At 73.1% G+C, this 56,198-nt stretch carries 51 protein-coding genes and 2 pseudogenes (2 of these 53 only partly in view); 27 read left to right on the top strand and 26 right to left on the bottom strand.

The features are described 5' to 3' along the window. From FB457_RS00495 to FB457_RS00480, 4 genes are all read right to left on the bottom strand, one after another. Positions 1–672, bottom strand: the 5' portion of a protein-coding gene (locus FB457_RS00495) for a SigB/SigF/SigG family RNA polymerase sigma factor (RefSeq protein WP_234380170.1). Its footprint begins 168 nt before the window's first position; the window shows 672 of its 840 coding nt (coding positions 1–672); the start codon lies at positions 670–672; the stop codon falls past the left edge of the window. 20 nt (positions 673–692) lie between these two features. After that, positions 693–1,106, bottom strand: coding sequence for an ATP-binding protein (locus FB457_RS00490; RefSeq protein WP_027753975.1), 414 nt, complete (start codon positions 1,104–1,106; stop codon positions 693–695). Positions 1,107–1,411: 305 nt separating this feature from the next. Continuing rightward, complete coding sequence (locus FB457_RS00485; RefSeq protein WP_047017973.1) at positions 1,412–2,395, bottom strand: 1-aminocyclopropane-1-carboxylate deaminase/D-cysteine desulfhydrase; 984 nt, start codon at positions 2,393–2,395, stop codon at positions 1,412–1,414. Positions 2,396–2,480: 85 nt separating this feature from the next. After that, positions 2,481–2,717, bottom strand: a complete 237-nt coding sequence (locus FB457_RS00480) for a hypothetical protein (protein ID WP_037740986.1) — start codon at positions 2,715–2,717, stop codon at positions 2,481–2,483. A gap of 384 nt (positions 2,718–3,101) precedes the next feature. On the opposite strand from FB457_RS00480, the gene FB457_RS00475 reads away from it, so the two are divergent. Together FB457_RS00475 and FB457_RS00470 are read left to right on the top strand one after the other, a co-directional pair. Beyond that, positions 3,102–4,091: an EamA family transporter gene (locus tag FB457_RS00475; RefSeq protein ID WP_078898436.1), complete on the top strand. Its 990-nt coding sequence runs from the start codon at positions 3,102–3,104 to the stop codon at positions 4,089–4,091. A gap of 214 nt (positions 4,092–4,305) precedes the next feature. Next, positions 4,306–5,421, top strand: a complete 1,116-nt coding sequence (locus FB457_RS00470; RefSeq protein ID WP_145780411.1) for a winged helix DNA-binding domain-containing protein — start codon at positions 4,306–4,308, stop codon at positions 5,419–5,421. An 11-nt stretch (positions 5,422–5,432) separates the two neighbouring features. Here FB457_RS00470 and FB457_RS00465 read toward each other — a convergent pair whose 3' ends face one another. From FB457_RS00465 to FB457_RS00455, 3 genes are all read right to left on the bottom strand, one after another. After that, on the bottom strand, positions 5,433–6,584 hold the full coding sequence (locus tag FB457_RS00465; RefSeq protein ID WP_253911413.1) for a peptidoglycan recognition protein family protein: 1,152 nt from the start codon (positions 6,582–6,584) through the stop codon (positions 5,433–5,435). Between the two features lie 167 nt (positions 6,585–6,751). Then, on the bottom strand, positions 6,752–7,219 hold the full coding sequence (locus FB457_RS00460) for a group II truncated hemoglobin (protein ID WP_145780409.1): 468 nt from the start codon (positions 7,217–7,219) through the stop codon (positions 6,752–6,754). Further along, positions 7,216–7,809, bottom strand: coding sequence for a hypothetical protein (locus FB457_RS00455; RefSeq protein WP_052770452.1), 594 nt, complete (start codon positions 7,807–7,809; stop codon positions 7,216–7,218). The genes FB457_RS00460 and FB457_RS00455 overlap by 4 nt, the downstream gene beginning before the upstream one ends. Before the next feature lie 161 nt (positions 7,810–7,970). Here FB457_RS00455 and FB457_RS00450 point away from each other — a divergent pair, with 161 nt between their 5' ends. The 3 genes from FB457_RS00450 (at position 7,971) to FB457_RS00440 (ending at position 10,878) form a co-directional block, all read left to right on the top strand. Further along, complete coding sequence (locus tag FB457_RS00450; RefSeq protein WP_047017978.1) at positions 7,971–8,384, top strand: YciI family protein; 414 nt, start codon at positions 7,971–7,973, stop codon at positions 8,382–8,384. Further along, positions 8,381–9,616 carry a sigma-70 family RNA polymerase sigma factor gene (locus FB457_RS00445; RefSeq protein WP_145780408.1) on the top strand — a complete coding sequence of 412 codons (1,236 nt, stop codon included), beginning with the start codon at positions 8,381–8,383 and terminating at the stop codon, positions 9,614–9,616. The genes FB457_RS00450 and FB457_RS00445 overlap by 4 nt, the downstream gene beginning before the upstream one ends. A 395-nt stretch (positions 9,617–10,011) precedes the next feature. After that, on the top strand, positions 10,012–10,878 hold the full coding sequence (locus FB457_RS00440; RefSeq protein WP_047020361.1) for a hypothetical protein: 867 nt from the start codon (positions 10,012–10,014) through the stop codon (positions 10,876–10,878). A 193-nt stretch (positions 10,879–11,071) separates the two neighbouring features. Here the strand turns inward: FB457_RS00440 and sodN are convergent, their stop codons facing one another. Continuing rightward, positions 11,072–11,467 (bottom strand): superoxide dismutase, Ni, encoded by a 396-nt coding sequence (sodN, locus tag FB457_RS00435; protein WP_047020362.1) that lies wholly within the window; start codon positions 11,465–11,467, stop codon positions 11,072–11,074. A 148-nt stretch (positions 11,468–11,615) separates the two neighbouring features. Here sodN and sodX point away from each other — a divergent pair, with 148 nt between their 5' ends. After that, positions 11,616–12,050: a nickel-type superoxide dismutase maturation protease gene (gene sodX, locus FB457_RS00430; RefSeq protein ID WP_047017980.1), complete on the top strand. Its 435-nt coding sequence runs from the start codon at positions 11,616–11,618 to the stop codon at positions 12,048–12,050. Here the strand turns inward: sodX and FB457_RS00425 are convergent. After that, positions 11,963–12,583, bottom strand: coding sequence for a CGNR zinc finger domain-containing protein (locus FB457_RS00425; protein ID WP_047017981.1), 621 nt, complete (start codon positions 12,581–12,583; stop codon positions 11,963–11,965). The two genes, sodX and FB457_RS00425, sit on opposite strands and share 88 nt — an antisense overlap. Before the next feature lie 98 nt (positions 12,584–12,681). On the opposite strand from FB457_RS00425, the gene FB457_RS00420 reads away from it, so the two are divergent. Further along, positions 12,682–13,479 (top strand): class I SAM-dependent methyltransferase, encoded by a 798-nt coding sequence (locus tag FB457_RS00420; protein WP_047017982.1) that lies wholly within the window; start codon positions 12,682–12,684, stop codon positions 13,477–13,479. Positions 13,480–13,501: 22 nt separating this feature from the next. Here the strand turns inward: FB457_RS00420 and FB457_RS00415 are convergent, their stop codons facing one another. Further along, positions 13,502–14,083 (bottom strand): TetR/AcrR family transcriptional regulator, encoded by a 582-nt coding sequence (locus FB457_RS00415; protein ID WP_047017983.1) that lies wholly within the window; start codon positions 14,081–14,083, stop codon positions 13,502–13,504. Between the two features lie 110 nt (positions 14,084–14,193). Between FB457_RS00415 and FB457_RS00410 the strand changes: the two genes are divergently transcribed. Next, a complete protein-coding gene (locus FB457_RS00410) occupies positions 14,194–15,222 on the top strand; it encodes an aldo/keto reductase (protein WP_047017984.1) in 1,029 nt (342 codons plus the stop codon). 179 nt (positions 15,223–15,401) lie between these two features. Here the strand turns inward: FB457_RS00410 and FB457_RS00405 are convergent, their stop codons facing one another. Then, complete coding sequence (locus FB457_RS00405; protein WP_047017985.1) at positions 15,402–16,616, bottom strand: NAD(P)-dependent malic enzyme; 1,215 nt, start codon at positions 16,614–16,616, stop codon at positions 15,402–15,404. A gap of 494 nt (positions 16,617–17,110) precedes the next feature. Between FB457_RS00405 and FB457_RS00400 the strand changes: the two genes are divergently transcribed. The 4 genes from FB457_RS00400 to FB457_RS00385 all read left to right on the top strand — a co-directional run bounded on the left by FB457_RS00400 (position 17,111) and on the right by FB457_RS00385 (position 20,864). After that, a complete protein-coding gene (locus tag FB457_RS00400; protein WP_047017986.1) occupies positions 17,111–18,034 on the top strand; it encodes an ABC transporter substrate-binding protein in 924 nt (307 codons plus the stop codon). A 36-nt stretch (positions 18,035–18,070) separates the two neighbouring features. Beyond that, the gene (locus FB457_RS00395; protein ID WP_047017987.1) at positions 18,071–19,039 is read left to right on the top strand and encodes an amino acid ABC transporter permease; all 969 of its coding nucleotides are present in this window, start codon (positions 18,071–18,073) and stop codon (positions 19,037–19,039) included. Between the two features lie 17 nt (positions 19,040–19,056). Continuing rightward, positions 19,057–19,809 (top strand): amino acid ABC transporter ATP-binding protein, encoded by a 753-nt coding sequence (locus FB457_RS00390; RefSeq protein ID WP_107086156.1) that lies wholly within the window; start codon positions 19,057–19,059, stop codon positions 19,807–19,809. A gap of 92 nt (positions 19,810–19,901) precedes the next feature. Further along, positions 19,902–20,864 (top strand): zinc-binding dehydrogenase, encoded by a 963-nt coding sequence (locus FB457_RS00385; protein ID WP_047020364.1) that lies wholly within the window; start codon positions 19,902–19,904, stop codon positions 20,862–20,864. Positions 20,865–20,892: 28 nt separating this feature from the next. Here the strand turns inward: FB457_RS00385 and FB457_RS00380 are convergent, their stop codons facing one another. Both FB457_RS00380 and FB457_RS00375 read right to left on the bottom strand, forming a co-directional pair. Further along, on the bottom strand, positions 20,893–21,285 hold the full coding sequence (locus FB457_RS00380; RefSeq protein ID WP_052770453.1) for a type II toxin-antitoxin system VapC family toxin: 393 nt from the start codon (positions 21,283–21,285) through the stop codon (positions 20,893–20,895). Further along, positions 21,282–21,566, bottom strand: coding sequence for a type II toxin-antitoxin system Phd/YefM family antitoxin (locus tag FB457_RS00375; protein ID WP_047017988.1), 285 nt, complete (start codon positions 21,564–21,566; stop codon positions 21,282–21,284). Before FB457_RS00375 ends, FB457_RS00380 begins: the two co-directional genes overlap by 4 nt. Before the next feature lie 124 nt (positions 21,567–21,690). On the opposite strand from FB457_RS00375, the gene FB457_RS00370 reads away from it, so the two are divergent. Both FB457_RS00370 and FB457_RS00365 read left to right on the top strand, forming a co-directional pair. After that, positions 21,691–21,900, top strand: coding sequence for a hypothetical protein (locus tag FB457_RS00370; RefSeq protein WP_047017989.1), 210 nt, complete (start codon positions 21,691–21,693; stop codon positions 21,898–21,900). Further along, positions 21,900–22,454 (top strand): Clp protease N-terminal domain-containing protein, encoded by a 555-nt coding sequence (locus tag FB457_RS00365; protein ID WP_047017990.1) that lies wholly within the window; start codon positions 21,900–21,902, stop codon positions 22,452–22,454. The genes FB457_RS00370 and FB457_RS00365 overlap by 1 nt, the downstream gene beginning before the upstream one ends. Positions 22,455–22,713: 259 nt before the next feature. On the opposite strand, the gene FB457_RS00360 is transcribed toward FB457_RS00365, so the two are convergent. Then, entirely contained in the window at positions 22,714–23,637 is a 924-nt protein-coding gene (locus FB457_RS00360; RefSeq protein WP_145780406.1) for an SDR family oxidoreductase, read from the bottom strand. A 169-nt stretch (positions 23,638–23,806) separates the two neighbouring features. On the opposite strand from FB457_RS00360, the gene FB457_RS00355 reads away from it, so the two are divergent. Further along, positions 23,807–24,991, top strand: a complete 1,185-nt coding sequence (locus FB457_RS00355; RefSeq protein ID WP_145780404.1) for a histidine kinase — start codon at positions 23,807–23,809, stop codon at positions 24,989–24,991. Further along, positions 24,988–25,630 (top strand): annotated as a pseudogene (locus FB457_RS00350) (response regulator). Before FB457_RS00355 ends, FB457_RS00350 begins: the two are co-directional and overlap by 4 nt. A 29-nt stretch (positions 25,631–25,659) precedes the next feature. Here FB457_RS00350 and FB457_RS00345 read toward each other — a convergent pair. From FB457_RS00345 to FB457_RS00330, 4 genes are all read right to left on the bottom strand, one after another. Then, entirely contained in the window at positions 25,660–26,652 is a 993-nt protein-coding gene (locus tag FB457_RS00345) for a fibronectin type III domain-containing protein (RefSeq protein ID WP_047017994.1), read from the bottom strand. Between the two features lie 89 nt (positions 26,653–26,741). Then, positions 26,742–27,959: a helix-turn-helix transcriptional regulator gene (locus tag FB457_RS00340; protein ID WP_145780402.1), complete on the bottom strand. Its 1,218-nt coding sequence runs from the start codon at positions 27,957–27,959 to the stop codon at positions 26,742–26,744. Between the two features lies 1 nt (position 27,960). Next, entirely contained in the window at positions 27,961–28,863 is a 903-nt protein-coding gene (locus FB457_RS00335) for a DUF4097 family beta strand repeat-containing protein (protein WP_047017996.1), read from the bottom strand. Between the two features lie 176 nt (positions 28,864–29,039). After that, positions 29,040–29,219, bottom strand: coding sequence for a DUF6104 family protein (locus FB457_RS00330; protein WP_047017997.1), 180 nt, complete (start codon positions 29,217–29,219; stop codon positions 29,040–29,042). Between the two features lie 148 nt (positions 29,220–29,367). Here FB457_RS00330 and FB457_RS00325 point away from each other — a divergent pair, with 148 nt between their 5' ends. The 7 genes from FB457_RS00325 (at position 29,368) to fxsT (ending at position 41,680) form a co-directional block, all read left to right on the top strand. Beyond that, positions 29,368–29,922: a CU044_2847 family protein gene (locus tag FB457_RS00325; RefSeq protein WP_047017998.1), complete on the top strand. Its 555-nt coding sequence runs from the start codon at positions 29,368–29,370 to the stop codon at positions 29,920–29,922. After that, a complete protein-coding gene (locus tag FB457_RS00320) occupies positions 29,919–32,141 on the top strand; it encodes a VMAP-C domain-containing protein (protein WP_047017999.1) in 2,223 nt (740 codons plus the stop codon). Before FB457_RS00325 ends, FB457_RS00320 begins: the two co-directional genes overlap by 4 nt. A gap of 435 nt (positions 32,142–32,576) precedes the next feature. Next, entirely contained in the window at positions 32,577–33,626 is a 1,050-nt protein-coding gene (locus tag FB457_RS00315; protein ID WP_047018000.1) for an AAA family ATPase, read from the top strand. Positions 33,627–33,631: 5 nt separating this feature from the next. Further along, on the top strand, positions 33,632–36,925 hold the full coding sequence (locus tag FB457_RS00310; RefSeq protein ID WP_486588917.1) for an SAV_2336 N-terminal domain-related protein: 3,294 nt from the start codon (positions 33,632–33,634) through the stop codon (positions 36,923–36,925). A 66-nt stretch (positions 36,926–36,991) separates the two neighbouring features. Further along, entirely contained in the window at positions 36,992–37,213 is a 222-nt protein-coding gene (locus FB457_RS00305; protein ID WP_047018001.1) for a hypothetical protein, read from the top strand. Between the two features lie 201 nt (positions 37,214–37,414). Next, positions 37,415–38,659 carry an FxsB family cyclophane-forming radical SAM/SPASM peptide maturase gene (locus tag FB457_RS00300; RefSeq protein WP_047018002.1) on the top strand — a complete coding sequence of 415 codons (1,245 nt, stop codon included), beginning with the start codon at positions 37,415–37,417 and terminating at the stop codon, positions 38,657–38,659. A 66-nt stretch (positions 38,660–38,725) separates the two neighbouring features. Further along, a complete protein-coding gene (fxsT, locus tag FB457_RS00295; protein ID WP_145780400.1) occupies positions 38,726–41,680 on the top strand; it encodes an FxSxx-COOH system tetratricopeptide repeat protein in 2,955 nt (984 codons plus the stop codon). Positions 41,681–41,701: 21 nt separating this feature from the next. Here fxsT and FB457_RS35590 read toward each other — a convergent pair whose 3' ends face one another. The 6 genes and pseudogenes from FB457_RS35590 to FB457_RS00270 all read right to left on the bottom strand — a co-directional run bounded on the left by FB457_RS35590 (position 41,702) and on the right by FB457_RS00270 (position 49,343). Then, on the bottom strand, positions 41,702–41,911 hold the full coding sequence (locus FB457_RS35590; RefSeq protein ID WP_222439481.1) for an alpha/beta fold hydrolase family protein: 210 nt from the start codon (positions 41,909–41,911) through the stop codon (positions 41,702–41,704). Between the two features lie 149 nt (positions 41,912–42,060). Next, positions 42,061–42,204 (bottom strand): annotated as a pseudogene (locus FB457_RS35780) (alpha/beta fold hydrolase); the annotation flags it as partial. A 249-nt stretch (positions 42,205–42,453) separates the two neighbouring features. Further along, entirely contained in the window at positions 42,454–46,287 is a 3,834-nt protein-coding gene (locus FB457_RS00285; protein WP_186461910.1) for a multifunctional oxoglutarate decarboxylase/oxoglutarate dehydrogenase thiamine pyrophosphate-binding subunit/dihydrolipoyllysine-residue succinyltransferase subunit, read from the bottom strand. Between the two features lie 303 nt (positions 46,288–46,590). After that, positions 46,591–47,721 carry a sensor histidine kinase gene (locus FB457_RS00280; protein ID WP_145780396.1) on the bottom strand — a complete coding sequence of 377 codons (1,131 nt, stop codon included), beginning with the start codon at positions 47,719–47,721 and terminating at the stop codon, positions 46,591–46,593. Further along, positions 47,718–48,467 (bottom strand): response regulator transcription factor, encoded by a 750-nt coding sequence (locus tag FB457_RS00275; protein ID WP_047018007.1) that lies wholly within the window; start codon positions 48,465–48,467, stop codon positions 47,718–47,720. The genes FB457_RS00280 and FB457_RS00275 overlap by 4 nt, the downstream gene beginning before the upstream one ends. Before the next feature lie 111 nt (positions 48,468–48,578). Further along, entirely contained in the window at positions 48,579–49,343 is a 765-nt protein-coding gene (locus FB457_RS00270; RefSeq protein WP_145780394.1) for a class I SAM-dependent methyltransferase, read from the bottom strand. A 108-nt stretch (positions 49,344–49,451) separates the two neighbouring features. Between FB457_RS00270 and lon the strand changes: the two genes are divergently transcribed. The 3 genes from lon to FB457_RS00255 all read left to right on the top strand — a co-directional run bounded on the left by lon (position 49,452) and on the right by FB457_RS00255 (position 53,773). Next, positions 49,452–51,875 (top strand): endopeptidase La, encoded by a 2,424-nt coding sequence (gene lon / locus FB457_RS00265; RefSeq protein WP_047018009.1) that lies wholly within the window; start codon positions 49,452–49,454, stop codon positions 51,873–51,875. A gap of 198 nt (positions 51,876–52,073) precedes the next feature. Continuing rightward, positions 52,074–52,736, top strand: a complete 663-nt coding sequence (locus FB457_RS00260; RefSeq protein WP_047018010.1) for a hypothetical protein — start codon at positions 52,074–52,076, stop codon at positions 52,734–52,736. After that, positions 52,736–53,773 (top strand): hypothetical protein, encoded by a 1,038-nt coding sequence (locus tag FB457_RS00255; RefSeq protein ID WP_145780392.1) that lies wholly within the window; start codon positions 52,736–52,738, stop codon positions 53,771–53,773. The genes FB457_RS00260 and FB457_RS00255 overlap by 1 nt, the downstream gene beginning before the upstream one ends. Positions 53,774–53,797: 24 nt before the next feature. On the opposite strand, the gene FB457_RS00250 is transcribed toward FB457_RS00255, so the two are convergent. Both FB457_RS00250 and FB457_RS00245 read right to left on the bottom strand, forming a co-directional pair. Next, positions 53,798–54,070, bottom strand: coding sequence for a hypothetical protein (locus tag FB457_RS00250; protein ID WP_047018012.1), 273 nt, complete (start codon positions 54,068–54,070; stop codon positions 53,798–53,800). A gap of 424 nt (positions 54,071–54,494) precedes the next feature. Further along, the gene (locus tag FB457_RS00245; protein ID WP_047018013.1) at positions 54,495–55,376 is read right to left on the bottom strand and encodes a lysozyme; all 882 of its coding nucleotides are present in this window, start codon (positions 55,374–55,376) and stop codon (positions 54,495–54,497) included. Between the two features lie 386 nt (positions 55,377–55,762). Here FB457_RS00245 and FB457_RS00240 point away from each other — a divergent pair, with 386 nt between their 5' ends. Next, positions 55,763–56,198: the 5' portion of a MarR family winged helix-turn-helix transcriptional regulator gene (locus FB457_RS00240; protein ID WP_253911414.1), read on the top strand. It continues 65 nt past the right edge of the window; 436 of the gene's 501 nt are visible here — the first part of the coding sequence; its start codon is at positions 55,763–55,765; the stop codon falls past the right edge of the window.

Raw genomic sequence — 56,198 nt, 5'->3', positions numbered from 1 at the left:
CAGCGGCTTGAGGGACTCGCGGTACTCGACGCCCTCCAGGGCGTCGTCCTCCGCGCCGAGGGTGTCGGCGACGGCCGGCGACTCGTCGTCGGTGTCGGGGACGTCGAGGGAGAGGGTGGAGTACGCGTTCGCCGACTCCAGGCCCTCCAGGACCTCTTCCTCGGAGATGTTGAGCTTCTGCGCCAGCTCGTGCACCGTCGGTGCCCGGCCGTGGAGCTGGGAGAGCTCGGCGGTGGCGGAGGTGAGCGACAGCCGCAGCTCCTGCAGCCGCCTCGGCACCCGCACCGCCCAGCCCTTGTCGCGGAAGTGGCGCTTGATCTCGCCGACGACCGTGGGGGTCGCATACGTCGAGAACTCCACGCCGCGGTCGGGGTCGAAGCGGTCCACGGACTTGATCAGGCCGATGGTGGCGACCTGCGTGAGGTCGTCCAGCGGCTCGCCGCGGTTGCGGAAGCGGCGGGCCAGGTGCTCCACGAGCGGCAGGTGCATCTGCACGAGGGCGTTGCGCAGCTCGGCGTGCTCGGAGGAGTCCGCGGGCAGCTTGCGCAGCTCGTAGAACATCGCCCGCGCCCCGCTGCGGTCCTGCGGTTCACGCCTGTCGTGCTGCTGCAGTCCGTCCATGTGGTCCGCCCGCTCTCGCTCCGCCGCGGCCAGCCGGCCCTCGTCTCGCATCGGAACGCCCCTGACGTACGTCACGTCAGCCCCGGCGCCGCGCCGCGCTCCTTGAGCAGGCTGATCGTGACCGTGCGGTCGTCGCCCACGGTCGCGTCCACCCTGCCGGCGAGCGCGGACAGCACGGTCCACGCGAAGGTGTCGCGCTCGGGCGCCCGGCCGTCGGTGGTCGGTGCCGACACCGTCACCAGCAGCGCGTCGTCCCCGAGCTGGAAGACGCAGGTGAGAACGGAGCCGGGAACGGCTTGCTGGAGGAGGATCGCGCAGGCCTCGTCGACCGCGATGCGCAGATCCTCGATCTCGTCGAGCGTGAAGTCCAGGCGGGCAGCGAGCCCTGCCGTGGCGGTGCGGAGCACCGATAGGTACGCCCCCGCAGCCGGCAGCCGGACTTCGACGAAGTCCTTCGGACTGGGCTCGCCTTCGAACTGGGACACCCTCACCTCCAAGGTGCGTGGCGACTCTCTGCCATGGGAACGCCGGCCTGCCCCCCGTCACTGGGAGTAACGGACCGGCGTGGCAAATCGTTCGCCTGCGACGCTACCGCGTGCGATGAGCTGCTGTCTCCTGGTCCGGAGAAGGCCACCCCATCCCGCGGCTGTCACTAATAGTAAACCCTGATTACGCTCCGTGGCTAGGGCTTCTCTCGTCCCAATTCCCGTGCGGTCACTCCGGGTTGCCATTATGGCAGGGCCCACCGACAACCGCCGACCGGCTTCCCTCGTCCGGGCGACACCCGCGTTCAGCCGGTGACGACCGCCGCGACCGCCGAGCCCCGTGGGAAGGCCCCCTCTGCGGCGAGGGCGACGACGGCGTAGAGCATCTTGGCGACGTACACCGGTTCGGGGACGAGGTCGTGGCGGGCGGCGAAGTCGGCGGCGAAGGCGTCGAGTTCGGGGGTACGGCGGGCGAAGCCGCCGAAGTGGAAGCCGTCCGCGAGGTGCCAGTCGCCGCGCCGTCCGCCGAAGGCCGCGGTCTGCAGCCGCTCGACGTCGGCGCCGAGGAAGCCGCCCTTGAGGACGGGTATGCCTATCGCCCGTACGCCCGCGGGCAGCCCGGCGGCCAGTCCCGCGAGCGTGCCGCCCGTGCCGCAGGCGACGACGGCGGTCTGCGCCGCGCCGGCCAGTTCGCGGCCGAGGGCGGTGCAGCCGCGTACCGCCGCGGCATTGCTGCCGCCCTCCGGGATGAGCTGGAAGTCACCGAAGTCCGCGCGCAGCTCGGCGTGGTAGGCGGGGTCCGCACGCCGCCGGTACGTGGCGCGCGGCACGAAGTGCAGCCGCATGCCGTCCGCCGCTGCCCGCGCGAGGGAGCCGTTGAGCGGGCGGTCCGCCAGCTCGGCGCCGCGGACCACGCCGACGGTGCGGATGCCCAGCAGCCGGCCCGCGGCGGCGGTGGCCCGCAGGTGGTTGGAGTACGCCCCGCCGAACGTCAGCAGCGGGCGGCCGTCCCCGGCGGGGGAGCCGGCCGCGCGCCCCTCCAGGTTCGGCGCCAGCTTGCGCCACTTGTTGCCCGGCAGCGCCGGGTGGATCAGGTCGTCCCGCTTGAGCAGCAGCCGGACGCCGCGGGCGGCGAGGCGGTCGTCGGCGATCTCCTCCAGCGGCGAGGGCAGCCGGGGCCCGAGCGCGGCGAGCCGCCCGCCGGAGGGTGGGCCGGCGGGCGGCTGGTCGTCGGGCGGCTGGTCGTCGGGCGGCGGTGCCGCGGGCCCGGCGGGCTCTGGCGCGTACACGGGACGCTGTTCGGTGGCCGGTCGGGGCCCGTGCCGGGCCTTCGGCCCGGAGCGCCGCGGACTCGGCCGCGGGGCCCGTCCCGGCTCAGCCGCGGGTGAGGAAACCGTCGCCGTGCTGGGCGATGTGGGCGTGGACGGCCTGGAGGGCGTCCTGCACCTCCTGCGGCGAACCGCTGCCCCGCTGCTCGTTGAAGTAGGCCGCACCGAGGCGGCGCAGGAGAGCCTGGCCCTCGCGCTGCGCCTGCACCTCCCCGACCTTCTCCTTGCCCTGGTTCAGCGCGGTCTCCGCCTTCTCCTTCGCGCGGTCGAGAAAGCCTGCCATGTCTGTCTCCTGACGTATTGCCGGACGTTTGGGGTGGATTCTTGCGCTGTTACCGCTATGGGCCCAAGTATCCCGCGCGTTTCTTGATGGATCAACGGCTGCCGGGGCCCGTCGGTTCCTGGGCGGCTTCCCCGGCGACCTGGTGCGCAAGCATCAGCAGTGCGGGAACCGCGGGGTGGCGCGGGGGGTCCGGCCGGCGGGACGCAGGCAACCGAGTGAGAGCGGTGCGACGGCGCGGTGGCCGTGGTGGTGACGCCGACGGCGCGTCCCGCGGCGATGCGGGGAAGGTGCGTGGGTGCCGCAGCTCCCCGGCCGTGCTTCGGCGGCATCAGCGCAGCCGGTTATGCATTTCACGTGGGAAGCGCGTGCTCGTAGCGTGGGGGCGTGCCCTCCCAGAGTCCCGGCCCCGCCGCCTCCGCTCCTGCTTCCGCCGCTGCCGCTTCCGCCGCCCCGGTTTCCGCTCCTTCCGTTTCCGCGGGCCCCGTGCCCGCCGGGACGGCTGCCGCGGGGGTACGCGCCGGGCGGCTGGGCGGCGTCGCGCTGGTGGTGACCGGTGCGCTGTCCACGCAGTTCGGTGCCGCGGTCGCCGCACTGCTGTTCCCGCGGGCGGGCGCGCTGGGCGTGGTGACGCTGCGGCTGACGCTCGCCGCGGCCCTGCTGATGCTGATCTTCCGGCCCCGGGTGCGAGGCCACTCGCGGGGCGACTGGGCGGTGCTGTGCGGCTTCGGCGTCGCGCTGGGCGGCATGAACGTGGCCATCTACCAGGCCATCGACCGGATCCCGCTGGGCGCCGCGGTCACCCTGGAGGTGCTCGGGCCGCTGACGCTGTCCGTGCTCGCCGGCCGGCGGATGGCGAGCCTGCTGTGGGCGGCGCTGGCGCTGGGCGGGGTGGTGCTGCTCAGCGGCGGCGGGTTCGGCGGCCTGGACCCGGTGGGCGTCGCGTTCGCGCTCGGTGCGGGCTGCCTGTGGGCGACGTACATCGTGATGAGCGCGCGGGCCGGGGCGCGCTTCCCGCGGGCGGACGGGCTGGCGATGGCGATGTCGGTGGGCGCGGTGATCAGCCTGCCGGTCGGGGTGGCGAGCGCGGGCGGCCGGCTGGTGGACCCGGCGACGCTGGGGCTGGGCCTCGCGGTGGCGGTGATGTCGTCGGGGCTGCCGTACGCGCTGGACCAGTTCGCCCTGCGCCGGCTGCCCGCCGCGACGTTCGCGCTGATGATGAGCCTGGCGCCGGCGATCGCGGCGCTCGCCGGGTACCTGGTGCTGGACCAGGGGCTCACGGCGGTGCAGTGCGCGGCGATCGGCATGGTGATCGCGGCGAGCATCGGCGCGGTACGGACCCCGCCGCGGCCCGCGGCGCGGCCGGAGGGCGGCTAGATCCTGTCTGGCAGATCCCGCCTGCGTCTGGGGGTACCGCCCACGTGCGCGCAGCGCGCTGTGGGGGAGCCCGCCCAGAGGGCGGACGGCGCTATGTGCCAGACAGGACCGAGCGGCTCGGCACGTGTCTCGCCCCCCGGGCACGGCGGGCGGCCGGGCCGCCGCGGATCAGGGGTGGCATGCTCGTACACCTGCACGACGAAAGGCAACGCGCATGACCTCGCCCGGCACCGTCCTCGACGCCCGCGCGCTGGGCCGCGCCCTCCTGCACCGGCAGTGGCTCGTCGAGCGGCACCAGGCGCCGCCGCTGGACGCCGTCGAGCACCTCGTGGCGCTCCAGGCGCAGTCCGGCGACGCCCCGTACTACCAGCTCTGGAGCCGGCTCGCGGGCTTCACCACCGGCGACCTGTCGGCGCTGCTCACCGGCCGGCAGGCGGTACGGGTGGTCATGATGCGCGGCACGATCCACCTCGTCAGCGCCCGCGACGCGCTGCGGCTGCGGGTCGTCGTGCAGCCGTACCTCGACAGGACGCTGCCCGCCACCACCGCGGGCCGCAAGGTCCCCGGCCTCGACCCGGCCGAACTGGCCGACGCGGCCCGCACGGCGCTCGCCGCCGGGCCGCTGCACAACGACGAGCTGGGCGCCAGGCTCGCCGCCCGCTGGCCGGACGCCGAGCCGAACGACCTGGCGTACCTCGCCCGTTCGCTCCTGCCGCTGGTGCAGGTGCCGCCGCGTGGGGTCTGGGGCGCGAGCGGCGGGCTCGTGTACGCGCACGCCGACCAGTGGCTCGGTGCCCCCTCCGCCACCGACCCCGCAGCCGACGAGACGGTGCTGCGCTACCTCGCCGCCTACGGGCCGGCGTCGGTCGCCGACGTGCAGAAGTGGCTGTCGCTGACCCGGCTCAAGCCGGTCTTCGACCGGCTGCGCCCGCGGCTGGTGACGTACCGGGACACGGCGGGGCGTGAACTGTTCGACCTCGCCGGCACCGAACTGCCCGACCCCGCCTCCCCGGTGCCGCCGCTGCTCCTCGGCCCCTTCGACAACGTGCTCCTCGCACACGCGGACCGCACGCGGATCATCGACAAGGCCGACGAGCGCCGGGTGTTCACGGTGAACGGCATCGTCCGCGGCACCATGCTGCTCGACGGCCGCGTCGCGGGCGTCTGGCAGCCGGAGCTGAAGCGGACCTCGGCCGCCGTCGAACTCCGCCCGTTCACGGCCCTGTCCGGCGCCGACAAGGACCAGCTGGCGGCGGCGGCCGCGGACCTGCTGGCCTTCGCCGCCCCGGAGGCGGAGAAGACGGAGGTCAGGTTCGCGGCCCCCGCCTAGCCCGTCCCGCCTCAGGCGGTCATGAACTCCTCGCGGACGATCCCGCCCGCCGTCGCGCACCACGTGGCCACGTCCATCGCGCCCGTCGCGGGCAGCCCGTGCAGCTCCTGCATCTCGGCCACCGCCTTCGTCGTCGGACCGTTGTACTTGCCCGTGGCCTTCGCCAGATGCAGCTTGCGCACCAGCATCTGCTGCACCGCGAGCACCGCCTCCCCGCTGTGGCCCGTGCTCACCGGCACCGTCAGGGCCTCCCACGTGGCGTTGTCCAGCGTGCCGTCGTCCGCGGTCGGCAGCCCCATCGTGCGCTGGAAGGTGTGCACCGCCTCCAGCGTCGCCGGCCCGTACACGCCGTCCGCCTTCAGCTCGTACCCGTACGCGCGCAGCAGCCGCTGCGCCATCTCGACCGTGCCGCCCTTGCTGGACGTGTACGTGTCGGGCCAGGTGCGCTCCGGGATCTCGTCCGGGCCCTGGCCGAGCACCTGCGCCACCTGCCGGCGCAGCGCCGGGAACTCGCGGTAGAAGAGCGCGCCCGGGCACTGCGTGTCGTTGAAGTCCCAGTGGCCGAAGATGCGGTCCGCGCCGAAGCCGTACTGCGTGCCGATCGTCACGCACAGCCGCTGCAGCGAGAACACCAGCGCGGGCGTCGGGGTGTCGTTGACGTAGTGGCCGTCGTTCTCGATGCCTATGGCGCGCCTGTTCTCGCCGACCGCGTGCGCGCTGACGACCTGGTGGCCGCCGTCGGCCAGCGCCTCCAGGCTGCCGTGGCGGCCCTCCAGGACGTAGCCGCCGCGGCTGATCGTGAAGTGCTGGCCGCTGTCGATCCAGCCGTTGTCGTCCATGTGCAGATCCTGGATCTTGCGCGCCATGAAGACCGCGGCCTCGTACGAGTAGTCCGTGGTGTTCGGGAAGGCGGTGTGGTGGACGACGATCTTCGTGGTGGTGCCGGACGAGACGGAGACGGTGCCGCTGGGCGGCCGGGCGCCCCAGTCCCCCGTGCCGATCACGTACGACGGGTCGTCAGCCGTCCGGCGCAGCGAGGTGCCGCCGTCGGCCGCGGCGCTGCCGCCGAGCAGCAGCGCGCCGCCCCCGCCGGCGACGAGCACGGCGCCCGCGCCGGCCTTGAGCGCGGTTCGCCGGGAGACATACACGGGCCCAGGTCGCATGGCGGTCCTCTCACGGTGCGGGTTGCGGGGGGTCGGCACGCTGCTCCGTGTACGTATGTGGAACGGACATCCTGTTTATCCGACCGCGTCTGCCAATGTCCAGACCACCAAGGTCAGTTGCGCCCGGAACCGGTCCCGCCGCCCGGCCGCCCCGCCGCCCCGCCCGCTCAGCCGCCCGGCTGCCAGGGCGGCGTCTGCCCCCACTCCCACTTCGGCATCGGGCCCGCCGTGGGCGGCGGGTCTTCGGCGGAATAGACGAGCGCCATCCGCGTGCCCCACTCGATGTAGTACGAGAACACCGCCCGGAACTCCGGGTCCGTGGGCAGGCCCACCTCGTCCGCGCTGTCCATCAGCAGCGACACCCAGCGCCTGCGCTGCTCCTCGGTGATGTGCCGGCCGAGGTGCATGCGCGCCATGTGGTCGTGGCCGCCGCGCTCCGCGCTGTAGCGCTCGGGGCCGCCGAAGACCTCGGCGAGGAACATCGCGACGTGCCGCGGGTGTTCACCGTCCATGCCCGCGAACACCGGGGCCAGGACCGGGTCCTTGCGCACGTGCCCGTAGAAGGTCGCGGTCAGCCGCAGGAACGCCTCGTCCCCGCCGGCCCACTCGTAGATGCTCGGGGTGTCCTCGCTCACGCCCCGTCCTCCGCGTCCTGTGCGGGCCCGCCGGCCGGTGCCCCGCCGGCGGGCGCCTCGTCCGCCGGCCGGTCGGGGCCCTGGGCCCGTACGTGCCGCACGTGCTCCAGCGAGTCCCGCAGCTCCCGCAGCCAGTCGTCCGCGTGGCTCTCCACCAGCCGTACGCACCACCCCAGCGCCTCGCTCCGGCTGCGCGCCACGCCCGCCGCGATGAGGGTGTCGAGCACCTGCCGCTGCGGTTGCCGCAGCCGGGTCATCACGGGCGCGGAGACGTTCGTGAAGATCTCCCGCCGGCCGCCGCACTCGGCGCCCCAGGAGACCTTCCTGCGGTAGCGCCGCTCGGCCGCCCGCGCCACCGCCATGCGCTCCTTGCGCGTGCGCTCGCGGAACTCGGCGATGCGGCCGTCCAGCGCCGCGTCGCGCTCGGCGGGGGTCGCGTCCTTCGCGAGCCCCGCGGGCCCGGGGATCGGGCCGACGACGCAGATCTCCTCGCGGTCGACGGTGACCTCGACCGGTGAGGCGTACAGGCCGTCGGGCAGCCGCCCGGTAAGCCATCCTCGTATCTCGTCCGTGTCCTGGGATGTAATCATGTAATCGAGATTACTCCTCCTCCTTGGGGGAAGAGAACGGGCGGCCCGGCGAAATTCCCGCAAGAATCTTTGGCGGAGCATGTCGAGAACCGCCGGCCGGCCCCGACGTCTCCTGTGAGAGGCGCCCGCACCGGGTGCCGGGAACACGGGAAGTGAGAACCATGAAGTACCTGGTGATGATCTACGGTTCGCAGGCCGACTACGACGCCATGAACGGCAAGGGCTCCGAGGGCCACCCCGCCTGGACCGAGAAGGACCTGCAGGCGATGTTCGAGCACATGGGGTCGATCAACAACGACCTGGCCGAGTCCGGCGAGCTCGTCGACGGCCAGGGACTCACGGCGCCCAAGCAGGCCATCCTCGTCACCCGCGGCCCCGACGGGGCGGCCGTCGTCTCCGACGGCCCGTTCGGCGAGACCAAGGAGGTTCTCGCGGGCTACTGGGTGCTGGACTGCGCCGGCGACGAGCGCGTTACCGAGATCGCCAAGCGTGTCCACGAGTGCCCCCTCCCCGAGGGCTTCCCGTCCTCCGACATCGTGATCCGCCGGATCCAGGAAGAGCCCCAGGACAAGTGAGCGCCCCTGTCGAGGACCTGCTGCGCCGCCACGCGCCGCAGGTCCTCGGCGCCCTCGTCCGCCGCTACGGCCACTTCGACGCCGCCGAGGACGCCGTGCAGGAGGCCCTGCTGGCCGCCTCCGGCCAGTGGCCGGCGCAGGGGGTGCCGGACAACCCGCGGGGCTGGCTCATCCGCGTCGCCTCCCGCCGGCTGACGGACGAGCTGCGCAGCGAGGAGGCCCGGCGCCGCCGCGAGGAGTCCGCCGCCGCGCTCACGCCCCGCGACGACTTCCGCGCGCCGCCGCCGGGGGAGGCGCGCCACCCCTCGGAGGACGACACCCTCACCCTCTTGTTCCTCTGCTGCCACCCCGTCCTCACGCAGCCGTCCCGCATCGCGCTGACGCTGCGCGCGGTCGGCGGTCTGACCACCGCGGAGATCGCCCGCGCCTTCCTGGTGCCGGAGGCGACGATGGCGCAGCGGATCAGCCGGGCGAAGAAGAACCTGAAGGACGCGGGTGCCCGCTTCCGCCGTCCCGAGCCCGGGGAGCTGCCGGGGCGCTTCACCGCGGTGCTGCACGTGCTGTACCTGATCTTCAACGAGGGCTACACCGCCACCTCCGGAGCCGCCCTGCGCCGCGCCGACCTGGCCGCCGAGGCGATCCGCCTCGCCCGCGCCGTGCACGCGCTCGTGCCGGACAGCGGCGAGGCCGCCGGGCTGCTGTCGCTGATGCTGCTCACCGACGCCCGCCGCGACGCCCGCAGCGGTCCGGGCGGCGTCCTGGTCCCGCTCGACGAGCAGGACCGCGGGCGCTGGGACCGCGCGCAGATCGAGGAGGGGGTGGCCCTCGTCAGCCGCGCCCTGACGACCAGCGCCCTCGGCCCGTACCAGGTGCAGGCCGCCATCGCCGCCGTGCACGACGAGGCGGAGCGCGCCGAGGACACCGACTGGCGGCAGATCCTCGGGCTGTACGACCTGCTGGCGAGCCTCGCGCCGAGCCCCGTCGTCAGCCTGAACCGGGCGGTGGCCGTGGCGATGGCCGACGGGCCGCGCGCCGGGCTCGACCTGCTGGACAAGCTCGCGGACGACCCGCGGCTCGCGGAGCACCACCGTCTCGACGCCGTACGGGCCCACTTGCTGGAGCTGGCGGGGGAGACGGGGGCGGCGCAGGAGGCGTACGGGCGCGCGGCGGAGCGCACGTTGAGCGTGCCCGAGCAGCGTTACCTCCAACTGCGCGCCGCCCGGCTGCGCTGACGGACGGCGCGCCGGCGGCCACAAGCCGCACGAGGTGACGGTGACGCTGGAGAACGCCGGCGACGCGAAGTTCGACCCGGCCATGACCCTGCTCATGGCCCGTGCGGGGAGGAGGGCAACGAGGCCGAGGAGATCTTCGACGGCCAGGTCGGCGGCGGCTTCGCCGGCACGCTCCTGCCCGGCAGGAAGGCCACGCAGAAGTTCGCCTTCTTCGTCCCCGGGGGCGCGAAGAACCTCGACGTCGAGGTCGTCGTGGGCGACTTCGGGAAGGAGCCCGCCACCTGGAGCCTCCCGCTCTGAGGCCCGTCCGGCCGGCGCGCCCCGTCCCCGTCCCCGTCCGGGAGCGCCGGTGGGACGGCCCGGCCGCTGTGGCCGCCAGGCGGTACATTGCGCTCATGTCGATACCGCCGGGCCCGCCGCCGAATCCGTACCAGCAGAACAACCCCAACCCCTACGCACAGCAGCAGCCCCAGGGCTCGGTGCCGCAGCAGTATTCCTACGCCCAGCCGACGATGCCCGCCGGTGTCCCGATCGCCGGCCAGCCCGCGGGTGGCCCGCCGGGCCAGCCGCCCGGCCAGCCCCCGGGGGCGCCGCCGCCCGCCTTCGGCGCGGCGGAGAAGAAGGGTGTGCCGGCCTGGCTGTGGGGCCTCGGGGGCGTCGTGGTCGCCTCCGCGGTGTGGGCGGGCGTGCTCTTCGCGACCGGCGGGTTCGACTCGTCGGAGGACCCCGAGCCGGTCCTCGGCTACGGGTTCGAGAAGGATCTCTGCGAGAGCACCGAGCTGAAGGCGTTCGAGGAGCGGTACGAGATCCCGGACGCGTCCGACGCCACCGGCTGGGGCTCGGAGCAGGACGCGCTGTCCCAGAGCTTCTGCAGCTGGAGCCTGACGGACCGTGAGCAGGACCCGGACGACTACTCCAGCTCGTACGTCTCCGTGACCGCCATCTGGCACGGGGCGTCGGACCCCACCGGCGAGTTCGCCCCGACGTACAAGGGCTACGAGGACCGCTCGGACGCGGACTACAAGTACGAGACCGAGCCGGTGAAGGGCTTCGGCGAGGAGGCGTACCTCGTCCGGGAGAACGGCGAGGGCGACAGCAGCAGCCGCTCCATGAGCCTGGCCGTGCGCGACGGCTGGTTCACCTACCAGATGGACTGGAGCTTCTACGGAGGCACCGACTCCACCGACCCGCCGTCGCCCGACGAGGTGGAGCAGATGCTGAAGGACGAGACGAAGACGGCGCTCGCCGATCTCAAGAAGTGATCGGCCGCCGGGACAACGCGCGCGTGGCGGCAAGAAGTTGCCGCCACGCGGGTGTAGCAGGGAACTGCCACGGGCGGGCGGGCCGATTCGGGCCGATGCGCGCCGATGCGCGCCGGGGCGGCCCGGAGACCGGAACGCGCCCGTACCGTCCGTGACGGTACGGGCGCGCGGGTGACCGTAGCCCGTGAGGGGCTCAGCCCTGCTTGGTCTCCCAGAAGATCTTGTCGACCTGGGCGATGTAGTCCAGCGCCTTCTGGCCCGTGGCCGGGTCGGTGGAGCCCTTGGCGGCGCTGAGGGCCTTGAGCGTGTCGTTGACGAGCTGGTGCAGCTCAGGGTACTTCTCGAAGTGCGGGGGCTTGAAGTAGTCGCTCCACAGCACCGAAACGTGGTGCTTGGCAAGCTCCGCGCGCTGCTCCTTGATGGTGGTGGCCCGCGCCTGGAAGTGCGGGTCGTCGTTGCCCTGCATCTTCTCCTGGATGGCCTTGACCGATTCGGCCTCGATACGGGCCTGGGCCGGGTCGTAGACGCCGCAGGGGAGGTCGCAGTGGGCACTGACCGTCACCTTGGGGGCGAACAGGCGAGAAAACATGGAAAGCAGCCGTCCTTCCTCGTGATCGTCTTCCAGGTGGGACATTACTCCGTGGGGAACGAAAATTCGCGAGTGCCCCGGAGGGCTTAGGTCAAAAGTCCAGTGGAAGGCTGGGCCTTGTGGACGACAGGCCGGAGGTGCATGCCCGATGCAGGGCCAGGTGAACGAGCGCAGGCACGACGCCGGGCGCCGAGGGCTGCAGCGCCTCGGCCTCGCGGCGGTCGACGGTCCGTCGATGGTGCCGACGCTGCGTCCGGGGGATCAGCTTGTCGTGCAGTACGGGGTGGAGGTGCGGCCCGGTGACGTGGCGGTGCTGTGTCATCCGTTCCAGCAGGATCTGCTGATCGTGAAACGGGTGGTGGAGCGGCGCGACGGCGGCTGGTGGGTGCTCGGCGACAACCGGTTCGTGGAGAACGACAGCCGGGAGTTCGGCGCCGTACCGGACGAACTGGTCGTCGCCCGTGCCCTCCTGCGCCTGCGCCCCCCGCGGGGCCTTCAGCGCTCGGTCCGCTCGGTCCCGGCGGCGGTCTCCTGGGCCGCCTCGGCGGTGCGGCCGTTGGCCTGGCGCTTCCGGGCGCGGTAGGCCGCGACGTTCGCGCGGGTGGCGCAGCGGTCGGAGCAGTAGCGGCGGGAGCGGTTCGTCGACGTGTCGAGGAAGACGTTGCGGCACGGCGTGGCCGCGCACAGGCCCAGGCGGTCGACGCCGTAGTCGGTGAGGTGCACGGCCAGCCCCATGCACGCCGCGGCGGCGAAGCCCGCTCCCGAGTTGGCCGACTGCTCCGCGATGTGCAGGTGCCACTTGGGCCGCCCGTCCTCGTCGCGGAAGTCGTGCCCGCTGACCTGCGGGCTGACCGGGAAGTCGATGAGCAGCGCGTTGAGCATGTCGACGGCGCGTACCTCGTCGCCCTCGTCCGCCGCTTCGAAGATCCCCCGCAGCCGGCCGCGTACCTGGCGCAGCCTGCTGACGTCGGCGTCCGTGGCCCGCCGGGTGAAGTTGCCGCTGTCCCGGAAGAGCTCCTTGGCCGCGTCCAGCGAGGTCAGCGAGTCGGTGCCGCGCTCCGGCTCCTCGGTGTTGACGAGGCGCACGGCCATATCTGAGTAATAGGCCAGTTCCACTTGGAATCCTTACGGGCTCGGCTTATGCTGACGCGGCGGGGCCGTAATGGACGACCCCGTATAGAGGGTATTACGCAGCAGAGGCAGGGGAGGCAGCAATGGCCGGAACGACCGCCGCCGCAACGCCCGTGGGTGCCGACTGGCAGGGCTGGCAGGCGAGCTGGGACCGCCAGCAGGAGTGGTACATGCCGGATCGCGAGGACCGCTTCCGGGTGATGCTCGACGCCGTCGAGGCCCTCGTGGGACCCGAGCCCCGGGTGCTCGACCTGGCCTGCGGTACGGGCAGCATCAGCGCCCGGGTGCTGCGCCGCTTCCCCGGCGCCCGCACCACGGGCGTCGACCTCGACCCCGCGCTGCTCACCATCGCGCGCGGCACCTTCGCGGAGGACGCCCGCGCCGAGTTCGTCACCGCCGACCTCGCCAAGCCCGACTGGGCGGCGCGGCTGCCGCACGGTTCGTACGACGCGGTGCTCACCTCCACCGCGCTGCACTGGCTCTTCTCCGACCAGCTCGCCACGCTCTACGGGCAGATCGCCGGCGTCGTCCGCGAGGGCGGGATCTTCGTCAACGCCGACCACATGCCCGACCCCGCCACGCCGGCCATCAACGAGGCCGTGCGCAACTGGAGCAAGGTCCGCCAGGACCGCGAGCGGGCGGAAGGTGTGCTGGACTGGGCGGACTGGTGGCGCGTGGTCGCCGCCGACCCGGTGCTCGGCGGTCCCGCGGCCGAGCGCTTCGCGATATTCGGCGACCCGAACGACCCGAACGAGGGCCACGCCGACGGCGATGTCCAGGCGCCCGCCTGGCACGCCGAGACGCTGCGCGCGGCCGGCTTCGCCGAGGCCCGTACGGTCTGGGCGGCCGCGCGGGACGCGGCGGTGCTGGCGCTGCGCTGACCGGCCGCGCCGGCGGGCGGCGTCAGCCGCGGTAGCGCAGCCCGTCGACGAGCAGCCCGATCATGCGCCGCGTGTACTCCTGGTCGTCCGGGTCGATGATGCTGCTGAGCGCCTGCAGCAGGTCGTCGGGGGTCACGTCGGAGCGGATGTCGCCGGCCGCGGCGGCGGCGTCCAGCAGGTCGGTCAGGGCGGGGACGAAGCGCTCCTGGAAGTACCCGGGCAGGCTCTCGTACGCGCAGTCGCCGGAGTGGAGGGCGGCCTTCAGCCCCTGCTTGGCGGCGATGAACCGGGTGAAGCGGTGCAGCCACCGCGTCAGCGCCTCCACCGGCTCGTACTGCGCGGCCAGGGCGGGGGCGGCCGCGGCGCAGGCGTCGACCTCGTTGCGGAAGACGGCCGTGATGAGGTCCGAGCGCTGCGGGAAGTGCCGGTAGAGCGTCCCCGCCCCCACCCCTGCCTTCGCCGTGATGCGGCGTACGGGCGCGTCCACGCCCTCCGTCTCGAAGACCTCGGCGGCAGCGGTCAGCAGCGCGTCGAGGCTGCGCCGGACGTCCGGCCGCATGCGGCGGCCGGGGGCCGGCTCCCCCGTGGTGCTGCGCTCAGGCATGCGCGGACCCCTTGCAAAAACGGAACGTTGTTCCGTATTCTCGGACTGAACGGTGTTCCGTATTCACTTTACCGGTGCGTACGACCCGCAGTCCACGCAGGAGGAGAGCCATGCAGTACCGCACGCTGGGCCGGACCGGGATCAAGGTCAGCCCCTACTGCCTGGGCGCGATGATGTTCGGCGCCCAGGGCAACCCCGACCACGACGAGTCCGTCCGCATCATCCACAAGGCGCTGGCCGCGGGCGTCAACTTCGTCGACACAGCCGACATCTACGGCCACGGCGAGTCCGAGGAGATCGTCGGCAAGGCCCTCAGGGGCCGCCGCGACGACGTGGTGCTCGCCACCAAGGCGCACCTGCCCATGGGCGACGACCCCAACCGGCAGGGCAATTCCCGCCGCTGGCTCGTCCGCGCCCTGGAGGACTCGCTGCGCCGGCTCGGCACCGACCACGTCGACCTGTTCCAGATCCACCGGCCCGCCCCCGACACCGACATCGAGGAGACCCTGTCCGCGCTCACCGACCTGGTGCGCGCCGGGAAGGTGCGGGCCGTCGGCACCTCCGCCTTCCCCGCCTCCGACCTGGTCGAGGCGCAGTGGACCGCCGAGCGGCGCGGCCTGGTGCGGTTCCGCACCGAGCAGCCGAACTACTCGGTCCTCGACCGCGGCATCGAGCGTGAGGTGCTGCCCGTCTGCGAGCGCTACGGGATGGGCACGCTGGTCTGGAGCCCGCTGGCCGGCGGCATGCTGACCGGCCGCTACCGCAAGGGCCAGAAGCCCACCACCTTCCGCGGCGGCTACGGCTTCCGGCACCTCGCCGACGAGCGCAGGCTCGACACCGTCGAACGGCTCCTTCCGCTCGCGGAGAAGGCGGGCCTGTCGCTGACGCACATGGCGCTGGCCTTCGTGATCTCCCACCCGGGCGTCACGTCGGCGATCATCGGGCCGCGCACCATGGAGCAGTTGGACGACCTGCTCGCGGGCGCCGGGACGGCCCTCGGCGACGACGTGCTGGACGAGATCGACGCCATCGTGCCGCCGGGGACGGAGGTCGGGCGGCTGGACATGGCGTACGACCCGCCGGCGATCCTCCACGCCGGGCTGCGGCGCAGGGCGCCGGCGGAGCGCGTGGCGGCCTGAGGCGTACGGGCCGTACGCCACCGCCCGTAGGCCCACCGCCCGTACGGCACGGCCCGACTGCGCCTCCGTACGACGCGGAGCGGGGCCGCCCGGCACACACTGCCGGACGGCCCCGCTCGCGGGTTCTCCACGGCCCGTACGGCGCCGCCGGGCGTGCGCCGTACGGGGCCGCGCGCCTGCTACCGCCTCGCCACGCCCTCCGCGCGCGCCGCCGCGGCGACCGCGCGCGTGATGGCCGGCGCCACCCGCTCGTCGAACGGCGACGGGATCACGCACTCCGGGCTCAGCTCGGCCGCGACCACGTCGGCCAGCGCCTCGGCCGCCGCCAGCTTCATGCCCTCGGTGATCCGCGAGGCGCGGACCTGGAGCGCCCCGGCGAAGATGCCGGGGAACGCGAGCACGTTGTTGATCTGGTTCGGGTAGTCGCTGCGGCCGGTGGCGACGACCGCCGCGTACTTGTGCGCCACGTCCGGGTGGATCTCCGGGTTCGGGTTGGCCATGGCGAAGATGAACGCGCCCTCCGCCATCGTCGCCACCGCCCGCTCCGGCACCGTGCCGCCGGAGACGCCGATGAAGACGTCCGCGCCCGCGAGCGCCGACTCCAGCGAGCCGGTACGCCCCGCGCGGTTGGTCAGCTCCGCCAGCTCCCGCTTGGCGTCGGTCAGGTCCTCGCGGTCCGCGGAGACGATGCCCTTGCGATCGGCGACGACCACGTCCCCGATGCCGGCCTCCACGAGGATCTTCGCGATCGCCGCGCCGGCCGCGCCGGCCCCGGAGATCACCGCGCGCAGCTCGCCGAGCGACCGGCCGCTGAGCTTCGTCGCGTTGCGCAGGGCGGCGAGCGTGACGACCGCGGTGCCGTGCTGGTCGTCGTGGAAGATCGGGATGTCCAGGCGCTCCTGGAGCTTGCGCTCGATCTCGAAGCAGCGGGGGGCGGAGATGTCCTCCAGGTTCACCCCGCCGAAGGAGGGCGCCAGCCGCACCACGGTCTCGACGATCTCGTCGACCTCGCGGCAGTCCAGCGCGACGGGGACCGCGTCCACGCCGCCGAACTGCTTGAAGAGGATGGCCTTGCCCTCCATCACCGGAAGAGACGCCTCCGGCCCGATGTCGCCGAGGCCGAGGACCGCGCTGCCGTCCGTGACGACGGCGACCACCTGGGACTTCCAGGTGTAGTCGTGGACGAGCTCGGGCTGTTCCGCGATGGCGGTGCACACCTTGGCGACGCCCGGTGTGTAGGCGAGCGACAGGTCGTCCCTGTCGTTGACCGGCACGGTCGCCTGGACGGCCATCTTGCCGCCCCGGTGGAGCGCGAAGGCCGGGTCGAAGTAGTCGTCGTCTGGGCTGTCGGACGTATCCGTCCCGCTCGGAGGGTTGACGATCTCCGCTGCCACGTTGTTGACCCCTTAGTCACAGTCATAGAAAGAGGAACCACCCCTCTCGGTCGAGGGGTGGGCGGGCACGTGTCCGGCCGCCTGGCCGCGGAGTGAGCGCCATGGCCACGGTGAGGCCCGGACACCGGGCGCGCCGCACTCGCGCCCTGGGCCCCGGATTTGGGGTGTAAGTGTCCGTTGTACAGGAAGCCGAGCGCCCCGTGCGAGCAACTTCTCGAGACTGAGCGGAGCCGAATCGCATAGCCATGCGGACGCTTGCATACTGCGAAATGGTGCGATTCGCGGGCCTTTAGGCGGAATGCCGCAACGTGAGCTGCGTCTCATTACCGAACCTGTTATCGGATTTTGACCCGGCAGCATTCCTGAGCCGTGTCTTCCGGATGCAAAGATGCCGTCGTCGGCAGTCGTCGACATACGCCCCAGGCGCACCAAACCGCCGCGTCCGGGGCCGTGAACTTCTGACCCCCGTTCACCCCCCGCAGGAGGATCCCGCAATGAGCCCTCGCACCACCCGGCGCACCGGAGCAGCCAAGTCTCGACTGGTGGCCGTCGGGGCACTCGCCGCCGCGGGGGCCCTCGTGCTCTCGTCCTGCGGCGACCAGACCGACGACGGGGGCGACGGCGGCGACGGCGGCGAGTCCAAGACCTCGTCGAACGCGGCGCCCGGCGCGCTGCCCAAGGCGATCAAGGACGCCGGCGTGATCAAGGTCGGTTCCGACATCGCGTACGCCCCGATGGAGTTCGACCAGGGCGGCAAGCCCGCCGGCGTCGACATCGACATCGCCAACGCGCTCGGCGAGGAGCTGGGAGTCGAGTTCCAGTTCCAGAACAACGTCTTCGACAACCTGATCCCGTCGCTCGACTCCGGCCGCTTCGACATCATCATGTCGTCGATGACGGACAACAAGGAGCGCCAGGCCGAGGTCGACTTCGTCGACTACTTCTCCGCCGGTGTCTCCATCCTGGTCCAGAAGGGCAACCCCGAGGGCATCTCCACGCTCGACGACCTGTGCGGCAAGACCGTCGCCTTCCAGCGGGGCACGGTCAGCGCGGACATCGCCAAGGCGCAGAACGAGAAGTGCGACAAGCCGATCAAGACGCTGCCCTTCACCAAGGACACCGAGGCGCTGCAGCAGGTGAAGCAGGGCCGGGCCGTCGCCGACCTGAACGACTTCCCGGTCGCCGCGTACAACGCCCGCGAGTCCGGCGGCGGTGAGGACTTCGAGGTCGTCGGCGAGCAGATCGACGCCGCCCCGTACGGCATCGCGGTCTCCAAGGACAACGCCGAGCTGCGCGACGCGCTCGCCGCGGCGCTGGACGCGATCATCGAGAACGGTGAGTACCAGAAGGTACTGGAGAAGTGGGAGGTCCAGCAGGGCGGCGTCGACAAGGCCACCGTCAACGGTGGCAACGAGTAACCAGCGCCCGCAGCCGTTCCAGAGAGAAGTCCTCCCGTGACCGACCCGACCTCACCGGGCCCGGCCGACAAGCGGCCGGCCGGGCCCGACCTCGCGAAGACCGGCACCGCGACCGCGGTGCCGCCCGAGGCGATCAAGGCGATACCCGTGCGCCACCCCTGGCGCTGGGTGAGCGCCGCGGTCGTCCTCGCGCTCCTCGGGCTGCTCGTCTACGCCTTCGCCAACGCCAAGATCGAGTGGGGCGATGTCCCCGAGTACCTGTTCTCCGACCGGGTGGTCGAAGCCGCCGGGAACACGCTGCTGATCACCGTGCTCGCCATGCTCCTCGGCGTGGTCCTCGGCATCGTGCTCGCGATCATGCGGCTCTCGGACAACCCGGTGACCTCGGCGTTCGCCAACCTCTACATCTGGTTCTTCCGCGGCACCCCGGTGCTGCTGCAACTGCTGCTCTGGTACAACCTCGGCCTCGTCTTCCAGACCCTCAACCTGGGTCCGCTCTACAAGAACGAGATGACCGACGTCATGACCCCGTTCGTGGCGGCGCTCCTCGGCCTCGGCCTCAACGAGGCCGCGTACATGGCCGAGATCGTCCGGGCCGGCATCCAGTCGGTCGACGAGGGCCAGACGGAGGCGTCGCACGCGCTCGGCATGAGCCGGGGGAAGACGATGCGGCGCATCGTGCTGCCCCAGGCGATGCGGGTCATCGTGCCGCCGACGGGCAACGAGTTCATCAACATGCTGAAGACCTCGTCGCTGGCGATGGTGATCCAGTACACCGAGCTGACGTTCGTGGCGAACGAGATCTCCGCGACCAACCTGAACCCGATGGAGATGTACATCGTCGTCGCCATCTGGTATCTGGCGATGACCAGCGTGTTCAGCGTGATCCAGTACTACATCGAGCGGCATTACGCCAAGGGCTCCGTGCGCCAGTTGCCGCTGACCCCGTGGCAGAAGATCCGGCGGAGCATCTTCTCCGGGCCGCGGCTGAAGGGAACGAGGTGAGCGCCGCCATGACGGCAATGGTCAGGGCCGAGGGCGTCCACAAGTCCTTCGGGCTCACCCATGTCCTCAAGGGCATCGACCTGGAGGTCGCGCCGCGCGAGGTCTTCTGCCTCGTCGGCCCCTCCGGCTCCGGCAAGTCGACCTTCCTGCGGTGCATCAACCACCTGGAGAAGATCAACGCCGGCCGGCTGTACGTCGACGGCCACCTCGTCGGCTACCGGCAGCAGGGCAACAAGCTCTACGAGCTGAAGGAGAGGGAGGTCGCCGCGCAGCGCAAGGACATCGGCATGGTGTTCCAGCGCTTCAACCTCTTCCCGCACATGACCGCGCTGGAGAACGTCATGGAGGCGCCGGTCCAGGTCAAGCGGGAGTCCAAGGCGACGGCGCGGGAGCGCGCACTGCGGCTGCTGGACCGCGTGGGCCTCGCGGACAAGGCGGGCGGCTACCCGACGCAGCTCTCCGGCGGCCAGCAGCAGCGCGTCGCCATCGCGCGGGCGCTGGCGATGGAGCCGAAGCTGATGCTCTTCGACGAGCCCACCTCGGCGCTCGACCCGGAGCTGGTCGGCGAGGTGCTGGACGTGATGCGCGACCTCGCGGAGTCGGGCATGACGATGATCGTCGTCACGCACGAGATGGGGTTCGCACGTGAGGTCGGGGACGCGCTGGTGTTCATGGACGACGGCGCGGTGGTGGAGTCCGGCCACCCGCGGGACGTCCTGACGAACCCGCAGCACCAGCGGACGAAGACGTTCCTGTCGAAGGTGCTGTGAGCCGCTTCCGGGTCCCGGGACCCGGGTGAGAAATTTCGCTCCGCGGGGCGGGGGCTGGTACGGCCCCCGCCCCGGGGCGTAACTTCATGGTCATGTTCGCCGCCTACGCAGCCCGCATCGACCGTGACGAGCCCCTGAACGGCCTGGAGTTGGGGGAGCGGCCCGCCCCGCAGGCCCCGCCCGGATGGGCCGTCGTCGACGTCAGAGCCGCCTCCCTCAACCACCACGACCTGTGGTCCCTGCGCGGCGTCGGCCTCGGCGAGGACGCCCTGCCGATGATCCTCGGCTGCGACGCGGCGGGCGTCGACGCCGACGGCAACGAGGTCGTCCTCCACTCCGTCATCGGCCAGACCGGCCACGGTGTGGGGCCGAACGAGCCGCGGTCGCTGCTGACGGAGCGGTACCAGGGCACGTTCGCGGAGCAGGTCGCCGTTCCGGCGTGGAACGTCCTGCCGAAGCCGAAGGAGCTGAGCTTCGAGGAGGCCGCGTGCCTGCCGACGGCCTGGCTCACGGCGTACCGCATGCTCTTCACCAACGCGGGCGTACGCCCCGGCGACTCGGTCCTGGTCCAGGGCGCGGGCGGCGGCGTCGCCACGGCGGCGATCGTGCTGGGCGCGGCTGCGGGACTGCGGATGTACGCGACGAGCCGCGACGAGGCGAAGCGCAAGCGGGCGGAAGACCTCGGCGCGGAAGCCGCGGTCGCCCCGGGCACCCGCCTGCCGCACCGGGTGGACGCGGTCCTGGAGACGGTGGGCGCGGCGACGTGGTCGCACTCGGTGAAGTCCCTCCGCCCGGGCGGCACCCTGGTCATCTCCGGCGCGACGAGCGGCCCGAACCCGGCGGCAGGGGAGCTGCAGCGGATCTTCTTCCTGGAACTGAAGGTGGTCGGCTCGACGATGGGCAGCAAGGAGGAACTGGCGGGCCTGCTCAACTTCTGCGCGTCGAAGGGCGTCCGCCCGGTGATCGACACGGTGCTGCCACTGGACCGCGCCCGGGAGGGCTTCGAGAAGATGGCGACGGGCGACCTGTTCGGCAAGGTGGTCCTCACCCGCTGACCGCGCTCCGCGCGGGGCCCCGGGGGTGTCAGTCCATGCCCGGAGCGGCGGTCGGGAGGCCGGCTTCCCGCGCGACCTCCAGCATCCGTTTGTCGTAGCTGATCAGTGAGTCGAGTGCCGGGCCGATCGTCTGGGCGCTGGCGACGTGCACCGCGTCCAGGGTGCGTACGCGGCCCGGAAGGAGACCGGCGAGGTCGCGGACCTCTTCGGTGACCAGGACTTCGGTCAGGTCCCGCATGAGGTCCTGCATGGCGGTGGGGAAACTGCCCATCCGGTCCAGGGTGCGCACGGTCTCGACGAAGCCGATGGTGCTGGTCGCCAAGGGGGCCGCGGGCTTCGCTTCGAGGTACCCCCGGAGTTCGGCCGCGTGGCGGCGGCCGGCGACGAGGGTGAGGACGGCGGAAGCGTCGAGATAGATCACCGGGGGTCGTCCTCGCGCTCGGCGAGCAGCACAGCCAGCGGGTCTGCGTCCTCGGCGACCTCGTAGTGCGGAAGCCGGGAGAGATCGGCGCTCGTCGCGGCCTTGAGGCGGATCTGGCCGCGCGATACCAGGTCGGCATAGCGCTCCGCGGCGCCCGAGGCGGGCAGCAGTATGGCGATCACGTTCCCGTGCCGGGTGACCTGGACGGCTTCGCCCTGCTCGACGCGAGCGAAGACCGCGCTGGGGTTGTACGAGAACTCGCGTACGGAAATCGCGCTCATCGATCGCTCCCTCCTGATCGCAGGAGTGTACCTACAAAAACCCCAGTGTACCTACATCCACCCTCTCCGTCAGATGGCGTCAACTTTGGTTGACATCGGTCCACTGTCAACGTAGGTTGACGTCATGAGTGAGGCGACTGAGCTTGCCGGACGGGCCGGAGGCACCGATCCCCGGGAGGGGTTGCGGGCCGTGGCGGCGTTGCGGCGGCTGTTGGAGCAGTTGGAGGCCGTGCAGGTGCGGAGCGCGCGGAATCAGGGCTGGTCGTGGCAGGAGGTCGCGGCCGAGCTCGGGGTCAGCAGGCAGGCGGTACACAAGAAGCACGGGAGGCGCTGATGTTCGAACGGTTCACCCAGGCCGCCAGGGACCTCGTCCGCGGTGCGGCCGAGCGCGCGGAGCGGGACGGCGACTCCCACGTCGCCCCCGAGCACCTGCTCCGGCAGCTCCTCGCCGGGTCCGGGACCGCCGGGGCAGTCGCGCTGGCCGCCGCCGGGGTCGACAGCGAGGCGCGGCGGGCCGGGGTCCTCCGGGGGCTGGACGAGGCGCGGCGGCGGGGCGGGCTCACCAAGTCCGACGCCGAGGCGCTGGCCGGCATCGGCATCGACGTCGCCGCCGTCGTCGACCGCGTCGAGTCCGCCCACGGCCCCGGCGCCCTCGCCCGCCGGCGCGCGTGGCGGCGGGGACGTACCAGGTTCGACGCCGACGCCAAGGCCGTGCTCGAACGGTCCCTCAGGATCGCCCTGGTCCGCGGCGACAAGGCCATCGGCGACGAACACATCCTGCTCGCCCTCGCCGCCACCCCCGGCATCCCCGCCGAGGTCCTGGCCGACCACGGCGCCACCTACGCCGCCATCGAGGCCGCCCTGCCGGCCGTACAGCGCGCGGGGTAGGCACCCCGGCAGCACCGCGCGGGCGGTGAGGTGGTGCGGGCCGCCATCCCGTCCGGATCACCTGGGTCATCGACCGGGCGCAGACCTCCTGGGGACCCGCGGCGTCGTGATGGAGGGCGGCTGGATGCGTATGTCGTGGCGCTGAGGGGTGCGTTCGGCTGAGCAGCGTGCGCGGGTGGCGCGGGTCCGGCCGTGTGCGCCGGGCCCGCGCTTCCCGTTCCGTACGCGGTCACCCGCGGTCACCCGCTCCGCCGGGCGGTCACATGCCCGCCAGCTGCCCGCCGTCGACCACCACCGTCGTACCCGTCTGGAACCCCATGTCGTCCGACGCCAGCGCCAGCGCCGCCGACGCCATCTCCTCCGGCGTCGCCATCCGCTTGAAGGCGTCGATCCCCTGCCGGCCGAACTCCGCCTTCCGCGCCGCCCACTGCTCGTCCGTGTCGCCCGGCGGCCGGTGTACGTCCAGCATCGGCGTGTCCGTCATCCCCGGCGCCAGCGCCACCACGCGGATGCCGTGCGTGCCGTTCTCGACCGCCGCCGCCTGCACCAGGCCCGTGACGCCGTTCTTGCTCGCCGTGTACGAGCCGAGGCCCGGGCGCGTCGCGTACTGGTTGGACGATCCGGTGACGAGGATGACGCCCCCGCCGCGCGCCCGCAGGTGGGGGATCTCGTACTTCATCGCCAGGAAGATGCCGCGGGTGTTGGTGAGCGTGACGTCGTCCCAGTCCGCCACCGAGACCTCGTGCAGGTCGGTGAACGGCTTCTGGATCCCCGCGTTGTTGAGGGCGATGTCGAGGCCGCCGTACTTCTGCGCCACCGTGTCGACGACCCCCCGCACCTCCTCCGGCCTGCGCACGTCCGCCCTGAGGTACGTCGCCTCCCCGCCCGCCCGGCGGATCTGCCGCTCCACGTCCTGCCCCAGGTCCCGGCGCCGCCCGCAGAAGCCGACCCGTGCGCCCTCCGCGGCGAAAGCGATCGCCGCGGCCCGCCCGATGCCCGAGGTGGCGCCGGTGACGAGGACCGTCTTCCCGGCGTACCTCCCGCCCTTCACCTGCTGCCCCCGTTCCTGCGCCGACGCCGTCCGGGCGCCGGCCCCGAGGCCCACCCCCGCGGCGGCCATCGCCGCTGCCGCCCCGCCCAGTACGTGCCGCCGTCCCAGCGACCCGCTGCTGCCGTCCTGCATGTGCTGTCCCTCCTCGACCTGCGGTACGGCTCCACCTTCCGGCCCGTACGCCGCGCTCCGCATCCGCCGCCCGGCGACGGTGCGCACCGACCAACGGCGGTGGCGGGCCGGGGCCGACCCCCGACTTTCGTCGAATGTGCGTGTCAGCCGGGCTGTTTACGATGCCGGTATGTCCACCGCCGAACGGTTCGTGCGCCGCGCACTGCTGACGCCCCCGCAGCTCCGGCTGCTGCTGGCGGCCGGGTTCGTCTTCGTCGTGTTCAAGTCGCTGCGCGCGGCGCTCACCGAGCAGGCGGGCCTCCTCACGTCGCCGGCGGCGAGCGCCGTCGTGGCCGGCGTGCTCTGCGCGGTGCTGCCGCTCTGCCGCCGGATGCCGGTGCCGGTGGCGGCGGTGACCGGCGCGGGGTTTCTGCTGGAGAGCCAGGTCTGGCCGGTGTTCCTCGCGCTCTACGGGGTGACGCTGTGGCGGCCGCGGGGCACGGCGATAGCGCTCACCGGCGCCGTCTTCGTACCGGCCGCGTTCGGCCCGTTCCGTGAGCTGGTCGGGATGCCGCAGGTCGTGCTCTTCCCCTGCGCGATCCTCGCCGTGCCGCTGGCCGTCGGCCTGGCCGTGCGCAGCCAGCGCGACCTGGCCGGCTCGCTCGCGCGGCAGTTGGAGCACCTGGAGGCGGCGAACCGGCTGCGCGACGAGCAGGTGCGGATGGCAGAACGGGCGCGGATCGCCCGCGAGATGCACGACGTGCTCGCCCACCGGCTCAGTCTGCTCGTCCTGCACACCGGCGTCCTCCAGCGCCGCGGCGACACGGTCCCCGAGCCCGTACGCGAAAGCCTCGACCTCCTCCGTACGACGAGCGCCCACGCCCTCGACGACCTGCGGGACCTGCTGGGCGCGCTCCGCGACCACGAGGGCCCGGTCCCGCTCGCGCCCACCGCCGACGACCTGCCCGCCCTCATCGCCGAGTCCGAGCGCGCCGGCACCCGGGTCCGCGCCCGCACCGACGACCTCGCGGGCCTGCCCGCCGCCGTCCGCCTCGCCGCCCACCGCATCGTGCAGGAGGCCCTCACGAACGCCCGCAAGCACGCTCCCGGCGCGCCGGTCGACCTCACGGTGACGGTGACGAGGACGCGGGTGGCGATACGCGCGGAGAACGAGTGCGGGGCGGCGCCGGAGCGGCGGGACGGCCCGTCGCGCGGCTACGGCCTGGTGGGCACAGCCGAGCGGGTGGCCGCCCTGCACGGCGAACTCACCACGGGGCATACGGGGGACGGCAGGTTCGTGCTCACCGCGGACCTGCCCGTGCCCGTACACCCGGTGGAGGAACCGTCCGCGCTGAGCGCGGCGGCGGCGCGGTGATCCGCGTCCTGGTCGTCGACGACGACGCCTTCGTGCGCGCGGGGTTGCGGGACCTCATCGCCACGGACGAGGGGCTGGAACTCGCCGGGGAGGCGGCGGAGGGGGGCGCGGCGGTGGCGGCGGCGCGCGGCCGGCGGGCCGACGTGGCCCTGGGACATCCGCATGCCGGGCATGGACGGCATAGCCGCCACCGCCGCGCTGTGCCGGCTGCCGGACCCGCCGGCGGTCATCGTGCTCACGACGTTCGACCTGGACGAGTACGTCTACGGCGCGCTGGCGGCGGGCGCGGCGGGCTTCCTCCTCAAGGACACCCCGCCGGACGCCATCCTCCAGGCGATCCACGTGGTCGCGGCGGGCGCCGCGATGCTCTCCCCGACGGTCACCCGCACGGTCATCAGCCGCTTCCACCACCCGGAGGCCACCCGCAGCCTGGCGGCGCGGGAGGCGGCGGCGAGGCTGACACCGCGGGAGCGGCAGGTGCTGTCGGCGGTGGCGGACGGGATGACGAACGCGGAGATCGGGGCGATGCTGGGCCTCCGGGAGTCGACGGTGAAGGCACACGTGAGCAGGATCCTGGCGGAGCTGGGGGTGACGAACAGGGTCCAGGCGGCACTGGCGGCGAGGGACCTGGCGGGGTGAGGGGGCGGCGGGTTACGGGCGGGTGGGCGCTATCCGCCCGCCTGCACCGTCACGTCCTTCGTGAACGGGCCCCACTTCCCGTCCGGGAGCTTCGCCCGCACCTTCACCGCGTACGTCGCCTTCCCCGACTTCTCCAGCGGCAGGCTGATCCGCCCCGTGTCCTTCGGCGCCGACTCGCCCAGGACCAGCTTCGAGGCGAACGTCCCGTCCACGTACACCTCGTACTCCGTGATGTCCCCGCCCGCCTTCGGGGCGTTCCACACCAGGTCGAGGTTCCACGTGCCCGCGTCCTTGCGGGCCGTCGCCTGGAGGTCCGTCGGGATCTCCGCGCCTGCCTTGCCGCCCGGTTCCGGCTCCGTCGTGACGCTCGCGGACGGGCTGGCCGGGCCGGAGTTGCCGGCGGCGTCGCGGGCCTTGACCGTGAAGGTGTAGTCGGTGTCCGGGCGGAGGGTGGTGACCGCGGCGGTGCTTTCCGTGCCGCCGACGCTGTGGATCTTGGTGCCCTCCTGGTAGATGTCGTAGGACGTGACCTCCTTGTCGTCCTCCGCCCTCGTCCAGGTCAGCGTCGCCGAACGCGGGCCGTCCGCACGTGCCTTGAGGCTCGCCGGCCGTGTGGGCGGCTTGCTGTCGTCGGCGTCGGCCGACGGAGTCGTGACCGCGGGCGCCTGACCGGGGCCTGAGAGCTTGCCGTCGGCGTCCCGTGCCCGTACGGCGAAGGTGTATGAGGACGACGGCTTGAGGCCGGTGATGTCGGTCATGTGCTTCTCGGCCGGCACGTTCTGGATCTTCTTGCCGTTGCGATACACCTCGTACCGCCGGACGTTCTCCGCCTCCGCCGCCTTGTTCCACATGACGTGCACCGACGTGGACGTGCTCGTGTAGACGGTCACGCCGGTCGGCACGGTGGGGGTCTCCGGCGGTTCGGCGGCGGCTTCGCCGTCCGAGCCGCAGGAGGCCGCGGTCAGGGCCAGGAGGCAGGCGGCGGTGGTGCTCAGCGCGGCGAGCGTGGGGGTGGGCCTCACAGGGACGCCTCTCATCGTGCGAGCAAAGGTCCAGACCTTTTTCGCACACTCACCGCGTACATTTCAAGACGTCGGCAGCGCCCCGCAGTTCAGTCCTTCGCGCCGCCTCCGTCGCTGCCCCTGCCACCGCTCCCGCCGCCGATGCGCAGCAGCGCCGCGAGGTGTGCCGCCGCCGTCGAGAGGTGGCGGCGGGCCTCGCGGAGCTGGTCCGGCGAGACGCCGTTGTCGCGGGCGGCGTCGCGGACGTCGTCGCGGAACCGGTCGAGCAGGCGCTCCAGTTCGCGGGCCAGCTCGGCGGGGGTGGCGTCCTGCGGGGCGTCCTCGTCGGCCCACTCCGGGGTGTCGGCGGGGTCCGGCTTGATGTACGACGGCCAGGGTGTCCTGACGCCGCCCATCCCGGCGGTTCCCGCGGCGGTGTGCATCCCGCCGGGGGGCGGGGGCGGAGCGGTCGCGTCCGCGATCCTGTCCGACGGCGAGGCGGGCTCCGGTCCGGTGCCGGAGCCGCCGCCCGCGCGGGGCCCCGTACCCGCCTCACTACCCGCGTCCGTACCGGCTTCCGTCCCCGTACCGCCGTCCGTCCCCGTTCTCGTGCCCGCGCCGCGCCCGCCGAAGCCGCCCAGGTTGCCCAACTCCCGCGTCAGCTCCGCCAGGCCGTCCATCAGGCCGCCCTGCCAGTCGCCCGTACGGACCCTCGTCTGCACCTGCTCCTGCACCTGCCGCGCGATCCGCTCCGCCTCGCTGCGCACCCGCTCCTGCGTCTCACGCGCGTGCTTGCGCGCCTGTTCCGCGTCCTGCCGGGCCCGCCGCGTCTCGTCCTTCGCGCGCCTCGCCTGCTCCTTGAACTCCTGCTTCGCCCGCTTGAAGTCCTCCTTCGCCTGCCGCCAGGACTCCTTCTCCCCGGCGTTCGCGCCGCCCGACGTACGGGCCTCCTTCGCCGCCTGGCGCATCTCGCGGCGCAGGTCGCTGGCGGTGCCGCTGACGTCGGCCTGGATCTCGGCGGCGAGTTCGGCGACGGACTCGCGGATCTCCAGCTCCAGGTCCGCCAGCTCCGCCTGGCGGGCGGCGAGTTCGGCGCGGCCGGCCTCGGTGATGGCGTAGACCTTCCGGCCGCCCTCGGAGGTGTGCGTGACCAGGCCCTCGGTCTCCAGCTTGGCGAGCCGGGGGTAGACGGTGCCGGCGGAGGGGGCGTACAGGCCCTGGAAGCGCTCCTCGAGGAGGCGGATCACCTCGTAGCCGTGGCGGGGGGCCTCGTCGAGCAGCTTGAGCAGGTAGAGCCGGAGCCGGCCGTGGGCGAAGACGGGGGGCATGTCAGAGCACCTTCTTGTCGGAGGGGCCGGCGGAGTCGGCCGGGCCCGCGCCCGGCGGCGCGTCCTCCGGTTCGTCGTCCACACCCTCCGGGCGGCGGAGCAGGGCGAGGCCGCCCGAGACGGTGGTCACCTTCAGCGAGCCCTTGCCCGCCCCCAGGCGGCCGTCGACGGACTTCGCGCCCCACTGGCCGCTGACGTCCAACGCCGGGAAGGCGTTGGAGACCGCGCCGCTCGTCGTGCTCGCGTGCACCTCGACGTCCGGCTCCTCGGGCAGCCGTACGGCGATCTCGCCGGAGACTGTGTTGACCCGGACGTCCGCGGCGCGGGCGGCGGGGGAGAGGTCGATGACCATGTCGCCGCTGACGGTGTCGGCCTGGACACTGCCGCCGGCGCCGTCGATGAGGGTGAGGGGGCCGGAGACGGAGTTGTAGCGCAGGTCGCCCTCGAGGGCCTGTGCCTCCAGCTCCCCCGAGACCGTGTCGGCGCGGACCGGGCCGGAGAGCCCGACGAGGGTGGCGCCGCCGCTGACACCGCGTACGTCCGTACGGCCCGCGATGCCGGAGACGACGGCGTCGGCGCCGACGACGCCGACCTCGACGCGGGCGGTGGCCGGCACGGCGAGGGAGACGACGACGCGGCGGCGCCAGCCCTTGCGGTCGAGCCACTTCAGGAAGCCGCGCCAGGGCAGGTCCTCGTACGCGACCGTCAGCTCGCCGTTCTCCAGCGAGACGCGCAGCGGCGGGCCCTCGATCTCACTGACCTCCAGGCGCGCCGCACCCGGCCGTCCGGCATCGTCGTGGGTCCCGACGACGTGCACGGCTCCGTTGACGATCCGCACCTTCAGGGCCGTGACCGGCTCCTCGAAAGCGAGGGTCTGCGGATCGGCCACAAGCTGCACCGACATCCACCGCCTCCTGACTCGGGCTCTGGCGAGCGCTCACACTCAACGCAACATATCGCGTCTACGCCAAGACACGATATATCGCGGTGTGCGGAAGTCAAGCGTGAACCCCGGGAAGCGGGGTGGACGTGGCAGGGGTCGTGTTCGGCGGGTTGTGAGGGTGGGGGCTGCTGCTGTGCCTACTCCTCGTCCTCGTCGTCGAGGCGGGCCAGCCAGGTGGCCAGGCGTTCGACCGGGATCTCGAATTCCGGGTTCAGGTCGACGAAGGTGCGCAGCTGCTCGGCCAGCCACTCGAAGGTGACCTCCTCCTCGCCGCGCCGCTTCTCCAGTTCCTCGATGCCGCGGTCGGTGAAGTACATGGTGGGTGCTCCGGAAGGGGGGAAGTGACCGGTTCAGTATCGCTCACCGCGGCGGATGACAGGCGGACAGCCGCGGGTACCGTCGCGGGGCGGCGGTCCGCGGACTAATGTCGGTGCATTGGGCACCGAGCGTAGTCGGGGGAACCGGATGAGCAGCAACCTGCCGCAGCGCGTGACTCTGCCGGACGGCACCGAGGTGTGGGTCCGGGCGACGCCGCTCGACGAGCGGGTCGCGGCGGGGACGCGGGCCGGGGTGCCGGCGCCCGCGGGTGCCGGCCGGGGTGCCGGGCCGGACGGCGGACCCGGTGCCGGAGGGGGCGCCGGCGGGGGCATCGCGGACGGCGACGACGATGCCGACCTCGAACCCGTCGCCGACTGGGGCCGGCTGGCCTCCCGGGTCGCCGGGCTCACGCCCCTCGTCGGCGGAGTGGCCGCCTCCGTACGGGCCGCCGCCGCGGCCGCCGCGCCGGACGAGGTGAGCGTGACGTTCGGCGTGGAGATCTCCGCGGGGACGGGGAAGGCGATCGCGCTGCTCGCCGACGCGAACACCACGGCCCAGCTCTCGGTCACCCTGACCTGGCAGCCCGGTTCGCGCCCGGCCGGCCCCTCCGGAGCCGAGCCCCCTGCCGCATCGACCGCCTCGTCCGATACGGCTGCATCTGGTGCATCCGGCACGTCTTCCTCGGCGTCTGCACCGGTATGAGGGTTCCGATCGAGAGCAGCGAGGCCGCGGAGTACGCGCGTTACCAGCTCTGCAAACTGGCCGCCGCGGCGACGGTCGACATCCGGGCGGCGCCCGGTGCCGACGACGGGTCGCTGTGGGGCAGCGGGTTCCTCGTCGCGCCAGAGTGGGTGCTCACCTGCGCGCACGTCTTCGTTCACCCCGACGGCTGGCGGCGCGGTACGGCGCCGGGCGAGCTGATCGGCGTGGTCGTGGGCGGGCGTACGGTGCCGGGGCGGGTGGAGTACAGCATGCCGTCGCCGGACGGCACCGCCGCGCGGATGGGCCGCGACCCGGAGGTACGGGACGAGACGTTCGCGGAAGCGGTGATGCAGGTGGGGCCGGACCTGGCCCTGGTACGGCTGTTGCCGCTGCGGGCCGAAGGGGTGGGCACGGGTGCCCCGGGCGGCGAAGCGCGGTACGGGCTCCCGTACGCGGCCCTGTCCGGTGCGCAGACGGGCCTTCAGCCGGGTGGTCAGCCCGGCGCCCTGCCCGGCGCCCGCTCCGGCGCGCAGCCCGTGGCTGACCGCGGGCACCCCGCCCGGCCCCCCGCGGACAGCGAGCCCGTCTGGCTCGGCGACCGCTACGACGACTTCCTCGACCAGGCCGTCCTCCTCAGCGCCCACGGGCGCGCCGCCGGGAGCGGCGAGGACGTCGACGCGGCGCTGCTCAGCGCCGAGTTCGCCGGGCGCAACGGGCAGCAGATCCTGCTCGGCACCCCCACCCCGATCCGCCGGGGCGCCTCCGGCGGGCCCGTACTGCACCTGGGCCGCGGCGAGGTCGTCGGCGTCGTCAAGGCCCGCTACCGCAGCGGCACCGGCGGCGGCACCGCCGTGTCCCTCGACGAACTCCACGCGCTCTCGCCCGAGCACCTGCTGCCCGGCGCGACGGGCCTGGGCCCCGAGCCGTACCGCGAGCTGATGCGGCTGCACGACGCCTGGCACTGGCACCGCCACCACGGCATCGACGACGAACGCACCTCCTGGACCGACCTGCAGCGCGCGCTGGGCCCGGCGCGGTTCGGCGCCTGGGGCGCGCTCGACCGGCTGAGCGCGCTGTGGCGCCTCGCCGACCTGCCCGCGCCGCGCGACCCGGAGGTCGTCGAGCGGCTGGTGCACCAGGTGCTCGACATCCAGGGCCGCCCGCTCGGCGCCCGGCGGCTGCGCGACTGGCGCGACGGCCACGGGCTGCTGCACCGGCACGCCGCGCCGGAGCGCGCGCTGCGCGACATGCTGCTGTACCTGAAGCTCGTGGCCCGCGAGGCCGCCGCCGGGATCGGCGCGGGGGAGGGCGTGGGGTCGCGTACGGCCGTCGAGTCCCTCGAATCATGGGTCGCGGAGCGCGCGGGCGAGCTGCCGCCGCGCCAGCGGCAGGAGATCCGCGCGGTGCGGCGGGCGCCGGTGAGCGTCCTCGTCACGTTCGACAAGCTGCCGTTCCTCGACCCCGCCGCGGGATCCGTGCCCCGCTACAACTGGACGGTGCGGCGCGGCTACGGCAAGGGGGAGTGGGAGCACGTCGCGCTCGACCAGTCGTACGCCGGGGGCTCGTTCGAGGAGGCAGAGGCGCAGGTGCTCCAGGCGCTGGCGCCGCAGTTGCTCGGGGCCGACGCGGAGGCGCAGACGCGGGTGCGGCTGGAGGTGGCGCTGCCGGAGGAGCGACAGGCGCACCCCACGTACCGCTGGGAGCTGCCGGCGTCCGGCCGGGCGACCGCGGCCCGGCCGCCGGCGGGCACGGTGCGGCCGGTGGTGCACCGGGACGCGGCGCGGGCCGGTCCTGAGCCGGAGCCGCTGTGGCGCGACCGGTGGCGGCGGATGAGCCGGGCGCCGCGGCAGCGGCTGGTACGGGCCGCGCCGCCGGGTTGGGGGCGCGGGGCGGGCGACGGCGGGGTGCCGGTCTTCTGCCACGCGCTGGGCGACGGCAGCGGGCGGGCGGCGGTCGTGGGGCAGTTGCTCGACGAGGGCACGGCGGTCGCGCTGTGGCGCGCGGGGGGCCACCGGGACGAGGAGTGCGGCGAGGAGTGCGCGGCGTACCACGAGGAGCTGGCGGCGCTGCTGGCGGACGGTGCAGGAACGGTCGTGCGCGATCTGCCGGAGCGGTTGCACGAGGTACGCCGGGAGGCGCTGGAGGCCGGGCGCGGGTGTGCGGCGGACGTGATCCTCTTCTACGACGACGCGGACGACACGATCGGCGCGGGTGGTTGAGCGGCGGTGGAGGAGCGGTCGCGGGGCTCGGCGCGATGTGGCCGAGTCGGCGCTGGTGCGCGGACGACGTGATCGGCACCTCTCGGGTGCTGTCGTGACAGGTGTGGCGCGTGGGGCGACTTACGCGGGCCCGGACCAGCACGCCGGTGCGCCCTGCCGCAGGGGGCGTGAACGGCGTACGGGTGGTGGTGAATGGGTGAGCGGGCCGGTGAACGGGTGAACGGTGCGCGGGCGTCCGGGGGCGTCCCAGACGAACCTCGCGCACCGGTTGCGCAGTTGGACGAAACGGGCCCGCCACCACGCGGATTGGCCGATTCGGCACCCGGCGTCAGCGCTCTTGGCTAGCCTCTTACCCCCGTGAGGGTTGCCCTCGTCCGTCGCCGGGCAGACAGTGGGGCAAGCCCGCTGCCCGGTCGGCGACAAAGGGGTTACGACGTGAGCGAGTGGCTCATCTACCGAGGCACCGGCGCCCCCCACGAAGGCATGGAGAGACTGCCGGCACCGCCTCCGTGGCGAGAATTCGACGGCGGTCCACCGGTGCCTCCGCCGGCCGCGCTGGAGCCCTCCTCCGAGCGCAGACTCGGCCAGCGGCGCCGCGAGGCCAGCCACCACCGGCCCAGCACCCGCGAGTGCGAGATGGTCAACGCCGCGCTGTATCTGCGCCGCCCGCTGCTCGTCACCGGGCAGGCAGGCAGCGGCAAGAGCACGCTCGCGCATTCCGTGGCGTACGAGCTGGGCCTCGGCCGGGTCCTGACCTGGCCCATCGTCAGCCGCAGCACCCTGCGCGACGGCCTGTACGCCTACGACGCGATCGGCCGCCTCCAGGACGCCCAGCTCGACCGCGCCGCTCGCCGGGCCGACACCGCCGGCGCCTCCGGCGCGGAGGGCGCCGCCGAGGAGCCCGGCGGCGGCATCGGGCGCTACATCCGCCTCGGGCCGCTGGGCACCGCGCTGCTGCCCTCCGCGCGCCCGCGCGTGCTGCTCGTCGACGAGCTGGACAAGAGCGACATCGACCTGCCGAACGACCTCCTCCACGTGCTGGAGGAGGGCGAGTTCACGATCCCCGAGCTGGAGCGGATCGCCGACCGCGCGCCGGTCGTCGAGGTGCTCAGCGACGACGGTACGAAAGTGCCCGTGCGCGGCGGCCGGGTCCGCTGCGGCGCCTTCCCGTTCATCGTGCTCACCAGCAACGGCGAGCGCGAGTTCCCGGCGCCGCTGCGCCGCCGCTGCATCGAGCTGCAACTGCCGGTGCCGGACCGGGCGCGGCTGACGGGGATGGTCCGGGCGCACTTCCCCGAGGGCGACGACGAGCGGTTCACGGAGCTGATCGACCGCTTCCTGGCCGCGGGCCCCGGCGACGTACGGGCCGTGGATCAACTGCTGAACGCCATCGAGCTGACCCGGCAGGCCGATTGGGACCAGGCGGACGGCTCCGCCCGGCGCGTGACCGAGGAGCTGATGCGGCCCATCAACAGGCCGCGGTGAGCACGATGGCCGGGCGCGGGGCTGCTGCGGGCGGGCAGGGGAAGGCCGAGGAGCTGGTGGGCCGGCTCCTGGCGGCCGGGCTGCCGCCGGACGCCCGCGGCCTCGCCGACGTCCTGTGGTTCGCGGAGGAGCTGGCGCGCAGCGCGGAGGCGGTCGGCGGCGCCGAGGCGCGCGCCGACGCACCGGGGCCGGCGAACCGCATGGAATCAGCCACATTTCCCGAAGCCGCCGACGCTGCAGACGACTCCGGTTCCGCGCCCGCCGGGGGCGACGGCGACGGCACCGACGGGACGGGCGCGGGGGCGCGGGCCGCGCCCGAGCGGCGCGTGGGACTGGCGGCCGGACCGGGACTGCTACCGCGTACGCCCATGCCCGACGCCGTGGACACCCCCGCCTACCGGCAGGTCGGCCGCGTCGGCGTGCCGGAGCCCGCGGCGCTGCCCGCCCTGGTGCCCCTGCAGCGCGCGCTGCGCCCGCTGCGGCGCTACCAGCCGCGGGTCGCGGCCGTGGCGCCCGGCGAGCTGGACGAGGAGGAGACCGCGGAGCTGAGCGCGCGGGCCGACCTGGTCATCCCCGTGCTGCGGACGCCCCGGCGGCGCGCCACGCTCCAACTGCTCATGGACGCCTCGCCCGCCATGGAGGTGTGGAGCCGGCTGCTGGAGGACCTGCGTACGGTCGCCGAGCGCTCCGGCGCGTTCCGTGACGTCACCGTGCACCGCCTGCACCCGCTGCCGGACGGCGGCGTCGGCTGCACGGGCGAGGCGGGGCGGCCTTCGATGCTCCAGGACGCCGGCCAGCTGCACGACCCCGGCGGGCGCCGGCTGACGCTCGTGCTCAGCGACTGCGCGGGCCCGATGTGGCACGACGGCCGGATGCAGCGGATGCTGCACGGCTGGCTCGGCACCGCCCCCGTCGCCGTCGTCCAGCCGCTGCCGCACCGGCGGTGGCGGGAGATGCCGTTCGCCGCGCTGCCCGGGCTCCTCGTCCGGCACCCGGGACCGTACCCGACGCTGGAGTTCCGCCCCGGCACCCGCGGCGACGTGCCCCCGGCCGGCGCCCGCGCGCTGCCCGTGCTCGCGCCCGAGCCCGCCGCCGTCGGCACCTGGGCCCGGCTGCTGGCCGCCGGCGAGGGGCTGTCGCTGCCCGGCGCCGCCGGCTGGGTGCGCCGCGACCACACCGCCGCGCCGGCCGCGGTGGCCCGCCCCGCGGACGTACGCCCCGATCCGGCGGCCACGCTCGCCGCGTTCGACGCGACGGCCTCGCCCGCGGCCCGGCTGCTGGCCATCCACCTGGCCGCCGTGCCGCTCGTCCTGCCCGTCATCCGGCTGGTGCAGCGCGCGCTGTTCCCCGACACCGGGCCCGCGGAGACCGCCGAGATCCTCCTCAGCGAGCTGGTCGTGGCGCGCGACCCGGCGCGCGGAGCGGGGCGTGAGCCGGCGCGCGAACCCGTGGGCGACGACCCGTGGTTCGACTTCCGCCCCGGCGTGCGCGAGCTGCTGCTGCGCCGGCTCAGCCACGGCGAGGCGGCGCTCGTGCTCAAGCACTGCTCGCTCTACATCGAGCGGACCTTCGGGCAGGGCGCGCGCAACTTCCCCGCCGTCGCGGTCGCGTACCTCTCCGGTGAGGACCGCGAGCCCGACCTCGGCGGCGCCAAGGTCCCCGACCAGTTCGCGCGCGTCTCCGAGCAGGTGCTGCGCGCCTTCCAGCCCGCCTACCGCGGACCGGCCGCGGCGGGCGGCGCGGAGCTGCTGCGGCAGTACGAGGAGACCCGCAGCGTCCGCGACCTGCTGGACGCCGTACGGGCCCTGCGCCGCGCCGTCGTCGAGGAGCGGGACACCGCGCAGCAGGGGCTGCTGGCCCGGGCGCTGCTGCTGCACTGGCAGCGGCTGCGCGAGCCGGACGCGCTGGCGGAGGCGGAGCAGTGGGCCCGCAGCGCCCTGGCCGCGGACGGCCCGGGAGCGCCGGCAGGCGGAGGCGTGCCGGCGGCGGGGGCGCCGCCGCTGCGCGAGCGGCTCACGTACGCCGAGGTGATGTGGGAGGTGGCCCGCGAGCGCGTCGCCGACGGCGAGCACGAACAGGCCGTGGCGGCGCTCCGCGCCTCCGCCGCCCAACTGCGCGACAGCCGCGCCCTGGCCACCACCCACGCCGCCCGCCGCGAGCGCGGCGGCCTCCTCGCCGAGGTGCTGCGCCGGCTGCACTCCCTCACCGGCGACGGCGCGGCGCTGCACGAGGCCGAGGAGACGATAGACGAGCTGCTGGCCGGCTGGCCCGACGAAGAGCTGGTGCCCGCGCGGCTCTTCCTCGCCCGCGGCCGGGTCACCCTGGGCCGCGCCCAGGCGGAGCACACGGTGGACGAGACGCGGGCGTACGGGCTGCGCGCCGCGGCCGACCTGCGTACCGGCGTCGACCTGCTGCGCATGGAGGGCGGCCCGGAGCTGCGGCGCCAGGAGTGCGAGGCGCTGCTCGACCTGGCGGAGGCGAACACCACCGCGGCCGGCGACGCGGGCGCCGCCCGCGCGCTCGCCGCGCTCGACCGCGCCGGGCGGCTGGCCGCCGCGCTCGACGACTACCGGCTCCAGGCCGAGAGCCTGCGCCGCAAGGCCCGGGTGCGGATCGCGGAGTTCACCCGCGGCGGCGGCGCCGAGCTGCTGGTCGAGGCCGACGGCTGGCTGACGGACGCGCTGGCGCTGCTGCCGCCCGGCGCGGCGCTCTACGGCGAGGTCCTGACCGAGCACGGCGAGCTGCTGCTGCGCCGCGGCCGGCTGGCCCCGGAGGACGCCGGGCTGCGCGGCCGGGCGGTGCCGGTGCTGCGCGAGGTGCTGGCGGAGACGCCGCAGCGCCATCCGGACCTGCCGCGGCGGCAGTTGCTCTTCGGCCGGGCCCTGCGGTTGCGCTACGAGGCGTCCGGCACCCGCACCGACCTGTACGAGGCGGAGTGGGTGCTCGACCGGGCCGCGCGGGAGGACGACGCGCCCGCACGGGTGCGCGCGCAGGCGTGGCTGGAGCTGGGTGACGTGCAGCTCCTCATCGACATAAGGACCGAGTTCCGGCAGCGGCAGGAGCGGGCGGCGGACTGCTACCGGCGCGCGGCGATGCTGGCCGAGGAGGCGGGCGACGCGGAGGAAGCCGCCCGCGCGCACCACCGGCGCGGGCAGATGCTGGAGCCGACCGCGGGGCGCGCGGTGGCGCTCAGGGCGTACCGGGACGCCTGGGAGCAGTGGAGCCGCGCGGAGCAGACGGAGAGCGAGGGGGCGCTGGTGACCCGTGAGCAGATCCGCGCCCTCGAAGCCGGCGGCTGACCCGCCTCCGTTTTGCTGCACGACTGTTCGGGGAAGGACTCTCACACCCTTCCGGAGGAGAACAGCGTGGAGAACCCCCTGTCGGCGAAGCCGGACGGGATACCGTCAGCCGCAGGCTCGGCCGTCCGTCTGCCCGACTTCAGCGACGTCGACGTGTACGCGGTGGCCGCCCGAGGCGAGCCGCCGGTACTCGCGGGAGCCGTCGCCCACCTGCTCCGCAACTGGCCGTCCGACAACGATGCCGCAGCCTACTTCGAGAACGGCGGCAAACCCGGCGACGGCGGTTGACCGGCCGACCGACGTCACCGCGCATGCTCCGGCCGACTCCACCTGAAGCCCGCCGACGAAGCCGGGCGGCCGGATTGCGGCAGATTCCGTACAGAAACAGTCAGTTGGGCTGCTGCCGGGTTTCACCTATATGACTAATGCGCCATGCATTCAGGGGCGGTGGGTCGTCACCGTCCGGACTCGGGGGGACCGGGGAGTCGCATGGACTACGGAGGCACGGGCGCGGAGGAGGAGGCGCCCTGGCCCGGTCGGCTACTGGACGTCGACCGGCTTCGCGCCGCCGGGGTGCGGGCGGTGCCGTTCCGGCAGTTCATCCTGAAGGTGCACAGCCGCTGCAACCTCTCCTGCACCTACTGCTACGTGTACCACGGCGCGGACAGCGGCTGGCGGGGGCGCCCTGCCCTGATGCCGGAGGCGGTCACCCGCCGCACCGCCCAGCGCATCGCTCAGCACGTACGCGCCCACGGGCTGCGTCGGATCCACCTCGTGCTGCACGGCGGCGAACCTCTGCTCGCCGGCGCGGCCTCGCTGGTCCGGCAGACGACGGTGGTGCGCGCGGCGCTGCCGGCCGGATGCGCCGTCGTCGCCGGCGTGCAGACCAACGGCACGCTGCTCACCGAGTCCGCGCTGGAGACGCTCGCCGCCGGCGGCATCCGCGTCGGCCTCAGCGCCGACGGCGGTACGTCCGAGCTGAACAGCCGCCGCGTCGACCACGCCGGGAGGCCCGCCTGGCCCGCCCTGGAGCGCGCGGCCCGGCTCCTGCGCCGGCATCCCGAGAGCTACGGCGGCATCCTGTGCACGGTCGACGTCACCGCCTCGCCGGGCGCGGTGCTGGACTCGTTGTGCGCCCTGGATCCGCCGGTCATCGACTTTCTGCTACCGCACGCCAACTGGTCGGCGCCGCCCGCCCCGGTGCCGGGCCGCGGCCCCACCCCGTACGGCGACTGGCTCTGCGAGGTCTTCGACCTGTGGTGGAACCTGCCCCGGCCGTCGCCCCGGGTGCGGATGTTCACCGAGATCCTCGGGCTGCTGCTGGGCCGGCCGAGCGGCACCGAGTCCGTGGGCCTCTCGCCGGTCACGGCGCTCGTGGTCGAGACCGACGGCGCCATCGAGCAGATCGACTCGCTCAAGTCCGTATACGAGGACGCGGCCGGCACCGGTCTCGACGTCTTCCGCAACTCCTTCGACGAGGCGCTCAACCACCCGGGCATCGCCGCCCGGCAACTGGGCCTGCGGGCGCTGTCCGCGCAGTGCCGGAGCTGCGCGGTCGTCGGGGTGTGCGGCGGGGGCAACTACGCGCACCGCTTCCGGGCCGGCGAGGGGTTCCGCAACCCCTCCGTGTACTGCGCCGATCTGGAGCGGCTCATCAGGCACGTCGCTCACCGTCTGGCGGCCGCGGTCGCGGGGCAGCGGAAGGTGACGGCGGGCCCGCCGTGCGTGAGCTGACGGGCCACCAGATGGGGTACTGTGCCACGAGGACGGCCTGCCTCGGCACGGGAGGGAGACGGTCGTATGGCCAAGCCCATCAGCATCAGTTACGCGGGCTTCAACCGGCCCTGGGCGGCCTGGATCGCCCATCAGCTGGAGTTGCTCGGACAGCCCACCTCGATGCTGCGCTGGAGTCCGGAGGCCGGGCGCCCGCTCGCCGACGAGCTGGCGGGGTTATTGGCGGCGCCCGACCGCATCCTGCTGGTGCTCGACGACTGGTTCTTCGGCCTCGGTCCGCGCGGCGAGGACGAGTGGAACGAAGCCCTGCGGACGATCATCCCACAGCACGGGCACCGGTTCGCCGCCGCCAGCGTGGCCACCGACATGCCGGTCGCCGCCGCGGCCCTGGCGCCCGTGGACCTCCGCGATCTCGGCACCGTCGAAGCCAGGCGCCGCGTCCTCACCCGGCTCGGCATCGACCCGGAGGCGCCGGTGCGCCCGGACCGCGAGCCGGAGCGCGCCCCGCGGTTCCCCAACGACCCGCCCGTAGTCTTCAACACCCCCCGCCGCAACTACCGCTTCACCGGCCGCGACGACATCCTGGAACAGCTCCACGGCACGCTCTCCGCCGCCGGCCAGGGCGCCAGGATCGCGCTGTCCGGCATCTCCGGCGTCGGCAAGAGCCAGATCGCCGTCGAGTACACCCACCGGTTCGGCAACGACTACGACGTCGTCTGGTTCGTCAACGCCAGCTACCGCATGACCGCCCGCGAGCAGCTCGCCGACCTCTCCGTACGGCTGAACCTCCCGGTCGGCAGCAACATCGGCGACCGGCTCCGCCGGGTCCGCGACGCACTGCGCTCCGGCCGCCCGTACCGCCGCTGGCTGGTGGTCTTCGACAGCGCCGACGAGATGGAGCTGATCGACGACATCATCCCCGAGGGCGACGGGCACGTGCTCATCACGACCCGCACCCGGGACTGGGCCGTCAGCGGCGGCGCCGAGGAGATCGAGGTCCCGCACTTCACCCGGGCGGAGAGCACCGCCTTCGCGCGCCGCCGCGCGCCCCGGCTCACCGAGACCGAGGCGGACGGACTGGCCGAGGCCGTGCAGGACCTGCCGTTGGTGCTGAGCCAGACGGCGGCGTGGCTCGACTCCAGCACGATGGCCCCGGCCGACTACATCGAGCTGCTGCGCGAGAAGGAGCCCGGCAAGTTCGGCATCAGCATCGGCTCCGACTACCCCATGGGCTTCCTGACGAGCTGGTCGATAACGCTGAACGGGATGCGCGAGAAGACGCCGGCCGCGGCGGCGATGCTCAACCTCTTCGCGTGCTTCTCCCCGGACAGCATTCCGGTGTCCCGCATCGTCGAGCGCAGCGACCAGTTGCCGAGCCATCTGGCGGAGCTGGCCGGCGATCCCATCAGCTGGCACTCCGCCCTGCGCCGCCTGTCGGAATCCACCGCGGTGACGATCGACTACCTCACCGAGCCTTCGCCGGAGACCGAGGTCGAAAAGGTTCAAATGCACCGTCTCTACCACCGCTTCCTGCGGAGTGATCTCCCCGAGGACGAGCGGGAGGCGATGTCGGCGACCGCCTGCCGGATCCTCGCGGCGGCCGACCCCCGCCGTCCCACGGACACCCGGGAGTGGGGGAGGTACGCCGAGCTGCTGCCCCATCTGGAGTCGGCCGGCGCGCTGGAGAGCGCCGAACCGGCGGTGCAGGAGCTGGTCCTCAACTGCATCGACTACCTGCTCCAGCGCGGCGAGTACCGCGCCGCCCTGAAGATGTGCGAGCTGACGCTCGCCCCGTGGACCATCCGGCTCGCACCCACGCACAGCTCGATGATCACCTTGGTGCACCGGCACGCTGAGGCGCTGCGCAACCTCGGCCGCTTCCGCGAGTCCGAGGCCGTCGGCCGTCGGCTGGTGGACGTGCTGAGCCCGGTGCGCGACGAGGAGGACCCCGACCTGCTGATGGCCAGGAACGGCCTGGGCGGCGCGCTGCTGGGCCTCGGCGAGTACGAGGTGGCGCGCCGGGTCTTCGAGGACATCCGGCAGAAGTACGCCGGCCTCCTCGGCGCCGACCATCCCCGCACCATGTCGCTGCGGAGCAACCTCGCCTCCGCCCTCGCCCTGCTCGGCCGGTACCAGGACGCGCTGGAGATCTACCGCGTCCTGCTGGTCGAGCGGGAGCGGCGGCTCCGCACGCGCCACCACCAGACGATGGCCTCCGGCACGCGCTACGCCTGGATGCTCCGCCTCCTCGGCCACTACGAGGAGGCCCACTCCCGGCAGCAGCGCAACGCCGCGCTGCACCGCCAGATCATGGGCGAGCACAACCCGCAGACGCTGCGCGCCGAGCACAACCTCGCGCTGTGCCTGCGCCGCCTCGGCAAGCTCGCCGAGGCCGACCGCGCCATGGAGTCCGTGGTCGAGCGCTTCACCCAGGTCCAGGGCCCCCGGCACCCGGAGACCCTGATGGTCGAGGCCGACTACGCCACCTTCCTGCGCGAGCACCGCGACCTGCACCGGGCCCGGGAGCTGGCCGAGTCCGTCAACCGGCGGTACGAGGCGATGCTCGGCGAGCAGCACCCGTACACCGCCGGCACCCTCGGCAACGTCGGGCTGGCCCTGTGGCCCACCGGCGACTGGCAGGTGGCCTCCGAGATCGCCGAGCTGGCGCTCACCCGGATGACCGCGGCCGTCGGCCCCGCGCACCCGTGGACGCTGGGCTGCGCGCTGAACGCGGCCGCCGCCCGCAACCGGCTGGACGCCCCCGACCACGCCGAGGAGCTGAGCCGGCAGACGGTCGACACCGTCAAGGAAGTCCTCGGCGCCCGGCACCCTATGGCGCTGTCGGCGATGATGGCGCTCGCGGACGACCTGCGGTCGCTGCGCCGCTCGCAGGAGGCGAAGAAGGTGGAGCGGGAGGCGATGCAGAACCTCAGCGACACGCTCGGCGTCGACCACCCGCACACCCTGGCGTCGCGCCGCCGGGAGCGCCCGTACTGGGACTTCGAGCCGCAGCCCACGTAGGACAGGGGAGTATCGGCCCGCTCAGCGCAGGAAGTCGAGCAGCAGGCGGGTCATCTCCCCGGGACGCTCCTCGAAGATCCAGTGACCGCTGTCTGCGACGACCTCGCCCCTGACGTCGGTCGCGTACCGGCGTACCTGGTCGGACACGGTCTGGCCGAGGCTGTTCTCGGCGCCGACGGCGAGCACCGGCATGGCCGGCGGCCGTACGGCGAAGGCGCGGTTGGCGGCCACGTCCTGGGCCAGGGTCCTGAACCACTCGAAGCTGGCCCGCAGATGGTCCGGTTCCGCGAGGCACCGGGCATCGTCCCCTTGTCGTAGCCGCCCGCGGGCGCACTCGCTCCCGCGCCACGCAACGACGGCACGATCACGGTGAAGTGTTCCGCCAGCCCGGGGATGACCGCCCGGTACTCGCACCAGGTCTGGGGGTAGCCGTGGAGCAGCACCAGCGTCGGTCCGTCGCCGGACCGCACGTACTCGACGACCTCTGCGTTCACGTGCGCTTCGCGGGGCGAAAAGGGGGCCATGGGGCGGACGTACGCGGGCCCGCGGGCACCGTCGCTTCCGCCGGGCGCGTCGCTCGGCGGATTGGTCCGCTCGTGTGACCTGCCGGGGTTCCCGCACCCGCCTTGCGCGTGGCGAAGTGGCGTCATCGGCCCCGGGCGAGCCGCGCGGCAGGCGGATCCGCGCAGACGAGATGGGCCCCGCGCAGCGCGCGGGGCCCTTCTGCGCGGTGGTACGGAACCGGGGCCGCCGGGCCCGTACCACCGCGGGACTCAGAGGTCGAAGACCTCGGCCATCAACTGGGCGTGCTCCGCCTGGTGGCGCTTGGCCGAGCCGACCGCGGGGGACGACGACGACGGGCGCGAGACCCGGCGCAGCCGGTCGGCGTTCGGCACCGGCCCGGAGCCGATGATCAGGTCCAGGTGGTCGACCAGGTTGAGCGCGATGAACGGCCACGCGCCCTGGTTGGCCGGCTCCTCCTGGGCCCAGACGAACGTCGAAGCGCCGCTGTAGCGCGCCAGCTCCGCCTGGATCTCCGTGCCGGGCAGCGGGTACAGCCGCTCCAGCCGGACGATCGCGGTGTCCTGCGCGCCGCGCTTCTGCCGCTCGGCGTCGAGGTCGTAGTAGACCTTGCCGGAGCAGAAGACGACCTTGCGGACCGCCGCCGGCTCGACCGAGTCGTCGCCGATGACCGGCCGGAAGCCGCCGGAGGTGAACTCGTCCGTCCGCGACGCCGCCGCCTTCATCCGCAGCATGGACTTCGGGGTGAAGACCACCAGCGGCTTGTGGTGCGGGTTGTGGACCTGCCAGCGCAGCAGGTGGAAGTAGCTTGAGGGCAGGGTGGGCATCGCGACGGTCATGTTGTTCTGCGCGGAGAGCTGCAGGAACCGCTCGATACGGGCCGAGGAGTGGTCCGGGCCCTGGCCCTCGTAGCCGTGCGGCAGCAGCAGCACGACGCCGGAGGACTGGCCCCACTTCTGCTCGGCGGAGGAGATGAACTCGTCGACGACGGTCTGCGCGCCGTTGACGAAGTCGCCGAACTGGGCCTCCCAGAGCACCAGGGAGTCCGGGCGGGCCAGCGAGTAGCCGTACTCGAAGCCCATCGCCGCGTACTCGCTGAGCAGCGAGTCGTAGACGTTGTAGCGGGCCTGGTCGGGGGCGAGGTAGTTGAGCGGGGTGTAGTCCTCGCCGGTCTTCTGGTCGACGAGCACCGCGTGCCGCTGGCCGAACGTGCCGCGGCGGGAGTCCTGGCCGGCGAGCCGGACCGGGGTGCCCTCCATCAGCAGCGAGCCGAACGCCAGCGTCTCGCCCATGCCCCAGTCGATCGTGTTGTCCTCGACCATCGCCACCCGGCGCTGCAACTGCGGCAGCAGCCGCGGGTGCACCGACACCTGGTCGGGGAGGCTGACCTGGGAGTCGGCGATCCGCTTGACGACCTCCTCGGAGACGGCCGTCTCCACGGCGACCGGGAAGCCGGGCAGCGCGTGCGGCGGCACCTCGGCCGGCGCGGGCGTCTCGGTGGCGTCCCGTACCTCGGTGAAGACCTTCTCCAACTGGCCCTGGAAGTCCTGCAGCGCCTGCTCGGCCTCTTCCATGGTGATGTCGCCGCGGCCGATGAGCGACTCGGTGTAGAGCTTGCGCACCGAGCGCTTCTTGTCGATCAGCTCGACCATCTGCGGGTTGGTGAACTGCGGGTTGTCGCCCTCGTTGTGCCCGCGGCGGCGGTAGCAGATGAGGTCGATGACCACGTCCTTGTTGAACGCCTGGCGGTACTCGAAGGCCAGCCGCGCGACGCGCACGACGGCCTCGGGGTCGTCGCCGTTGACGTGGAAGATCGGCGCCTCGATCATGCGGGCCACGTCCGTGGCGTACATCGAGGAACGCGCGGACTCCGGCGGGGCGGTGAAGCCGACCTGGTTGTTGATGACGACGTGCACCGTGCCGCCGCAGCGGTAGCCGCGCAACTGCGACATGTTGAGCGTCTCGGCCACCACGCCCTGGCCGGCGAACGCGGCGTCGCCGTGGAGCGCCAGCGGCAGCACGGTGAAGTCGGTGCCGCCCTTGCCGATGATGTCCTGCTTGGCGCGGACCACGCCCTCCAGGACCGGGTCGACGGCCTCCAGGTGGGACGGGTTGGCGGTGAGCGAGACCTTGATCTGCTCGCCGTCCAGGCCGGTGAACGTGCCCTCCGTGCCCAGGTGGTACTTCACGTCGCCGGAGCCGTGCATCGACTTCGGGTCGAGGTTGCCCTCGAACTCGCGGAAGATCTGCGCGTACGACTTGCCGACGATGTTCGCCAGCACGTTGAGCCGGCCGCGGTGCGCCATGCCGATGACGACCTCGTCGAGGCGGGACTCGGCGGCGGCGTCGATGACCGCGTCCAGCAGCGGGATGACGGACTCGCCGCCCTCCAGCGAGAAGCGCTTCTGGCCGACGTACTTCGTCTGCAGGAACGTCTCGAACGCCTCCGCGGCGTTCAGCCGGCGCAGGATGCGCAGTTGCTCCTCGCGCTCCGGGGTGTCATGCGGGCGCTCCACGCGCTCCTGGATCCACTTGCGCTCCTTCGGATCCTGGATGTGCATGTACTCGATGCCGGTGGTGCGGCAGTACGAGTCCCGCAGTACGCCGAGGATGTCGCGCAGCTTCATCATCGACTTGCCGGCGAAGCCGCCGACGGCGAACTCCCGCTCCAGGTCCCAGAGCGTCAGGCCGTGCTCGGTGACGTCGAGGTCGGGGTGCTTGCGCTGCTTGTACTCCAGCGGGTCGGTGTCGGCCATGACGTGGCCGCGGACCCGGTAGGAGTGGATCAGGTCGAAGACCCGGGCGGCCTTGGTGACGTCGTCGTCGTGGCTGGCGTCGATGTCGCGGAGCCAGCGCACCGGCTCGTACGGGATGCGCAGGGACTTGAAGACCTCGTCGTAGAAGTCGTTCTCGCCCAGCAGCAACTGGTGCATGATCCGCAGGAACTCGCCGGAGGCGGCGCCCTGGATGACGCGGTGGTCGTACGTCGAGGTGAGCGTCATGACCTTGGAGACGCCCAGCTTGTTCAGCGTGTCCTGGGAGGTGCCCTGGAACTCGGCGGGGTAGTCCATCGCGCCGACGCCGAGGATCATGGACTGGCCGGGCATCAGCCGGGGCACGGAGTGCACGGTGCCGATGCCGCCGGGGTTGGTGAGCGAGCACGTCACCCCGGTGAAGTCGTCCATGGTGAGCTTGTTGGACCGGGCGCGGCGGACGATGTCCTCGTACGCCTGCCAGAACTCGAAGAAGTTGAGCGTCTCGGCCTTCCTGATGGCCGCGACGACGAGCTGGCGGTCGCCGTTGGGCTTCACCAGGTCGATGGCCAGGCCGAGGTTGACGTGCTCGGGCTTGACCAGGGTGGGCTTGCCGTCCTTCTCCGCGAAGGAGTGGTTCATCGACGGCATCAGCTTCATCGCCTGGACCATCGCGTACCCGATGAGGTGCGTGAAGGAGACCTTCCCGCCGCGGGCGCGCTTCAGGTGGTTGTTGATGACGATGCGGTTGTCGAAGAGGAGCTTCACCGGGACCGCGCGGACCGAGGTGGCCGTCGGCAGCTCCAGGGAGGCGTTCATGTTCTTGGCGACGGCGGCGGCGGGGCCCCGGAGGGTGACCAGCTCGGGGCCCTCGGGTGCGGCGGCGGGCGCCGGGGTGGCGGGCTTCGCCGGCTTGGCCGCGGGCTCGGCGGGCGCGGCGGCCGCGGGCCTGGCCGGCGGCCGGGCCACGGGCCGGCCGTCGACGGCCGGCGGCGCGGCGGGCGCGGGGGCCTGCTGCGGCGGCGCGGCGGGGGCCTGGGCCGGAGCCGCTTGGGCCGCGGGGGCCGCCTGGGCGGGGGCCGGGGGTGCGGCGGGCGGGGGCTGCGCCGTCTGCGTCGCCGCCCCCTGGTTCCCGCCGGCGGTGCCCGGCTTGTAGTCGGCGAAGAAGTCCCACCAGGCCCGGTCCACCGAGTTGGGGTCCTGGAGGTACTGCTGGTAGATCTCGTCGACGAGCCACTCGTTGGGACCGAAGGCGGCAGCAGGGTCCCGGCCCTGGCTGGGCTCTTCGGTACGGACGCTCGACGAGCTGCTCTTAGGGGACTGTGACGACACGGCGGCAACCGCCCTCTTCCGCTTCACAAGGTGATGGACAGCGGAAAACAAGGCTACGCCCCTGGAGCAGGAACGTGCAGGCCGCACCCGCCGGAGGTCGCGTAAGTCACAATGCGAACGTGGTTTGGACCCCGGAATTGGCGGGAAATACTGAGAGTTTGCCTGCGTGCGGCATGGGAGCATCGAGGTGCTGGCGCCGCGTCCCGTCCTCGTACCGGGCCGTTCACCGGCTGCTCGGCCGCCGTTGCGGATCCGTTACCGCGCCCGGCCAAGGTCAAGTGTAGGTCAAGTGCCGAACGAGCGTTAACCCGGAAGAGTGAGCTTGATCCGGCAGCCACGGGGTGATTCGGCCACCCCGATCCGGCCGCCGTGCAGATCCACCGCCCAGCGCGCGATGGCCAGCCCCAGCCCCGTGCCGCCGCCGTCCGCCCCGTGGCCGCCGAGCACCCCGTTCTCCCGGCCGCGGTTGAAGCGCTCGAAGACCCGGTGCCGCTCGGCCGCGGGGATGCCCGGGCCCTCGTCGAGCACCTCCACCTCCAGCGCGTCCGGCTGCGCGCCGGCACGGGCGCGCACGGTGACCCGGCCGCCGGGCGGGCTGTGCTTCACGGCGTTGTCGATCAGATTCGCCATCACCTGGTGCAGCCGCTCCGGGTCGGCCCGTACGGACAGCTCCGGCGGCGAGACGTCCAGGTGCAGCCGGACGTCGCCCCGCCCGCGGGGGCCGGGGACGTCGCCGTCCCCCTCCGGCGCGCCCGCCGTGCCGTGCGCGCCGGTGCCGAAGTGCGCCTCCTTCAGCACGCCCGCGAGATACGGCTCCACCGCGAACCGCCGCAGCCGCAGCGGCACCACCCCGCTGTCGATCCGCGACAGGTCCAGCAACTGCTCCACCAGCCGGCCCAGCCGCTCCGTCTGGCGCAGCGCGGTGCGCATCGTGTCCGGATCGGCCTCGGAGACGCCGTCGACCACGTTCTCCAGCACCGCGCGCAGCGCGGCGATCGGGGTGCGCAGCTCGTGCGAGACGTTGGCGACCAGCTCCTTGCGGTGCCGGTCGACGGACTGCAGGTCGGCCGCCATCCGGTTGAACGTCTGCGCCAGCTCGCCGAACTCGTCCCGGCGGCGGGTCGCCAGCCGGGCGGTGTAGTCGCCGTGCGCCATGGCCCGGGTGACCGCGGTCATCTGCACCAGCGGCGACGTCAGCCGCTGCCCCACGAACTGCGTGATCAGCAGCGAGGCGATGAGCGAGAAGACCGTGATGAGCCGGACCTCGGTGGAGGAGCGGATCGCCACCCACACCAGCCCGGTGGCGATCACCACCGAGCCGATGACCAGCGCGCCCAGCGCCGCGTTCACCGACCGCACCGGGTCCAGCGGGCGCAGCGCGTCCCACACCCGGCCCCAGAAGCCCGGCTCCCCGCCGCCGTCCGGCACCGTCATGTGACGGGGGTCTCCAGCGCGTACCCCACGCCGTGCACCGTACGGATCCGCTCCGCGCCTATCTTGCGGCGCAGCGCCTTGATGTGGCTGTCGACCGTCCGCGTCCCCGACGCGTCCTCCCACTCCCAGACCTCCACGAGGAGCTGCTCGCGGGAGAGCACCGCCCGCGGCTGGTTGGCCAGGCACGCCAGCAGCTCGAACTCCGTCGGTGTCAGATGCACGTCGTCCCCGCCGACCCGCACCCGCCGCTCGGTGTGGTCGATCTCCAGCTCGCCCAGGCGCAGCGTGTCGTCCCGTGCCGCGCCCGCCGCCAGCGTGGCCCGCTCCACGCGGCGCAGCAGCACGTGCACCCGCGCGGCCAGCTCACGCATGGAGAAGGGCTTGGTCATGTAGTCGTCGGCGCCGACGCCGAGGCCGACGAGCATGTCCGTCTCGTCGTCCCGCGCGGTCAGCATCAGCACCGGCACGAGCCGCTGGGCCTGCACCCGGCGGCACACCTCCAGCCCGTCGAAGCCGGGCAGCATCACGTCGAGTACGAGCAGGTCGGGCGCCCACTCCGCGGCGGTCGCCACCGCGGCCGGGCCGTCCCCTGCCGTACGCACCTGGAAGCCCTCGGCGCGCAGCCGCGCCGATATCGCCTGCCCGATGGTCGGGTCGTCCTCCACGACCAGCACCCTGCGCTGGGCACCGGGCGTCACTGCGGCCGCGTGGTCGGCGCGGCCGTTCAGGCCCTGTCTGTCTGCCATGTGTTCGTGGCCCTCGCCGTCTCTTCCCCGTAGGCCCTCCGGTTCAGCTAGCAGCGTATGGGGAGGCGACACGCCTCGGCTACGGAACGGAGAGCCCCCGCCCGGGGTTCCCTACGCGCCGCCCGCCTCGCCGTCCACCTCGTCGTCCGGCGGGCGGACGGCGAGGTGGACGGCGTCGGGGGCGCCGCGGCGTACCGGGATCTCCTCGGTGCGTACGGCCGTGAAGCCGGCGGAGCGGAGTGCGGCCTCGAAGGCGGGGGAGGGCCGGGCCGACCAGACGGCGAGGACGCCGCCGGGGGTGAGGCGGTCCCGGCAGGCGGCGAGGCCGGCGGGCGCGTACAGGCCGGAGTTGCCCTCGGTGACGGTCCAGTCGGGTCCGTTGTCGATGTCCAGGCAGACCGCGTCGTAGCGGTACGGGGCGGTGGCGAGGTGGTCGAGGAGGTCGGCCTCGACGAGTGAGACGCGGGGGTCGGCGAGGGCCGCGCCGCTGAGGTGCGCGAGGGGCGGGGCCCCGGACTCCGGGCCGGCCGCGGGTACCTGGCCTGCCGCGGGTCCGGTGTGCCACTCGATGACCGCCGGCTCGCGCTCGACCACCGTGATCCGCCCCCAGCGCGGGTCCGCCGCCGCCTCGGCGAGCGAGAAGCCCACGCCGAGACCGCCGATCAGCACCGCGGGCGCCGTCGCCGCCGGGTCCAGCGCCCCGGACGCGGCCCGGATCAGCAGCCGCTCGGAGCGGCCGTCGGAGGTGTCCATGAGGAAGACGCCGTTCGCGATGATCTCGTGGTGCGGACCGTGCCGGCGCAGCACGACCTCCCCGTACGGGCCGGACCTGCGGTCGACCGTCACCGCGCCGGCCGCGTCGTTCTCGCTGCTCATGGCCCCCATCCTGCCCGATCGCTGACAGCGAACAGACCGCCGGGAACATCCCGGCGCCCCTCCGGGTTGAGCGCATGTAACTCAACTTGCATGCCGAAGGGGAGATCAATGGCTACTGAGTCCGGTTCCAGCACGCCGCTGGCCCTGCCCGTCCTGCCGCTCGATGACGAGGTCGTGCTCCCCGGCATGGTCGTGCCGCTCGACCTCTCCGACGGCGAGGTGCGGGCCGCGGTCGAGGCCGCCCAGGCCGCGGCGCGCGGCAGCGGACGCAAACCCCGGGTCCTGCTCGTCCCGCGGGTCGACGGCACCTACGTGGGCACCGGCGTCCTCGGCCGCGTCGAGCAGGTCGGCCGGCTGGCCGACGGCGACCCCGGTGCGCTGATCCGCGGCGTCGCCCGGATCCGTATCGGCGCCGGCACCACCGGCCCCGGGGCCGCGCTGTGGGTGGAGGGCACCGAGATCGAGGAATCCGTCCCCGACCCCGTCCCCGGCGCCGTCACCGAGCTGACGAAGGAGTACAAGGCGGTCGCGACCGACTGGCTGCGCAAGCGCGGCGCCTGGCAGGTCGTCGACCGCGTGCAGCAGATCGACGACGTCGGCCAGCTCGCCGACAACTCCGGATACTCGCCGTTCCTCACCATCGAGCAGCGCGTGGAGCTGCTGGAGACCGCCGACCCGGTGGCCCGCCTCAAGCTCGCCACCCAGTGGCTGAAGGAGCACCTGGCGGAGCAGGACGTCGCCGAATCCATCGCCAAGGACGTCCAGGAGGGCGTCGACAAACAGCAGCGCGAGTTCCTGCTGCGGCGCCAGCTCGAGGCCGTGCGCAAGGAACTGCGCGAGCTGAACGGCGAGCCCGAGGGCGAGGAGTCCGACGACTACCGCGCCCGCGTCGAGGCCGCCGACCTGCCCGGGAAGGTCCGCGAAGCGGCCCTGAAGGAAGTCGGCAAGCTGGAGCGCAGCTCCGACGCCTCGCCCGAGGGCGGCTGGATCAGGACGTGGCTCGACACCGTCCTGGAGATGCCGTGGAGCGAGCGTACCCAGGACGCGTACGACATCACCGGCGCCAAGGAGATCCTGGACGCCGACCACGCGGGCCTGGAGGACGTCAAGGAACGCATCACCGAGTACCTGGCGGTGCGCAAGCGCCGCGCGGACCGGGGCCTGGGCCTCGTCGGCGGCCGCCGCGGCGGCGCCGTGCTCGCACTCGTCGGCCCGCCCGGCGTCGGCAAGACGTCCCTGGGCGAGTCCGTGGCGCGGGCCATGGGCCGCAAGTTCGTCCGGGTCGCGCTCGGCGGCGTCCGCGACGAGGCGGAGATCCGCGGCCACCGGCGCACGTACGTCGGCGCGCTGCCCGGCCGCGTCGTCCGCGCCATCAAGGAGGCCGGCTCGATGAACCCGGTCGTCCTCCTGGACGAGATCGACAAGGTCGGCTCCGACTTCCGCGGCGACCCGGCCGCGGCCCTGCTCGAAGTCCTGGACCCGGCGCAGAACCACACGTTCCGCGACCACTACCTGGAAGTCGAGCTGGACCTGTCCGACGTCGTCTTCCTGGCCACCGCGAACGTCCTCGAAGCCATCCCCGAGGCGCTGCTGGACCGGATGGAACTGGTCCGCCTCGACGGCTACACCGAGGACGAGAAGGTCACCATCGCCCGCGACCACCTGCTGCCCCGGCAACTGGAGCGCGCGGGCCTGGAAGCCGGCGAGGTCGCCGTCGACGACGACGCCCTGCGGAAGCTGGCAGGCGAGTACACCCGCGAGGCGGGCGTACGGAACCTGGAGCGCGCCCTCGCCCGGCTGCTCCGCAAGATCGCGGCGCAGCACGAACTGGGCGACGCGAAGCTGCCGTACACGGTCGGCGTCGACGCACTCCGCCCGCTGATCGGCCGGCCGCACCACACCCCGGAGTCCGCCACCGACCCCGCGGAGCGCCGCACGGCGGTCCCGGGCGTGGCGACGGGCCTGGCGGTGACGGGCGCGGGCGGCGACGTCCTCTACATCGAGGCGTCGCTGGCCGACCCCGAGTCGGGCGCGTCGGGCCTGACCCTGACGGGACAGCTCGGCGACGTGATGAAGGAGTCGGCGCACATCGCGCTCTCCTTCCTGCGCTCGCGCGGCGCGGAGCTGGAACTGCCGGTGGCCGACCTGAAGGACCGGGGCATCCACCTGCACGTGCCGGCGGGCGCGGTCCCGAAGGACGGCCCGAGCGCGGGCATCACGATGACGACGGCGCTGGCGTCGCTGCTGAGCGGCCGGCAGGTGCGCACGGACGTGGCGATGACCGGTGAGGTGTCGCTGACGGGCCGGGTGCTGCCGATCGGCGGCGTGAAGCAGAAGCTGCTGGCGGCGCACCGGGCGGGGGTCACCACGGTGATCATCCCGAAGCGGAACGAGCCCGACCTGGACGACGTCCCGGCGGAGGTGCTGGAGAAGCTGGAGGTCCACCCGGTCTCCGACGTCCGCCACGTCCTGGACCTGGCCCTGACCCCGGCCGCCGCCACGGCCCAGCCGGGGGTCCCGGTGGCGGCCTGACGACCGGAGGGCCTGACGGCTTCACCGCCGGACCACCTGTCCCTGCCCCCTGCCCCCGGACACGGCCCCTCCCGACCACCCACCCGGGAGGGGCCGTTCGGCGTGCTGCGGCAAGGCCCGCGGGGCAGCCTGACGGAACCGTCCGCCCCTTGGTAGCGTCCTGTCACTCGAAGCGCCCTCACCGCTACTGGAGTCGACGTGGTCCGCCAATTCCGCTCAGCCACCCTCGCGGCGGTCGCCGCCGCGGCCCTGCTGGTCTCCGCCTGCGGCGGCGACGACTCCGGGTCGTCGGACGACAAGATCGAGGGTGCGGAGAAGAGCAGCCCGGCGGCGTCGCCGTCCGCGCCGGGAGGGGACGCGGACGCACCGGAGATCAAGCTGCCGCAGAGTGTGGAACTGGTCTTCGAGGACTGGGAGTCGGAGGACCCGGAGGAGCAGGCGGTACTGGACTCCGGTGCCCAGCGCCAGCGGGCTACGTACGAGGCGATTACCCAGGACCCGCCCAACCCGAACTCCGAGTACATCCCGCTCTACAACATGAAGGGCACCGGCGCGTGGACGTCGCTGCAGGACTGGATCGGCGAGTTCAAGGACGCCAACGCCACCGTGGAGGGCACCTTCCGCTTCTTCGACCCGGAGGTGAAAGTCGCCGGCAACGGCTTCACCGCCACTCTCCGCTTCTGCTCCGACGAGCGCGACGTGGACCAGAAGAACCGTGAAACCGGCAAGGTCCTGACCCAGTCGGACCCGTACGAGTACGTCGAGTACCGCACGACGCTGCAGAAGAACGACGAGGGCGCGTGGCAGACAGCCGACGTCACCAATCACCGGGACGAGTGCAACGCGAGCGGACTGTCCTGATGAGGACCGTGAGGCTGGCGATCCTAGGGCTGGCCACCGCCTCACAGCTCCTGTTCTGCATGCAGAGCGCGTACGCCCAGAACGGCATCGGCCTGGAAGGCGACTCGAACCCGGACGACGGCACCATCGGTGCCACCGCCACCCAGGTCGTCGTCCGTCAGACCGGGGGCGGCGGGCAGGGTGGGCAGCCCATCAGCGCCGTGGACACGAACTGGACGCCGCCCGCCTGCTGGCACGAGCCCGTCGCCTCTCCGCGGGAGCTGGAGCAGGCGGTGAACGCCATCGAGAACGGCAACCTCGTCCCCGTCAACAGCCGCCTCCAGTGGGGCGTCGACCTCATGCACGAGTACTACCGCGACGGCGGCGACGGAAACCCCGAGAACTACAACCTCGACAAGCAGGGCAAGGGCATGTGGTGGCGCGCCGTGCGCAACCCCAACCGGGAGGACGAACTCGAAGCCGGCGACTGCGACCAGCAACTGATGTTCTGGGCCGACGACGGCGCCGAACCCGACGTGCCCACGGCCATCACCCCCGAGATGCTCGCCGAGTACGCCTACGACTCCGTGAAGGTGCCCGACACCGAGATCGAGATGCAGCCCGCGGACGACCGGCTGAAGGTCAACCTGCCCACCTGGATCTGGCAGGAGCCCGCCGCCTTCGACGAGGTCCGGGTGCGGGCGGAGCTCCCCGGCACCGGGCTGTGGGCCGAGACCACCGCCACGCCCACGAGCCTGCGGCTCGATCCGGGGACGGAGGACGCCGAGGTCCACCCCGAGGGCGGGGAGTGCGCGATCGACGACGACGGGAGCGTCGGCGAACGCTACCGGCGGGGCGAGCCCGACGCGGTGCCGGCGTGCGGGATCACCTACCGGCGATCCAGCGAGGCGGCGGGCGGGTCGTACGGGCTGAAGGCGTCGATCACGTGGGAGGTCGACTGGACCGGCACGGGCGGTACCGGTGGCGACCTGCCCGACGGCGTCTTCGAGACCACGTACGACGTGACCGTGGAGGAGATCCAGACCGTGGTGCGCTGACCGGAACGCACTTTCCGGCCGCGGTCACTCCCCGAAGACGAAGGCGCGGCCCAGCGCCTGGTCCGTGATGCAGGTCCGCATCTCGCTCCTCGTCAGCCTGTCCGCGAGTTCCGTGACGGCCAGCTCCCTGCCCTCCACGAGGGTCGCCCCCAGCGTCATCAGCCGCCCCAGCAGGTCGGACGCCTCCTCGCCGCCGACCGCGCCCGACTCCGGCTCGGGCGGCCGCGAGGCGTCGCGCGGCAGGGTACGGCGCAGCGCGATGCGCACCTCCGCCAACTCCTCCGAGCTGATCGTCACTTGCCGGCCACGGCGGCTCCTTGCCCTGATGACGACCCGTCCGGTACTCGTTCGGCCGCGGCGCCTCCCCCTGGTCTTCGGTCGCGGACGGGCTTGCGGCAACACGGCGGGGGAGCGGAGGACACGCGTGGGAGACAGGCCGACCGGCTGGTCCGTGGTGGGCCTGCCCGGAGACCCGGTACCGGGTCTCCGGGCACCCTGCGGAAGTTCAGGACGTTCTGCACCCAGCGCGAAGACGACGCCTGGCGCGCCTCGAACCGCACCTACAGCCTGATCGTGCGGGTGCCCGGACGTCACCCCCGGCATGGTGGCCGACCTGCGGGAGGCTCTCGTGGCCGCCGGGTGTCTGCCCGCCGGGAACGGGTGACCGCCGGTCTCTCCGGAGGAGCAGCTCCGGAGGGACCGGCGGGGGTTGAGGGGCGGGTCAGCCGTTGGCCAGGGCCTGGAGGCGGTCGTAGGCGCCGTTGAACTTGTTGTGGTCGCCCACCGTCGGGCCCGTCGAGGTGTACTGCCAGAAGGTGTAGAAGCCCCAGCCCGCCGGCAGCGTCCCCGGCGAGGAGGCGTAACGGGCGATCCACAGCGGGTGGTTGCCCGCGTAGCCGCTGTAGTTGCCGGTGCACTGGGTCCACCAGTTGGTGTTCGTGTAGATCACCGCGTACCGGCCCGTGCGCTCGCGGTAGCGCGTCAGGAAGGAGCTGATCCAGCTCCGCATCGACGCCTGGCTGAGGCCGTAGCACGTGGCGCCGTAGGGGTTGTACTCGATGTCCAGCACACCCGGAAGCGTCTTGCCGTCGCGGGACCAGCCGCCGCCGTTGCTCGCGAAGTAGTCGGCCTGGGCGGCGCCGCTCGCGCCGTTCGGGAGGGCGAAGTGGTACGCGCCGCGGATCATCCCGACGTTGTACGAGCCGTTGTACTGCTGGGTGAAGTACGGGTTCTTGTAGCTCGTGCCCTCGGTGGCCTTGACGTACGCGAAGCGGTTGCCGGCGTTCCAGAGCGTGGACCAGTTGACGTTGCCCTGGTGGCTGGAGACGTCGACGCCCTCGACGGTCGCCAGCGGGCCCGCCTCCTGGCCGGCCGCCCCGGCCGACCCCGCGGGGGCGCCGGTGCCTTCGTGGAGGCGGATGCCGGCGCCCATGTACGCCTCGCCGCGCTCCAGGTCGCGGGGGTTGGGGTTGAGCCGGTCGCCGGCCGCGGCGGCGGGGCTCGTCAGGCCGGCGACGAGGGAGAGCGAGGTGGCCGCGACGGCGGTGGCGGCGGCGAGGGAGCGGCGCCCGATGCGCCGGCGGGTGCGGACTGCGGATGACATGCGTTCCTCCGGGTGTGGGGGTTCCTCGGTGGTGCCGGTTTTGCCGGTGGTACCGGTGGTGCCGTGGTTCCGGTAAGCCGTGATTCCGGTGGTGCCGGTAGGCGGAGGGGCGGAGGTGCCGGGCGTGTGGTGCGGCCGGCTCTGGGGTGTGGCGGGAGCGGCGGGGCGGCAGTGGCCCGTCCTCGTACGCCTGCGGGGCCTTGGCCCGGCCCTTGGTGTGGCCATGTCACTATGTGCTGCGCCGAAGGTAAGCGCTGGGCGCGCGGGAGCGAAAGAGGGCCCGGCAGGTGCCTTTGGTCTACGCCTGCGAAATACTGGGGGAGCTGCGGCTTCTGTCGCTTCTGAAGAAAACTTTCAGCTCGTGGAAAGCCAGAAGGGCCCCTGACGTGCACAAGGCCGAAACCCCCGGAGGCGAACAGGCGGACGAGGAAAATGGTGTGGACCACGTCTTCCTCGATCTGGAACGGGAACTCGCCGTCTTCTACCGCCGGGCCCGCGGCATCGCGGCGGACATGGCCCGCCAGGTCCACCCCGGGCTCGAACCAGGCGCCTACGCCCTGCTCGCCCAACTCGAGGGCGGCGGGCGGCGCGCCTCCGAACTCGCCGGCTACTTCAACATCGGCAAGGCGACCATCAGCCGGCAACTCCACGCCCTCGAAGAACTGGGCCTCGTCGACCGCGAACCCGACCCCGCCGACGGCCGGGCAGCGCTCGTGCGGCTCACGGTGGAGGGGCGGCGGAGGGTGCTGAGCGTACGGCGGGCGCGGCACGCCGAGTACGTCCAGCAGCTCGCCGGCTGGGACCCGGCCGAGGTCGCGGAAC

The sequence above is a fragment of the Streptomyces sp. CNZ287 genome, from assembly GCF_007827615.1.
The sequence above is the reverse complement of the archived record's forward strand: the minus strand, read 5'-3'. Positions and strand labels throughout refer to the sequence as shown.

Bases quoted from the DNA above. Each gene is read 5' to 3' on its own strand.
- FB457_RS00440 (WP_047020361.1), top strand. From the start codon at position 10,012: ATGTCGATACCGCCGGGCCCGCCGCCGAATCCGTACCAGCAGAACAAC.
- FB457_RS00390 (WP_107086156.1), top strand. From the start codon at position 19,057: ATGGTCAGGGCCGAGGGCGTCCACAAGTCCTTCGGGCTCACCCATGTC.
- FB457_RS00255 (WP_145780392.1), top strand. From the start codon at position 52,736: ATGAGGACCGTGAGGCTGGCGATCCTAGGGCTGGCCACCGCCTCACAG.
- FB457_RS00455 (WP_052770452.1), bottom strand. From the start codon at position 7,809: ATGATTACATCCCAGGACACGGACGAGATACGAGGATGGCTTACCGGG.
- FB457_RS00480 (WP_037740986.1), bottom strand. From the start codon at position 2,717: ATGGCAGGCTTTCTCGACCGCGCGAAGGAGAAGGCGGAGACCGCGCTG.
- FB457_RS00335 (WP_047017996.1), bottom strand. From the start codon at position 28,863: ATGTCGGTGCAGCTTGTGGCCGATCCGCAGACCCTCGCTTTCGAGGAG.
- lon (WP_047018009.1), top strand. From the start codon at position 49,452: ATGGCTACTGAGTCCGGTTCCAGCACGCCGCTGGCCCTGCCCGTCCTG.
- sodN (WP_047020362.1), bottom strand. From the start codon at position 11,467: ATGTTTTCTCGCCTGTTCGCCCCCAAGGTGACGGTCAGTGCCCACTGC.
- FB457_RS00360 (WP_145780406.1), bottom strand. From the start codon at position 23,637: ATGCAGGACGGCAGCAGCGGGTCGCTGGGACGGCGGCACGTACTGGGC.
- FB457_RS00375 (WP_047017988.1), bottom strand. From the start codon at position 21,566: ATGAGCGCGATTTCCGTACGCGAGTTCTCGTACAACCCCAGCGCGGTC.
- FB457_RS00280 (WP_145780396.1), bottom strand. From the start codon at position 47,721: ATGACGGTGCCGGACGGCGGCGGGGAGCCGGGCTTCTGGGGCCGGGTG.
- FB457_RS00465 (WP_253911413.1), bottom strand. From the start codon at position 6,584: ATGCGACCTGGGCCCGTGTATGTCTCCCGGCGAACCGCGCTCAAGGCC.
- sodX (WP_047017980.1), top strand. From the start codon at position 11,616: ATGCAGGGCCAGGTGAACGAGCGCAGGCACGACGCCGGGCGCCGAGGG.
- FB457_RS00300 (WP_047018002.1), top strand. From the start codon at position 37,415: ATGGACTACGGAGGCACGGGCGCGGAGGAGGAGGCGCCCTGGCCCGGT.
- FB457_RS00410 (WP_047017984.1), top strand. From the start codon at position 14,194: ATGCAGTACCGCACGCTGGGCCGGACCGGGATCAAGGTCAGCCCCTAC.
- FB457_RS00320 (WP_047017999.1), top strand. From the start codon at position 29,919: ATGAGGGTTCCGATCGAGAGCAGCGAGGCCGCGGAGTACGCGCGTTAC.
- FB457_RS00340 (WP_145780402.1), bottom strand. From the start codon at position 27,959: ATGCCCCCCGTCTTCGCCCACGGCCGGCTCCGGCTCTACCTGCTCAAG.
- FB457_RS00365 (WP_047017990.1), top strand. From the start codon at position 21,900: ATGTTCGAACGGTTCACCCAGGCCGCCAGGGACCTCGTCCGCGGTGCG.
- FB457_RS00245 (WP_047018013.1), bottom strand. From the start codon at position 55,376: ATGTCATCCGCAGTCCGCACCCGCCGGCGCATCGGGCGCCGCTCCCTC.
- FB457_RS00270 (WP_145780394.1), bottom strand. From the start codon at position 49,343: ATGAGCAGCGAGAACGACGCGGCCGGCGCGGTGACGGTCGACCGCAGG.
- FB457_RS00415 (WP_047017983.1), bottom strand. From the start codon at position 14,083: ATGCCTGAGCGCAGCACCACGGGGGAGCCGGCCCCCGGCCGCCGCATG.
- FB457_RS00450 (WP_047017978.1), top strand. From the start codon at position 7,971: ATGAAGTACCTGGTGATGATCTACGGTTCGCAGGCCGACTACGACGCC.
- FB457_RS00385 (WP_047020364.1), top strand. From the start codon at position 19,902: ATGTTCGCCGCCTACGCAGCCCGCATCGACCGTGACGAGCCCCTGAAC.
- FB457_RS00400 (WP_047017986.1), top strand. From the start codon at position 17,111: ATGAGCCCTCGCACCACCCGGCGCACCGGAGCAGCCAAGTCTCGACTG.
- FB457_RS00330 (WP_047017997.1), bottom strand. From the start codon at position 29,219: ATGTACTTCACCGACCGCGGCATCGAGGAACTGGAGAAGCGGCGCGGC.
- FB457_RS00370 (WP_047017989.1), top strand. From the start codon at position 21,691: ATGAGTGAGGCGACTGAGCTTGCCGGACGGGCCGGAGGCACCGATCCC.
- FB457_RS00325 (WP_047017998.1), top strand. From the start codon at position 29,368: ATGAGCAGCAACCTGCCGCAGCGCGTGACTCTGCCGGACGGCACCGAG.
- FB457_RS00470 (WP_145780411.1), top strand. From the start codon at position 4,306: ATGACCTCGCCCGGCACCGTCCTCGACGCCCGCGCGCTGGGCCGCGCC.
- FB457_RS00275 (WP_047018007.1), bottom strand. From the start codon at position 48,467: ATGGCAGACAGACAGGGCCTGAACGGCCGCGCCGACCACGCGGCCGCA.
- FB457_RS00310 (WP_486588917.1), top strand. From the start codon at position 33,632: ATGGCCGGGCGCGGGGCTGCTGCGGGCGGGCAGGGGAAGGCCGAGGAG.
- FB457_RS00420 (WP_047017982.1), top strand. From the start codon at position 12,682: ATGGCCGGAACGACCGCCGCCGCAACGCCCGTGGGTGCCGACTGGCAG.
- fxsT (WP_145780400.1), top strand. From the start codon at position 38,726: ATGGCCAAGCCCATCAGCATCAGTTACGCGGGCTTCAACCGGCCCTGG.
- FB457_RS00355 (WP_145780404.1), top strand. From the start codon at position 23,807: ATGTCCACCGCCGAACGGTTCGTGCGCCGCGCACTGCTGACGCCCCCG.